This window comes from Mycobacterium sp. 29Ha, assembly GCF_032883055.1.
Taxonomy (GTDB): Bacteria; Actinomycetota; Actinomycetes; order Mycobacteriales; family Mycobacteriaceae; genus Mycobacterium; species Mycobacterium gallinarum.
The window spans coordinates 1-55,914 of the sequence record NZ_JAMQTI010000005.1 but is presented as its reverse complement, the minus strand read 5'-3'; the positions used below and the strand labels follow the sequence as shown (position 1 = coordinate 55,914).

General features: G+C 65.3%; 57 protein-coding genes, 1 tRNA gene and 9 pseudogenes (1 of these 67 only partly in view). 37 read left to right on the top strand and 30 right to left on the bottom strand.

Annotation, left to right across the window (positions count from 1 at the left end):
• The 5 genes from M1248_RS08060 to M1248_RS08040 all read left to right on the top strand — a co-directional run.
• A protein-coding gene (locus tag M1248_RS08060) for an NAD(P)/FAD-dependent oxidoreductase (protein WP_317148021.1) crosses the window boundary here: on the top strand, window positions 1-39 show its final stretch. The gene continues 1,182 nt to the left of window position 1, outside the view; the window shows 39 of its 1,221 coding nt (coding positions 1,183-1,221); its start codon lies off the left edge, out of view; it ends in the stop codon at window positions 37-39.
• Window positions 36-962: an RNA polymerase sigma factor SigJ gene (sigJ, locus tag M1248_RS08055; protein ID WP_317148020.1), complete on the top strand. Its 927-nt coding sequence runs from the start codon at window positions 36-38 to the stop codon at window positions 960-962. Before M1248_RS08060 ends, sigJ begins: the two co-directional genes overlap by 4 nt.
• Window positions 963-1,092: 130 nt before the next feature.
• Window positions 1,093-2,274 carry an NAD(P)/FAD-dependent oxidoreductase gene (locus M1248_RS08050; RefSeq protein ID WP_317148019.1) on the top strand — a complete coding sequence of 394 codons (1,182 nt, stop codon included), beginning with the start codon at window positions 1,093-1,095 and terminating at the stop codon, window positions 2,272-2,274.
• Window positions 2,271-3,167 (top strand): RNA polymerase sigma-70 factor, encoded by an 897-nt coding sequence (locus M1248_RS08045; RefSeq protein ID WP_163730575.1) that lies wholly within the window; start codon window positions 2,271-2,273, stop codon window positions 3,165-3,167. The genes M1248_RS08050 and M1248_RS08045 overlap by 4 nt, the downstream gene beginning before the upstream one ends.
• Window positions 3,168-3,186: 19 nt before the next feature.
• Window positions 3,187-4,446, top strand: a complete 1,260-nt coding sequence (locus M1248_RS08040; protein ID WP_317148018.1) for an aminodeoxychorismate synthase component I — start codon at window positions 3,187-3,189, stop codon at window positions 4,444-4,446.
• Here M1248_RS08040 and M1248_RS08035 read toward each other — a convergent pair.
• From M1248_RS08035 to rsmI, 3 genes and pseudogenes are all read right to left on the bottom strand, one after another.
• Window positions 4,419-5,239: pseudogene (locus M1248_RS08035) on the bottom strand (amidohydrolase family protein). The gene M1248_RS08040 and the pseudogene M1248_RS08035 sit on opposite strands and share 28 nt — an antisense overlap.
• A gap of 278 nt (window positions 5,240-5,517) precedes the next feature.
• Window positions 5,518-5,976, bottom strand: a complete 459-nt coding sequence (locus M1248_RS08030; RefSeq protein ID WP_163730578.1) for a hypothetical protein — start codon at window positions 5,974-5,976, stop codon at window positions 5,518-5,520.
• A 12-nt stretch (window positions 5,977-5,988) separates the two neighbouring features.
• Window positions 5,989-6,825, bottom strand: a complete 837-nt coding sequence (gene rsmI, locus M1248_RS08025) for a 16S rRNA (cytidine(1402)-2'-O)-methyltransferase (RefSeq protein ID WP_317148017.1) — start codon at window positions 6,823-6,825, stop codon at window positions 5,989-5,991.
• Window positions 6,826-6,910: 85 nt separating this feature from the next.
• On the opposite strand from rsmI, the gene M1248_RS08020 reads away from it, so the two are divergent.
• Window positions 6,911-8,452, top strand: a complete 1,542-nt coding sequence (locus tag M1248_RS08020; RefSeq protein ID WP_317148016.1) for a dolichyl-phosphate-mannose--protein mannosyltransferase — start codon at window positions 6,911-6,913, stop codon at window positions 8,450-8,452.
• 77 nt (window positions 8,453-8,529) lie between these two features.
• On the opposite strand, the gene arcA is transcribed toward M1248_RS08020, so the two are convergent.
• The gene (gene arcA, locus M1248_RS08015; protein WP_317148151.1) at window positions 8,530-9,756 is read right to left on the bottom strand and encodes an arginine deiminase; all 1,227 of its coding nucleotides are present in this window, start codon (window positions 9,754-9,756) and stop codon (window positions 8,530-8,532) included.
• A 34-nt stretch (window positions 9,757-9,790) separates the two neighbouring features.
• Between arcA and soxR the strand changes: the two genes are divergently transcribed.
• The gene (soxR, locus tag M1248_RS08010; RefSeq protein ID WP_317148015.1) at window positions 9,791-10,225 is read left to right on the top strand and encodes a redox-sensitive transcriptional activator SoxR; all 435 of its coding nucleotides are present in this window, start codon (window positions 9,791-9,793) and stop codon (window positions 10,223-10,225) included.
• A gap of 33 nt (window positions 10,226-10,258) precedes the next feature.
• Complete coding sequence (locus tag M1248_RS08005; protein ID WP_163730582.1) at window positions 10,259-10,864, top strand: alpha-ketoglutarate-dependent dioxygenase AlkB; 606 nt, start codon at window positions 10,259-10,261, stop codon at window positions 10,862-10,864.
• Here M1248_RS08005 and M1248_RS08000 read toward each other — a convergent pair.
• Window positions 10,861-11,532: a DUF5642 family protein gene (locus M1248_RS08000; protein ID WP_317148014.1), complete on the bottom strand. Its 672-nt coding sequence runs from the start codon at window positions 11,530-11,532 to the stop codon at window positions 10,861-10,863. The two genes, M1248_RS08005 and M1248_RS08000, sit on opposite strands and share 4 nt — an antisense overlap.
• Window positions 11,533-11,573: 41 nt before the next feature.
• Window positions 11,574-12,263 (bottom strand): DUF5642 family protein, encoded by a 690-nt coding sequence (locus M1248_RS07995; protein ID WP_317148013.1) that lies wholly within the window; start codon window positions 12,261-12,263, stop codon window positions 11,574-11,576.
• A 59-nt stretch (window positions 12,264-12,322) separates the two neighbouring features.
• On the opposite strand from M1248_RS07995, the gene M1248_RS07990 reads away from it, so the two are divergent.
• Entirely contained in the window at window positions 12,323-12,628 is a 306-nt protein-coding gene (locus M1248_RS07990) for a hypothetical protein (protein ID WP_317148012.1), read from the top strand.
• Window positions 12,629-12,636: 8 nt separating this feature from the next.
• Here M1248_RS07990 and M1248_RS07985 read toward each other — a convergent pair whose 3' ends face one another.
• A complete protein-coding gene (locus M1248_RS07985; protein ID WP_317148011.1) occupies window positions 12,637-14,229 on the bottom strand; it encodes a PE-PPE domain-containing protein in 1,593 nt (530 codons plus the stop codon).
• A gap of 171 nt (window positions 14,230-14,400) precedes the next feature.
• Here M1248_RS07985 and M1248_RS07980 point away from each other — a divergent pair, with 171 nt between their 5' ends.
• Together M1248_RS07980 and M1248_RS07975 are read left to right on the top strand one after the other, a co-directional pair.
• Entirely contained in the window at window positions 14,401-15,105 is a 705-nt protein-coding gene (locus tag M1248_RS07980; protein ID WP_317148010.1) for an LpqN/LpqT family lipoprotein, read from the top strand.
• A 10-nt stretch (window positions 15,106-15,115) separates the two neighbouring features.
• Window positions 15,116-15,448, top strand: coding sequence for a hypothetical protein (locus M1248_RS07975; protein WP_317148009.1), 333 nt, complete (start codon window positions 15,116-15,118; stop codon window positions 15,446-15,448).
• Between the two features lie 3 nt (window positions 15,449-15,451).
• On the opposite strand, the gene M1248_RS07970 is transcribed toward M1248_RS07975, so the two are convergent.
• Together M1248_RS07970 and M1248_RS07965 are read right to left on the bottom strand one after the other, a co-directional pair.
• The gene (locus M1248_RS07970) at window positions 15,452-16,297 is read right to left on the bottom strand and encodes a shikimate 5-dehydrogenase (protein WP_317148008.1); all 846 of its coding nucleotides are present in this window, start codon (window positions 16,295-16,297) and stop codon (window positions 15,452-15,454) included.
• Between the two features lies 1 nt (window position 16,298).
• Window positions 16,299-17,297: a GNAT family N-acetyltransferase gene (locus M1248_RS07965; protein ID WP_317148007.1), complete on the bottom strand. Its 999-nt coding sequence runs from the start codon at window positions 17,295-17,297 to the stop codon at window positions 16,299-16,301.
• Window positions 17,298-17,412: 115 nt separating this feature from the next.
• Here M1248_RS07965 and M1248_RS07960 point away from each other — a divergent pair, with 115 nt between their 5' ends.
• The 4 genes from M1248_RS07960 (at window position 17,413) to trhA (ending at window position 21,116) form a co-directional block, all read left to right on the top strand.
• On the top strand, window positions 17,413-18,213 hold the full coding sequence (locus tag M1248_RS07960; RefSeq protein WP_317148006.1) for an SDR family oxidoreductase: 801 nt from the start codon (window positions 17,413-17,415) through the stop codon (window positions 18,211-18,213).
• Between the two features lies 1 nt (window position 18,214).
• Window positions 18,215-19,186, top strand: coding sequence for an ATP-dependent DNA ligase (locus M1248_RS07955; RefSeq protein ID WP_317148005.1), 972 nt, complete (start codon window positions 18,215-18,217; stop codon window positions 19,184-19,186).
• Window positions 19,183-20,250, top strand: a complete 1,068-nt coding sequence (locus tag M1248_RS07950; RefSeq protein WP_317148004.1) for a phosphotransferase — start codon at window positions 19,183-19,185, stop codon at window positions 20,248-20,250. Before M1248_RS07955 ends, M1248_RS07950 begins: the two co-directional genes overlap by 4 nt.
• An 89-nt stretch (window positions 20,251-20,339) precedes the next feature.
• Window positions 20,340-21,116, top strand: a complete 777-nt coding sequence (gene trhA / locus M1248_RS07945) for a PAQR family membrane homeostasis protein TrhA (RefSeq protein ID WP_410506640.1) — start codon at window positions 20,340-20,342, stop codon at window positions 21,114-21,116.
• Between the two features lie 51 nt (window positions 21,117-21,167).
• Here the strand turns inward: trhA and M1248_RS07940 are convergent, their stop codons facing one another.
• Entirely contained in the window at window positions 21,168-21,974 is an 807-nt protein-coding gene (locus tag M1248_RS07940; RefSeq protein ID WP_317148003.1) for a crotonase/enoyl-CoA hydratase family protein, read from the bottom strand.
• Between the two features lie 107 nt (window positions 21,975-22,081).
• Here M1248_RS07940 and M1248_RS07935 point away from each other — a divergent pair.
• Both M1248_RS07935 and M1248_RS07930 read left to right on the top strand, forming a co-directional pair.
• A pseudogene (locus M1248_RS07935) lies at window positions 22,082-22,606 on the top strand (peroxiredoxin); the annotation flags it as partial.
• Entirely contained in the window at window positions 22,592-23,056 is a 465-nt protein-coding gene (locus M1248_RS07930; protein ID WP_317148150.1) for a DUF742 domain-containing protein, read from the top strand. The pseudogene M1248_RS07935 and the gene M1248_RS07930, both read left to right, overlap by 15 nt.
• On the opposite strand, the gene M1248_RS07925 is transcribed toward M1248_RS07930, so the two are convergent.
• Together M1248_RS07925 and M1248_RS07920 are read right to left on the bottom strand one after the other, a co-directional pair.
• Window positions 23,042-23,476 carry a YkvA family protein gene (locus M1248_RS07925; RefSeq protein WP_317148002.1) on the bottom strand — a complete coding sequence of 145 codons (435 nt, stop codon included), beginning with the start codon at window positions 23,474-23,476 and terminating at the stop codon, window positions 23,042-23,044. The two genes, M1248_RS07930 and M1248_RS07925, sit on opposite strands and share 15 nt — an antisense overlap.
• A gap of 74 nt (window positions 23,477-23,550) precedes the next feature.
• Window positions 23,551-23,934 (bottom strand): hypothetical protein, encoded by a 384-nt coding sequence (locus tag M1248_RS07920; RefSeq protein ID WP_317148001.1) that lies wholly within the window; start codon window positions 23,932-23,934, stop codon window positions 23,551-23,553.
• 95 nt (window positions 23,935-24,029) lie between these two features.
• On the opposite strand from M1248_RS07920, the gene M1248_RS07915 reads away from it, so the two are divergent.
• Both M1248_RS07915 and M1248_RS07910 read left to right on the top strand, forming a co-directional pair.
• Entirely contained in the window at window positions 24,030-24,428 is a 399-nt protein-coding gene (locus tag M1248_RS07915) for a Zn-ribbon domain-containing OB-fold protein (RefSeq protein WP_317148000.1), read from the top strand.
• A 32-nt stretch (window positions 24,429-24,460) separates the two neighbouring features.
• Window positions 24,461-25,672 (top strand): thiolase family protein, encoded by a 1,212-nt coding sequence (locus tag M1248_RS07910; protein WP_317147999.1) that lies wholly within the window; start codon window positions 24,461-24,463, stop codon window positions 25,670-25,672.
• A gap of 22 nt (window positions 25,673-25,694) precedes the next feature.
• On the opposite strand, the gene M1248_RS07905 is transcribed toward M1248_RS07910, so the two are convergent.
• From M1248_RS07905 to M1248_RS07885, 5 genes are all read right to left on the bottom strand, one after another.
• Window positions 25,695-25,767 (bottom strand) — tRNA-Ala (locus M1248_RS07905).
• Window positions 25,768-25,821: 54 nt separating this feature from the next.
• Entirely contained in the window at window positions 25,822-26,853 is a 1,032-nt protein-coding gene (gene glpR / locus M1248_RS07900) for a gephyrin-like molybdotransferase receptor GlpR (protein WP_317147998.1), read from the bottom strand.
• Between the two features lie 171 nt (window positions 26,854-27,024).
• Window positions 27,025-27,678: a GNAT family N-acetyltransferase gene (locus M1248_RS07895; protein WP_163730599.1), complete on the bottom strand. Its 654-nt coding sequence runs from the start codon at window positions 27,676-27,678 to the stop codon at window positions 27,025-27,027.
• Window positions 27,679-27,698: 20 nt separating this feature from the next.
• A complete protein-coding gene (glp, locus tag M1248_RS07890; RefSeq protein WP_317147997.1) occupies window positions 27,699-28,976 on the bottom strand; it encodes a gephyrin-like molybdotransferase Glp in 1,278 nt (425 codons plus the stop codon).
• 37 nt (window positions 28,977-29,013) lie between these two features.
• Window positions 29,014-29,925 carry a UTP--glucose-1-phosphate uridylyltransferase gene (locus M1248_RS07885; RefSeq protein ID WP_317147996.1) on the bottom strand — a complete coding sequence of 304 codons (912 nt, stop codon included), beginning with the start codon at window positions 29,923-29,925 and terminating at the stop codon, window positions 29,014-29,016.
• A gap of 64 nt (window positions 29,926-29,989) precedes the next feature.
• Between M1248_RS07885 and M1248_RS07880 the strand changes: the two genes are divergently transcribed.
• The 3 genes from M1248_RS07880 to M1248_RS07870 all read left to right on the top strand — a co-directional run bounded on the left by M1248_RS07880 (window position 29,990) and on the right by M1248_RS07870 (window position 31,781).
• The gene (locus M1248_RS07880; protein WP_317147995.1) at window positions 29,990-30,556 is read left to right on the top strand and encodes a 5-formyltetrahydrofolate cyclo-ligase; all 567 of its coding nucleotides are present in this window, start codon (window positions 29,990-29,992) and stop codon (window positions 30,554-30,556) included.
• Between the two features lie 141 nt (window positions 30,557-30,697).
• Entirely contained in the window at window positions 30,698-31,060 is a 363-nt protein-coding gene (locus M1248_RS07875; RefSeq protein WP_317147994.1) for an FmdB family zinc ribbon protein, read from the top strand.
• A 61-nt stretch (window positions 31,061-31,121) separates the two neighbouring features.
• A complete protein-coding gene (locus M1248_RS07870; RefSeq protein ID WP_317147993.1) occupies window positions 31,122-31,781 on the top strand; it encodes an SAF domain-containing protein in 660 nt (219 codons plus the stop codon).
• A gap of 5 nt (window positions 31,782-31,786) precedes the next feature.
• On the opposite strand, the gene M1248_RS07865 is transcribed toward M1248_RS07870, so the two are convergent.
• Complete coding sequence (locus tag M1248_RS07865) at window positions 31,787-31,957, bottom strand: hypothetical protein (protein ID WP_317147992.1); 171 nt, start codon at window positions 31,955-31,957, stop codon at window positions 31,787-31,789.
• Window positions 31,958-32,151: 194 nt separating this feature from the next.
• Here M1248_RS07865 and mscL point away from each other — a divergent pair, with 194 nt between their 5' ends.
• Entirely contained in the window at window positions 32,152-32,574 is a 423-nt protein-coding gene (mscL, locus tag M1248_RS07860; RefSeq protein ID WP_317147991.1) for a large-conductance mechanosensitive channel protein MscL, read from the top strand.
• Between the two features lie 48 nt (window positions 32,575-32,622).
• Here mscL and M1248_RS07855 read toward each other — a convergent pair.
• A pseudogene (locus M1248_RS07855) lies at window positions 32,623-32,790 on the bottom strand (MspA family porin); the annotation flags it as partial.
• A gap of 352 nt (window positions 32,791-33,142) precedes the next feature.
• Between M1248_RS07855 and M1248_RS07850 the strand changes: the two are divergent.
• From M1248_RS07850 to M1248_RS07840, 4 genes and pseudogenes are all read left to right on the top strand, one after another.
• Window positions 33,143-33,403: an IS3 family transposase gene (locus M1248_RS07850; RefSeq protein WP_317147990.1), complete on the top strand. Its 261-nt coding sequence runs from the start codon at window positions 33,143-33,145 to the stop codon at window positions 33,401-33,403.
• Between the two features lie 54 nt (window positions 33,404-33,457).
• Window positions 33,458-33,748: pseudogene (locus M1248_RS33335) on the top strand (DDE-type integrase/transposase/recombinase); the annotation flags it as partial.
• 136 nt (window positions 33,749-33,884) lie between these two features.
• Window positions 33,885-34,076: an integrase core domain-containing protein gene (locus M1248_RS07845; RefSeq protein ID WP_317147989.1), complete on the top strand. Its 192-nt coding sequence runs from the start codon at window positions 33,885-33,887 to the stop codon at window positions 34,074-34,076.
• A 795-nt stretch (window positions 34,077-34,871) separates the two neighbouring features.
• Window positions 34,872-35,957, top strand: a complete 1,086-nt coding sequence (locus M1248_RS07840; RefSeq protein ID WP_317147988.1) for a PLP-dependent cysteine synthase family protein — start codon at window positions 34,872-34,874, stop codon at window positions 35,955-35,957.
• Between the two features lie 849 nt (window positions 35,958-36,806).
• On the opposite strand, the gene M1248_RS07835 is transcribed toward M1248_RS07840, so the two are convergent.
• Window positions 36,807-36,941, bottom strand: coding sequence for a hypothetical protein (locus M1248_RS07835; protein ID WP_317147987.1), 135 nt, complete (start codon window positions 36,939-36,941; stop codon window positions 36,807-36,809).
• Between the two features lie 188 nt (window positions 36,942-37,129).
• Here M1248_RS07835 and M1248_RS07830 point away from each other — a divergent pair.
• Window positions 37,130-37,481, top strand: a pseudogene (locus M1248_RS07830) (transposase); the annotation flags it as partial.
• Between the two features lie 185 nt (window positions 37,482-37,666).
• Here the strand turns inward: M1248_RS07830 and M1248_RS07825 are convergent.
• The 3 genes from M1248_RS07825 to M1248_RS07815 form a co-directional block, all read right to left on the bottom strand.
• Window positions 37,667-38,905 (bottom strand): MFS transporter, encoded by a 1,239-nt coding sequence (locus M1248_RS07825; protein ID WP_317148149.1) that lies wholly within the window; start codon window positions 38,903-38,905, stop codon window positions 37,667-37,669.
• Window positions 38,905-40,005: a PLP-dependent cysteine synthase family protein gene (locus M1248_RS07820; RefSeq protein ID WP_317147986.1), complete on the bottom strand. Its 1,101-nt coding sequence runs from the start codon at window positions 40,003-40,005 to the stop codon at window positions 38,905-38,907. Before M1248_RS07820 ends, M1248_RS07825 begins: the two co-directional genes overlap by 1 nt.
• A 102-nt stretch (window positions 40,006-40,107) precedes the next feature.
• Complete coding sequence (locus M1248_RS07815) at window positions 40,108-40,731, bottom strand: hypothetical protein (RefSeq protein ID WP_317147985.1); 624 nt, start codon at window positions 40,729-40,731, stop codon at window positions 40,108-40,110.
• Window positions 40,732-40,785: 54 nt separating this feature from the next.
• On the opposite strand from M1248_RS07815, the pseudogene M1248_RS07810 reads away from it, so the two are divergent.
• The 4 genes and pseudogenes from M1248_RS07810 to M1248_RS07795 form a co-directional block, all read left to right on the top strand.
• Window positions 40,786-41,184: pseudogene (locus tag M1248_RS07810) on the top strand (response regulator transcription factor); the annotation flags it as partial.
• Window positions 41,185-41,569: 385 nt separating this feature from the next.
• Complete coding sequence (locus M1248_RS07805; RefSeq protein ID WP_317147984.1) at window positions 41,570-42,766, top strand: sensor histidine kinase; 1,197 nt, start codon at window positions 41,570-41,572, stop codon at window positions 42,764-42,766.
• 236 nt (window positions 42,767-43,002) lie between these two features.
• Window positions 43,003-45,258: a bifunctional SulP family inorganic anion transporter/carbonic anhydrase gene (locus M1248_RS07800; RefSeq protein WP_317147983.1), complete on the top strand. Its 2,256-nt coding sequence runs from the start codon at window positions 43,003-43,005 to the stop codon at window positions 45,256-45,258.
• A gap of 750 nt (window positions 45,259-46,008) precedes the next feature.
• Complete coding sequence (locus M1248_RS07795; RefSeq protein WP_410506639.1) at window positions 46,009-46,557, top strand: MspA family porin; 549 nt, start codon at window positions 46,009-46,011, stop codon at window positions 46,555-46,557.
• 824 nt (window positions 46,558-47,381) lie between these two features.
• On the opposite strand, the pseudogene M1248_RS07790 reads toward M1248_RS07795, so the two are convergent.
• Window positions 47,382-47,654, bottom strand: a pseudogene (locus tag M1248_RS07790) (IS21 family transposase); the annotation flags it as partial.
• A 413-nt stretch (window positions 47,655-48,067) separates the two neighbouring features.
• On the opposite strand from M1248_RS07790, the gene M1248_RS07785 reads away from it, so the two are divergent.
• Window positions 48,068-49,486 (top strand): multicopper oxidase family protein, encoded by a 1,419-nt coding sequence (locus M1248_RS07785; protein ID WP_317147981.1) that lies wholly within the window; start codon window positions 48,068-48,070, stop codon window positions 49,484-49,486.
• A 20-nt stretch (window positions 49,487-49,506) separates the two neighbouring features.
• Here the strand turns inward: M1248_RS07785 and M1248_RS07780 are convergent.
• Window positions 49,507-49,683, bottom strand: a pseudogene (locus tag M1248_RS07780) (DUF305 domain-containing protein); the annotation flags it as partial.
• Here M1248_RS07780 and M1248_RS07775 point away from each other — a divergent pair.
• Window positions 49,683-49,888, top strand: a pseudogene (locus M1248_RS07775) (IS256 family transposase); the annotation flags it as partial. The pseudogenes M1248_RS07780 and M1248_RS07775 sit on opposite strands and share 1 nt — an antisense overlap.
• Window positions 49,889-49,973: 85 nt before the next feature.
• On the opposite strand, the gene M1248_RS07770 reads toward M1248_RS07775, so the two are convergent.
• Window positions 49,974-50,246 (bottom strand): hypothetical protein, encoded by a 273-nt coding sequence (locus M1248_RS07770; RefSeq protein ID WP_317147980.1) that lies wholly within the window; start codon window positions 50,244-50,246, stop codon window positions 49,974-49,976.
• An 809-nt stretch (window positions 50,247-51,055) separates the two neighbouring features.
• A complete protein-coding gene (locus tag M1248_RS07765; protein ID WP_317147979.1) occupies window positions 51,056-51,358 on the bottom strand; it encodes a hypothetical protein in 303 nt (100 codons plus the stop codon).
• A 331-nt stretch (window positions 51,359-51,689) separates the two neighbouring features.
• Between M1248_RS07765 and M1248_RS07760 the strand changes: the two genes are divergently transcribed.
• Both M1248_RS07760 and M1248_RS07755 read left to right on the top strand, forming a co-directional pair.
• Window positions 51,690-51,992, top strand: coding sequence for a hypothetical protein (locus tag M1248_RS07760; protein WP_317147978.1), 303 nt, complete (start codon window positions 51,690-51,692; stop codon window positions 51,990-51,992).
• Window positions 51,993-52,022: 30 nt separating this feature from the next.
• Window positions 52,023-52,175: a hypothetical protein gene (locus M1248_RS07755; protein ID WP_317147977.1), complete on the top strand. Its 153-nt coding sequence runs from the start codon at window positions 52,023-52,025 to the stop codon at window positions 52,173-52,175.
• A 2-nt stretch (window positions 52,176-52,177) separates the two neighbouring features.
• Here the strand turns inward: M1248_RS07755 and M1248_RS07750 are convergent, their stop codons facing one another.
• The 3 genes from M1248_RS07750 to M1248_RS07740 all read right to left on the bottom strand — a co-directional run bounded on the left by M1248_RS07750 (window position 52,178) and on the right by M1248_RS07740 (window position 54,722).
• Window positions 52,178-52,873, bottom strand: a complete 696-nt coding sequence (locus tag M1248_RS07750) for a hypothetical protein (RefSeq protein WP_317147976.1) — start codon at window positions 52,871-52,873, stop codon at window positions 52,178-52,180.
• 47 nt (window positions 52,874-52,920) lie between these two features.
• Complete coding sequence (locus tag M1248_RS07745) at window positions 52,921-53,604, bottom strand: MspA family porin (RefSeq protein ID WP_410506638.1); 684 nt, start codon at window positions 53,602-53,604, stop codon at window positions 52,921-52,923.
• A gap of 428 nt (window positions 53,605-54,032) precedes the next feature.
• Complete coding sequence (locus tag M1248_RS07740; protein ID WP_317147974.1) at window positions 54,033-54,722, bottom strand: MspA family porin; 690 nt, start codon at window positions 54,720-54,722, stop codon at window positions 54,033-54,035.
• 296 nt (window positions 54,723-55,018) lie between these two features.
• On the opposite strand from M1248_RS07740, the gene M1248_RS07735 reads away from it, so the two are divergent.
• Window positions 55,019-55,666, top strand: coding sequence for a hypothetical protein (locus M1248_RS07735; protein ID WP_317147973.1), 648 nt, complete (start codon window positions 55,019-55,021; stop codon window positions 55,664-55,666).
• The last annotated feature ends 248 nt before the right edge of the window (window positions 55,667-55,914 follow it).

Below are 55,914 nucleotides of genomic sequence, written 5' to 3'. Positions count from 1 at the left end.
CGGCCGGTGTTCGCTCCAGAGGTGGTCAAGGAAGCGTGACCACCTCCGCAGGTCAAACTGCCGGCTCGGCCGGCGCCGAACATGCCGAGCGGTTCACCCTCCTGCGTCCGCTGCTGTTCACCATCGCCTACGAAATCCTCGGCTCGGCAACCGAAGCCGACGATGTGCTGCAGGACAGCTATTTGCGGTGGGCGGAGGTGGACCTTGCGACGGTGCGGGACACCAAGTCGTATCTGGCACAACTCGTGACCCGCCAGGCGCTCAACGCGTTACGGGACGGCGCGCGCCGCAGGGAGGATTACGTCGGGCCGTGGCTTCCCGAACCGCTGCTGGTGGACACGGGCGATGCCTCCTCCGATGTCGTTCTCGCCGAATCGGTTTCGATGGCGATGCTGGTGCTGCTCGAAACGCTCACGCCCGATGAGCGCGCGGTGTTCGTGCTGCGCGAGGTGTTCGGCTTCGAGTACGAGGAAATCGCAGGGGCCGTCGACAAATCCGCGGGGACGGTGCGCCAAATGGCGCACCGCGCCCGCGAACACGTGCATGCCCGACGCAAGAGGTTCGGACCCGTCGACGCCAAGCGGACCACACAGATCACCGAGCAGTTCCTGACCGCGGCGGCCACCGGCGACATGGAGGGGTTGCTGACGCTGCTGGCGCCTGGGGCGACCTGGACCGCAGACCACGGCGGCAAGGTGACCGGGATTCGCCGGCCGGTTTCGGGCGCGCGAAGGGTGGCCGCGCTCATGGCCGAACTGTTCCGCGTGGCCAAGACCATGCCGGATCTTCGGTTCCAGTCGGCGGTGTACAACGGCGCGCCGGCGACGGTGATTTACGACGGCGACCACCTAGAGGGCATCTTCGTGTTCGAAATCGTCGACGACAGGATCACGAATCTCTACGCAATGCGTAATCCCGACAAGCTGACCGGGGTTACGACCCCGCGGGAGATCAGTCGATAGTGACGTCGGCCACATCGGGCCCGGACTGTCACACTCTGAATTGCCACGGTGTCTAGAGGACAGACCAGCTCAAAGCTGAACGGCCACATTCGGGGCCGGCGGAGAGCGAGGATGACCCGAGGAGATTGACATGACCGAACAGAAGACCCGCGTCATCGTGATCGGCGGCGGATACGCCGGTGTGCTCGCGGCCAACCACCTGCGGCTCAATGAGAACGTCGACATCACGCTGGTCAACCCGCGGCCGAAGTTCGTCGAGCGGATCCGGCTCCATCAGTTGGTGACCGGCACCGATGATGCGGTGGTCGACTATTCGGAGATCCTCGGCGAGGGAATCGAGCTGGTCGTCGACTCCGTGACACGCATCGACGCACCGCAGCGGCGGATCGAGCTCTCAGGCGGTGGCGCGTTGGGCTATGACTATCTGATCTACGCCATCGGCAGCCACGGGGCGGTCCCGGTTGTCCCCGGAGCCGCTGAATACGCCTATCCCATCTCGGAACTCGAGCACGCCGAGCAGTTGAAGGCGGCATATCACGCTGCAGGCGACGATGCGCCCATCACGGTGATCGGCGCGGGTCCCACCGGGCTGGAAGTGGCCGCTGAGTTCGCCGAGGAGGGGCGTCGCGTCACTCTGGTGTGCGGCGGAGTCCTCGGCCCGTACCTGCACGCTCGTGGTCGCCGGGCGGCCGCCAAGAGGCTGACCCGGCTCGGCGTCACCATTGTCGACGGACCCGGATCCACCGCGACCGAGGTGCTGCCCGCCTCGGTGATCTTGGCCGACGGACGCACGATCGCCAGCGCGGTCACGATCTGGACCGCCGGTTTCGGCGTGCCCGATCTGGCCACGAGCAGCGGCCTGAGCACCGATGCGGCCGGTCGCCTTCTCACCGACGAGACCCTCACCAGCGTTGACGATCCCCGCATCATCGCCGCCGGCGACGCGGCCGCGCCGTCGAACCTACCGTTGCGGATGAGCTGCCAGGCCGCGATCCCGTTGGGCGCACAAGCCGCGAATACGGTGCTCAGCCGCATCGCGGGAACCGAGCCCAAACGGTTGAACCAGGCGTTCACCGGCCAGTGCATCAGCCTCGGGCGCAAAGGCGGTCTGGTCCAGCTCGCGCACCTGGACGACACCGTGATGCCGCTGCATATCGGCGGGCGCACCGCAGCCACGATCAAGGAGGCCGTGTGCAAGGGGACGGTCAGCTTCCTTCAGCGTGAGGCGCGCAAGCCGGGAAGCTACTTCTGGCTCAAGGGCGGTAAGCGGCAGCAGCAGTTGGAGTCAGCAGGTCAGCCGGTGCGACCGTGACCGAGGAACACGCCGAACGATTCACGCAACTGCGGCCGCTGCTGTTCACCATCGCCTACGAGATTCTCGGCAGGGCAACTGAATCCGACGACGTGCTGCAGGAGAGCTACCTGCGCTGGGCCGAGGTAGACCTCTCGACGGTGCGGGACACCAAGGCCTACCTCGCCCAGTTGGTCACCCGGCAGTCCCTCAACGCCCTGCGGGCGCAGTCTCGCAGGCGGGAGGACTACGTCGGTCCATGGTTACCGGAGCCGCTGCTGCTGGAGACCGGCGACAACACAGACGCGTCGTCCGACGTGATCCTGGCCGAATCGGTTTCGATGGCGATGCTCGTCGTCTTGGAGACCCTGAGCCCGGACGAGCGCGCCGTGTTCGTGCTGCGCGAGGTCTTCGGCTTCAGCCACGACGAGATCGCCGACACGATCGGCAAATCCGCGGCCGCGGTTCGCCAAATGGCCCACCGCGCCCGCGAGCATGTTCAGTCGCGGCGCAAGCGTTTCGAGCCCGTCGACCCCAAACTCTCCATGGAGATCACCGCGCGCTTCTTCGCCGCGGCCTCGACCGGTGACGTCGACGGGCTCATCGAGATGCTCTCGAGCGACGTGGTGTGGACCGCCGACAGCGACGGCAAGGTCAGCGCGGCGCGCCGACCCGTCACGGGCGCTGAACGGGTGGCCAAGCTGGTCATCGGTCTCGTGCGCCTGGCCGGGGAGTCCGGCCGGGTGGAGCCCGCGATGTACAACAACGCCCCCGCACTCAAGCTCTACCTGGGTGACAGCTTCGAAGGCATCATCACCGTCGAGATCACCGAGGGCCGGATCAGCCACTTCTATGCGATGCGCAACCCGGACAAACTGACCGGCGTCGATATCCCGCGGGAGATCAGCCGGTAGCTTCTGACACGCTTGAGGTGTGCGGATCGATCGACTCGGCGAGCTGGGCAGCGCCTCTGCGGTGCTGCGCGCGCTGGCCGGCGGGACTCGACGGCGCGGTCTGCCGCCGCCGGCCGCCCTGATCGGCGAGTGGTTCGGTTCTGGCGCGGTCATCGCGCCGTCGGTGGACGTGACGCCCGTCGGGCCATCCGAGGTGTTCGAGGTATCCCCCGGTATGTCCGGTGATGCCGTCGGCGGTGGATGGTTCGGCTACCTCTCATACCCCGACGCCGGCGCCGATGGGCGCGGCCCACGCATACCCGAGGCCGCGGGCGGCTGGTCTGATTTCGTGCTGCGCCAGGACGACGATGGGCAGTGGTGGCACGAAAGCCTCTCCGGTGCAGTGCTTCCCGGCTGGGTGTCCGAAGCGCTGCGCGAACCCGTGGCGCCGGCCTCGAGCACGATCACCTGGGGCGCGGCGGATCGTGAGGCGCACCGGCGCGGCGTGTCGTCGTGCCTCGAGGCGATCGCGGCGGGCGAGGTTTACCAGGCTTGTGTGTGCACGCAGTTCGCAGGCCGAATCGCCGCCCCGGCGACATCGGGCACCGCCGCCATCGATTTCTTCGCCGACGCCGTGGCCCGAACCTCGCCGGCGCGCGCCGCGTTTCTGGCGGGCGACTGGGGCGCGGTTGCCTCGCTGTCGCCTGAACTGTTTCTGCGCAGGCGCGGCGATGCGGTGGCGTCGAGTCCGATCAAGGGCACGCTGCCGCGGCACGCTGATCCGGCGGAACTGCGCGCGTCGGTCAAGGACGTCGCGGAGAACATCATGATCGTCGACCTGGTCCGCAACGATCTGGGCCGGGTCGCGGTAACCGGCAGTGTGTCCGTTCCCGAGCTGCTGGCCGTACGTCCGGCGCCGGGGGTGTGGCACCTGGTATCGACGGTAACGGCGCGGGTCGACGTCGACATGCCGATGGAGGCGGTGCTCGACGCCACCTTCCCGCCCGCTTCGGTCACGGGTACGCCAAAGCTGCGCGCCCGCCAGCTTCTCACTGGCTGGGAGCAGAAACGCCGCGGAATCTACTGCGGCACAGTCGGCTTAGCCTCTCCGATCGCCGGGTGCGAGCTGAACGTAGCGATTCGCACCGTCGAGTTCGACGCTCACGGTAACGCGGTACTCGGTGTCGGCGGCGGTATCACCGCGGATTCAGATCCCGACCGGGAGTGGGATGAGTGTCTGCACAAGGCCGCGCCGTTCATCGACATCGGAGCTCAGCGGCGGATGCCCGCGCACAGCTGATCCCAGTTGCCCGAAGCGATCTTGTTCCGATCGGCGTCAGCCAGCTCGCCGAGGAAGCGCAGCGCAGCGCCGTCGTCGGTGGGTGCGAACGGATAGTCTGCGGCGAACATGATGCGATCGGCGCCGACGACCTCCAGTGCCCAGCGCAGGTAGCGGGTGCTGAAAATCCCTCCGGGGGTGATGAATACGTTCGATCGCAGGTATTCCGACACGGGTCGCTCGAGGTGGCTGGTCTCTGCCATCCTGTCGATGCGGTCCAGGAAGAACAGCACCATTTCGCCCCAGTGGCCCAAGATCACCTGAAGATCGGGGAACCTGTCGAAAACACCGGCCAGGATGAGTCGCAGGAGTTGCACACCGGTGTCGTAGTGCCAGCCGAGGCCGTGGGTGGCAAAGGCGGCGCTCACGATGTCGTCGAAGCCCGAGTAGTACGCGTCGCGCACCGCCGGCGGAGGCGACTGCGGGTGAAGGTAGAGCGGCGCGCGCAGGTGCTCGGCGGCCTCGAATACCGGCCAGAAATCCCAATTGTCGATGGGCCGCGCACCCGGCTGAACACCAGCGCGCCGTTGAACCCCATAGTCGTTACCGCCCTGCTGAGTTCGTCGGCCGCGGCGTCGGGATCAGGAGCGGCTAGGGTGGCGAATCCCTGCAGTCGATCGGGATGCGCGCGCACCGCGTCGGCCAGTTGATCGTTGCAGTCAGACTGCAGTGCCCTCGCGACGGCCGGAGCGAGGTTCCAGAGTCCCGGCGACGTCAGCGAGGCCACCTGAACGTCGATGCCTGCCTCGTCCATCGCGGCCAGGCGCTGGTCGCCGATCTCGAGAAGGCGTTGTCTCAGCCCAGCCGAGTCCGCCACCACAGGATCTTGCCAGCGCGGATCAAGGTTGGCCCAAGCTTCGACGACCTCGGCAGTGACGTAATGTTCCTCCAAGCCAATGACTTTCAAAGATCCTCCTCGGTACGCGCCTCACTCCGTGATACGCCGATTCGGATGGCCATGCTCGCGCAGTGGCGCGTTTAACACTTGGAACGCAGCCTCGCTGACCGTGAGGGGCGTCGTTCCGCCGACGGCTACATCCGCTGGCCGGGTACCAACGTCTCGAGCGCGGCGATCCATTCGGAGATGCCCGAGAAAACGTAGAAACCGATCTCACCCGCCGCGGTCTGGACGATCAGATGTGTCTGTCCGCCGACGACCGAACCCTTGAAGACCGCGGCTTGCCGTACACCGGTGATCGACTCGACCGGAACGTCGATCAAATGACCGGTGAGAGTTCGAAAGACCAGCCGCCGCTGGGTGAGCGCAATCAGCCCGGTGTTCTTGACCGCGGGGAATCCCGGCGCTGTCGACCCGCGGTAGGAACCTTTCTCCGGCGCGCGGAGGACCGATTCGCCTTCGATCTCTGCGCTCAGTTGCTCGGCAGTAGCGCTGCTGCGACGTCGCAACCACACCAGGATCGGAATCCAGATCAGCACCAACAGGGCCAGAATGCCGACGACCAAGAGGACCACGAACAGCGCTGTATTCACCTATCGACTCCTTCACTCACGAGAGCGCAGAACCGCATCGTAGAGTTCGCGTCGCGACGGTGAGCCCGGATTCGCTGCGATCACCTGCGCGCATGCATCCTTGACCCGCATGCCCTGCTCGACGAGGTCCTGCACCTGCGACACCAGCGACTCCACATCCGCCTTCGGCGTCGCACCCGCCAGCACGACCGTGATCTCGCCGAGCACCCCCTCCCTCGCCCAGTCGGAGAGCTCGGCCAGCGAGCCGCGGACGATCTCCTCATGCGTCTTCGTCAGCTCCCGGCAGACCACGACTTCGCGGTCTGGGCCCAGCGCCTCGACGGCGTCCTTGAGCGTCTCGGCCAGCCGCCGGGGCGACTCGAAGAAGACACACGTGCGCGGCTCGACGGCCAGTGTGGCGAACCACGTCATCCGCGCCGAGTGCCGGCGTGGCGCGAAACCCTCGAAGCAGAACCGCTCCGACGGCAGACCCGACACCGCCAGCGCCGTCGTCACCGCCGAAGGGCCCGGCAGGCACGAGATCGGCAACCCGCTGTCGATACAGGCGGACACCAACCGGTATCCCGGATCACTGATCAGGGGCATGCCGGCGTCACTGACCAGCAGAACCGTCGCGCCGGCGGCGATCTCGGCGACCAGCGCCGGAACCCGCGCCGCCTCGTTCTGGTCGTACAGGCTGACAATCTTGCCCGCGGGTTTGACCTCGAGCGCCTGGGCCAGGGTCCGGATCCGTCGGGTGTCCTCGGCGGCGACCACGTCAGCCCTGGCCAGGGCGCTGACCAGCCGCGCAGACGCATCCGAGGGCTGACCCAGCGGCGTGGCGCCGATAAGCAGTCTTCCGGGGGTCATTCCGGCGGGCCGGCGCGGTGGGCCCCCGCACGGAGTGCAGGGGACGACCGGGGGATCCTCATCAGCACAGCCTACGATCGCTTGCGTGACCGCCCCCGCAACCGAAGCCTCGCGCGCGGTCCCCGTCATCAGCCCCGCGCCGCTGGTCCCGGTCGCCGACTTCGGCCCGCTGGACCGTCTCCAGGGCTGGGCGATGACCGCCGTCGTCACCGCGCTGGCGGCGGTGACGCGCTTCCTGAACCTCGGCTCGCCCACCGATGCGGGAACGCCGATCTTCGACGAGAAGCACTACGCGCCGCAGGCGTGGCAGGTGCTGAACAACAACGGCCTCGAGGACAACCCCGGCTACGGCTTGGTGGTGCACCCGCCGGTGGGCAAGCAGCTGATCGCGCTCGGCGAGTGGTTGTTCGGTTACAACGGCCTGGGCTGGCGCTTCGCCGGAGCCGTCTGCGGGGTCATCACTGTGCTGCTCGTCGTGCGGATCGCGCGGCGGATCAGCCGGTCCACCGTCGTCGGTGGAATCGCGGGGCTCCTACTGGTCGCCGACGGGGTCAGCTTCGTCGCCGCGCGCACCGCGCTGCTCGACGGGTTCCTGGTCTTCTTCGTGGTGGCAGCGTTCGGTTGTTTGATGGTCGACCGCGACCAGGTGCGTGAGCGGATGCATGTGGCGCTGCTCGAGGGCCGCATCGGCGAAACGCAATGGGGGCCGCGACTTGGCGTGCGGTGGTGGCGGTTCGGCGCCGGGGTGCTGCTCGGATTGGCTTGTGCGACAAAGTGGTCCGGGCTGTACTTTGTGGCGTTCTTCGGCGTGATGACGCTGGCGTTCGATATCGCCGCGCGCAAGCAATATCGCGTCCCGCGGCCGTGGCTCGGTGCGTTCCGGCGCGATCTGGGCCCGTCGCTCTATGCGATGGTATTGATTCCGTTCGGGGTCTACCTGGCGTCCTATACGCCGTGGTTCGCGTCGGAGACCGGCGTGGACCGGCACGCGGTCGGACGAGACATCGGCGAGGACAGCATCCTGCCGCTGCCCGACGCGGTTCGCTCGCTGTGGCATTACACGTACGGGGCGTACAAGTTCCATTCCGGCCTGACCAATGCCGACGGTAATCACCATCCGTGGGAATCCAAGCCGTGGACGTGGCCGATGTCGCTGCGGCCGGTGCTCTACGCGATCGACAACCAGAACGTGCCGGGCTGCGGGGATCAGTCGTGCGTGAAGGCCGTGATGTTGGTCGGCACGCCCGCGATGTGGTTCATCGCGGTGCCGGTGCTGGCGTGGGCGGTGTGGCGGACCTTCGTCAAGCGCGACTGGCGCTACGCGGCGGTCCTGGTGGGCTACAGCGCCGGGTTCTTGCCGTGGTTCGCCGACATCGATCGGCAGATGTACTTCTTCTACGCGGCGACGATGGCGCCGTTCCTCGTGCTGATGATCGCGTTGATTCTCGGCGACATTCTGTACAAACCGAATCAGAACTCCGAGCGAAGAACGCTCGGGCTGATAGTGGTGAGCTGCTACGTCGCGCTCGTGCTGACGAACTTCGCGTGGATGTACCCGATCCTGACGGGCATCCCGATTTCGCAGGCCACCTGGAACATGCAGATCTGGCTGCCGTCCTGGAGCTAGTGCATCGGTATCAACGAAATGCAGGCCGCTACTCGCACTTTCTCTGCATTTCGTCGATAGCGATGACGCAGCGGGATCTAGAGCGGGTCTCGCGCCGCGGGACACGACATACAGCGCGGGCCGCCGCGGCCGGTGCCTAGCTCCGAAGCCTCGATCGACAATACCTCGATACCCGAATCTGCCAGCCGCGCATTGGTTTCGGCGTTGCGTTCGTATGCGATCACCACGCCCGGCGCCACCGCCAGCGTGTTGTTGCCATCGTCCCACTGCTCCCGCTCCGCGGTCACGGGATCCAACCCGGTCGCGATCACCCGCAGCTTCTCGATGCCCATCGCCTCGGCCGCGGCGACCAGAAACGGCCGCGCGTCGTCGATCCGCACACCACCGGCACCATCGCGATGAATCGTGAACGCCGACAACGACTCCACGATGTTCGGATACATCACCACCGCGTCGACGTCGACCATCGTGCACACCGTGTCGAGGTGCATCTGCGCCCGCTCCTGGGCTATCGGGACGGCGAGGACGGTATGCGCCAGGTCATCGTCGAACAGGCTGCGCGCCAGCGCCTCTGCCCCCGCAGGCGTGGTCCGCTCCCCCACCCCCACCGCGACCACTTTCGACGCCAGCAGCAGCACGTCGCCGCCCTCGACCGGCGCGGAGCGCGACTCGTACGCCCGCCGTACGCCCAGGAATCGCGGGTGGTGCGCGTAGATCACATCGGTCAGCGACGTCTCGCGAACGCGCGCCGGCAGGGCCAACGACGTTATCGCCACCCGCGGACCGATCCAGAATGACGAGTCCCTCGTGAACAGCAGATTCGGCAGCGGATCGATGACGAAATCGCCGCCGTGATGCATGCGCCGCACCAACGACAGTTCACCGCCGCTGAACGGCAACTCGTTGAACGTCATCCCGGCCATCAGCACCGACGCCAGCGGCGCAGCATCCAGCGTGCGCAGGTAGGCCGAAAGCTCCTGCGCAAGCGGCAGTCCCAGCCGTCGCGGATCGACAGCAGCCGCGATGCCATGCATCCGTGCCGCACCACTCTTGGCCAGCGCCTCGGTCAACAGATCGGCAAGCAACAGCACCTCGACACCACGCTCAGCGAGCAGGGCGGCGAACGCGTCGTGTTCGCGCTGTGCCTTGGCCACCCATGGCAGCCCGTCGAAAAGCAGCTTGTCGTTGTTGCGCGGAGTCAGCCGCTGCAATTCGGCACCGGGCCGGTGCAGGATTACCGCCCGCAGCCTGCCGACCTCGGAGTCACAACCCAGCGTCGTCACACCTAGCACCGTATCGCGCATGGCGCGCACGGCTACCTCAACTAGGGTTGAGGTCATGGAGTTGGTACACGAACTCACGCCCTCGGACATGTCCGTTCGAAGTGGCGTCGCCATCTCGGCGCTGCACTTCTACGAACGCGAAGGGCTCATCACCAGCAAGCGCACCGGCGGCAATCAACGGCGCTATGCCCGTGAAACGCTGCGTCGTGTCGCGTTCATACGAATGAGCCAACGCCTCGGGATTCCACTCGCCCGCATCCGGGACGCACTGGCCACCCTGCCCACCGACCGCGTCCCGACGAGCAAGGACTGGGCCAAACTGTCCGCCGGCTGGCGCCAAGACCTCGACGACCGGATCCTGCACCTGCAGCGGCTACGCGACAATCTCACCGGCTGCATCGGCTGCGGATGCCTGAGCCTGAAGACCTGCGCGCTCTCCAATCCGGGCGATGTCCTGGCCGGCGAGGGACCAGGAGCTGTGCGCCTCTGAAAAATCGAACGCTTGTGCGATAAGCTCGCGGGCATGGAGCTGGCTCTACAGAGCTCGCTGTTCGAGCACGCTGAACGACGGCATCTCGGCGACGGCGCCTGGATCGACTATCGGTCCGGGTGGCTGGAGGACGCCGACTCGCTGTTCACCGAGCTGCACGACGTGATCCCATGGCGCGCCGAGCGACGGCAGATGTACGACCGAGTTCTCGATGTGCCCCGGCTGGTCAGCTTCTGGGATTTCGCCGAGCAGGACGCCGCGCCGGTTCCGCACCCGCGGCTGAAACAAATCCGGCGCCGTCTCAACGATGCCTACGCGGGCGAACTCGGCGAACCGTTCACCACCGCGGGGTTGTGCCTCTACCGCGACGGCGACGACAGCGTGGCCTGGCACGGCGACACGATCGGCCGCAGCAGCACCGAGGACACCATGGTCGCCATCGTCGGCCTCGGCGCCACAAGGGTTTTCGCGCTGCGACCGCGCGGAGGCGGCAAATCGCTACGCCTCAAACACTGCCACGGTGACCTGTTGGTGATGGGTGGCTCGTGCCAGCGCACCTGGGAACACGCGATCCCGAAGACATCTCGACCCACCGGCCCACGGATCAGCATCCAGTTCCGCCCGCACGACGTCCGCTAAGCCTTGACCGCCCCCACGGCCGACACCAGGAGGTCGCGGGCGCGCTGGGTGTCGACGGGCGCGACGGGCTTGTCCGGCAGCACCAACGGGTTCGCGGTGACGATGACGAGGAATGTTCCGAAGCTCGCGATGTAGTTGTAGATCTCCCCGGCGCCCGGCTTGCCGTTGACGATCGTCTGCAGCACGCGATGGGTCCCCATCGTCTCGGCGCCCTCGATCTCCGGCGACTCCACGACCTCGACCAGACCGCGCATGCCGCCACCGGCGAAACCCACCCGCTTGCAGTTGTCGGCGGGACGAGTGACCGAAACGGGTTCGGAGGTCTCCACCGCGATGACGATGAACCGGTTGCCGTCACCCTCGGCGGTGGTGGCGGCCATGTTGCCCTTCACCCCATCGGGCAGCACCTGTGCGGTGGCGAAGGAACCACAGTCGGCCGGATCGAACTTCATCCCCTCGGGCAGCGTCGGCCGTCCGAGCAGTCGCGGGTCGATCCCCGTCGGCGCGACCTCGGTCACCTTGAACTGCGGACCGAAACTTGAGCGCACGTCCTTGACGCGGGCGATGTCGGCGTTGGAGAGATCCGCCGACTCCGAAGATCCACATGCAGCCAGTAGCCCCGCGCAAACCAGGGCCAACTGGCTGCCGAGCCTTGCGCTCTTGAACATCGCCGACAGGGTACCCCTTCGGTACCGCGCCGCCACAAGCGTCAACCCCGCAATGCCGCCGCCGTTTTCACCATCAGTTCATTCGCGAAAGCCGCGTCGAGTTGCGGATGCGGCGATCCTGGATCGGTCACCACGGAGACGAACGCCGCGTGACCGTCCAGGTAGGCGGTGACGGTATCGGCGTGCGAGTGAGTTTCGGTGCCACCCTCGACGACGGTCGTTGTCACGGTCGCCATCGCGATGGTCTCGGCGTTCTTGATCGGCGGCGCGGCGGTCATCGTGACTGTGCCGTTCGCCTGCCCGGCCGAGAGCGTCCACTGCCCGCATGACGCCGCGACCTCTGGGTCCAGACCCGCCGTCGACTCCGCCACGACGACATAGACGATGCCTCCCGTTCCGGACCCCGACCACCCTTTCGCCGAGGCGGGGTCGACGGCGGGATCCGCGAGCACACCGCACTGCGGTGGTTCCGCCGACCATTGCGTGCCGAACCCCCACAACGCTGGCGGCCGCACCGGGCCCGTCAGGTTGGCGACCTCATATCCGTCGGGCAGATCGTGGCGAACCCGATCGATCCTGGCCGGGTCGATCCGCGGCGTGGCGCCAGGCGACATGGTCACGTCCGGCTGCGGATCCTCGCCCGAGCCACAGGCCGCCGCGAGGAGCGCCACCGTCGCACCGACGGCCCACACCGGGCGCAAATACCTCAGAGAACCCTTACACCTATCCATGCAACGAAATATGTCCGTTGGCCGATGCATAAGTACCAGGCAAAAGAACGGAGGCCCTCATGCGAAGGGGTCTAGTAGCAACGATAGCGTTGATAGGAGTCGCCCTCGCCCCCGCGGGCGTGGCGGCGGCGGAGCCCAACAGGGGCGGCAACGCGTACCAGACGATCGGCGAATTGGAGTCCGTCGGATACAACGTCGTGATCGATCGGGTGGGTAGCGCGCCGTTGGGCGAGTGCTTCGTCACCAACGTGCGCAACCCGCAGGAGGTCACCCGGACGTATTCCGTCGGCGAGGGTAAGGACCGCGAGTTCATCACCGTCGTCGTCAGCCGGTCGATCACCGTTTCGCTCAACTGCGACGTCTGATTCGGCCGTCAGGCGGCTGCCGGGCTTGCCGGGTCGGCGGGGGTGGAACCCGGCGCGTCGGGGGCGGAGTCGTTGTCGCCAGCTGTCGTGGGTGAAGGCGGTGTGGCGTCGCGCTGCGAGTCGAACCTGATCGGACCTCTGATCTTCGGCAAGCGGATGGAATCCAGAGTGCTGCGGATGTGCTCGCCGAATCTGGTCACCGGCTTCGGGCCGACGCGGGTCGTGGTCGCCCCGAGGGTGTCGGCGCCCTCTTCCTTCGCCGCCCCTTCTTCGATGACCTCTTCTTGCCCGACGTTCCCTTCGAGGCCTTCCTCGATGGCGCCTTCGGCGATGATCTCTCCCGGGGTGCCCTCGACAGCAGCGGAATCTCCGCTCGTCCGCGCTGAGAACGACGCATTCGGGTCGTTGTCGGCCGCAGGCAGCTCCGGGCCGCTCAAGCCGAAGGGACTGGTCACCTTTTCGGTTCCGAGGGGCCGATTATCGTCGTCCCCGGAAGCCTCGGCGATCGCGTCGTCGATACCCACTGGAATGGCCCGGACGATGTTCACGATGGCCTGCACTGGGTCCCGGAATGGGAGCAACCCGACCTTCGTGGCGACGCCCGGGTTCACGTCGCGCGCGTACCCGGCCTCGATCACCTCTTTCAACGGCGCCTCGAGCAGCGTGAGGATCGGCGACGGCACGAACGATTCGAACGGCATCAGGATTGGCAGACGTCGCGCGGGAACCATGTAGTAGTCGGTGTCACCGTTGGAGTCCTGATACAGGGCGTCTTGAAAACGCCCGTCCTGCAGGTCGCCGTGCAGGTAGTAGTAACCGGTCACGGCGTTCGCGATGGCCAACACATTCGTGATGCTGGCGGGCGCATCGCCGCCGAGGCCGTCGTATTGCGCTGCGACGTCGACGGTTTCGTAGCATTCACCCGTATCGCAGCTGTTCGTCGGGGTGGCGCCGTAGAAGGTTATTCCAATGATCGGGATCGTCAGGCCCTCGGGTCCCCTGGCCAGCACGCCGCCATTGGGCCGCATCGGGTTGGCCAGCAAGAAGAAGGAGACGTCGGTGTTCTCGGGGCGGTCGGCGATCAAATCCTTCTTCACCAGCGAGGCGACGACGGCGCTCTGCGAGTACCCGAAGACCGTGAACTCGTTCGGGGCCTGGGGAGTCGGCACCGGCACGCCGGGCGGGTCCGTGGCCGGCGGTCGGCCGTTGAACGCACAGCCAGTCCCGCGCACGCAGCCGCTCAGATTCCCGCGGCCATCCGCGACGGACGAGTCGAATGTCTGAGAGCCGGCGACCGGGAAGAATTGCGCGGGATAGGTGACGGCGTAGACAGGGTCACCGTCGACGCCGTCGATCGGGTTGTCGCCGGGCCGTGTCGGCGACGCCGCCGGAGTGATGTAGTAGGTGACCGCGTTGTTCAGGTACCGGTCCACGTAGCCAGGGTCGTCGCCGCCGACTGTCAGCGGATGACCGGTACCGCCCATGATGAGCGCGGTCGCCGTCAGCTGAACGACTGTGGCCGCGGTCCACGCCACTACCAGCCCGACAACGCTCAGCAACGCCAGACCCACCACGCCCAGCGAACGAATTAACCCCCGCATGCCAAACCCCTTCTCGGCAGAACACAGCCGCCGATCAACGAACACATCTGGATCCGGCCTGAGGAAGTTTCAGCGGGCCAGCAAACTTTCCGCGAGTCTAGAGCAAGCCCGGGGCATAGCGCTAGTGGTAGGCCGACCGTAGGCTACGGCGAGACTTTGAAAGGACACCGAATGAGCAAGTCAGTGAGGGCCGGCGTCATTGCCATCGCGACCGTCGCACTCGGATTGAGCCTGGCCGGTTGCGGCTCGGACACCAAGACCGACGAGTCCGCGACGGAAAGTGCGTCTTCCAGCGAAGCGGCCACGACGACCAGCGCGGCGGCCGCGCCCACCAGCGAGGACCAGGCCGCGGGACCAAAAAAGACCATCGTCGACTACATCCGTGAGAACGGCATCACCGAAACTCCGGTCAAGCGCGGGGATCCCGGTGCGCCCACGATCGACCTGCCCGTGCCGGAGGGCTGGGAGGATGCCGGCCCACGCACCCCGGAATGGGCTTACGGCGCAATCCTTTCCACTGATCCGGCCTTCACCAGCGATCCGCCGTCCATCATGGCGCTGGTCTCCAAGCTGACCGGAAACGTCGACCCGGAGAAGATCCTCGAGTTCGCGCCCGGCGAGATAAACAACCTGCCCGGTTTCGAGGGCTCGAACACCGGAACCCCCGGCGAGCTGAGCGGTTTCGACGCCATGCAGGTCGGCGGCACCTATGAGAAAAACGGCGTCACCCGCGCCATCGCGCAGAAAACCGTCGTGATCCCGGGCCAGGACGGTCTGTACGTCCTGCAACTCAACGCCGATGGCCTCGAGGATCAGATCGGCGTCCTGGGGGCTGCCACCGTCACCATCGACGAGCAGACCAAGATCACTCCCTGAGGCCGGGCACATGACCACACCACAGCCGCTCCCCTCGGGCGAAGCGCCGCCCATCGAGACGGAGACCAAACCGTCGGCGGCTCAAAAGTATCTCGGTGCGATGAGCCCACGGACGTTGTGGTCCATGGCCGACGGTTATCCGGTGGTGCTCAAGCAGTTCATCCAGTTCTGCCTGATCATCATCTATCCCGCGTGGGTGTTCGCCGTATTACTCGGTGCCGCAATACATCTGCTCTTCTACGTCACCGTTTACCCGGTGCTGTGGGTGCTCTTCTGGCCGCTGCGCGCGTACCAGAAGAAGCATCACCCCGAGGAATACGCCGAGTCGCAGCGGGAAAAGTAGCCGCTAGGCACGTGACACCGCGGAGGCCGCCGCGATTTGTTCGGCGGTCGGCCGCACGCCGGTGTACCGCTCGAACTGTTCCGCCGCCTGCAGCGCGATCACTTCGGCTCCGGTGATGACGGCGATGCCCGCGGCGCGAGCCGCGCTGATCAACGGGGTCTCCGATGGCAACGCCACCACATCGAACACGGTGTGCGCGGCGCCGATGGTCTCCGCGTCGAAGGCGAGGTCGTGCTCCTCGGGGCCGCCCGCCATCCCCACCGGCGTGATGTTGACGATGACGTCGGCGGTGCGGTCGCCCACTTCGGCCGTGTACTCGTAGTCGAGCCGCTCAGCCAGAGCCCGCCCGGTGTCGGTATTGCGGGCCACGAGCGTGCCCCGGTGAAAGCCGTTGTCCCGGAAGGCCGCCGCGACGGCACTCGCCATTCCGCCGCTGCCCCGGAACAGCACTGACTGCGACGGCTGCAGGCCGTGTTCGGCGATGAGCCGCGCCACAGCCAGGTAGTCGGTGTTCGACGCGGTCAGATACCCGTCATCGTTGACGATCGTGTTGACAGCGTTGATGGACGCCGCGGACTGCTCGACGTCGTCGACGAGTTCGATGACATCCTGCTTGAACGGCATCGATACCGAGCACCCGCGGATCCCCAACGCACGAACACCGCCGATCGCCGCGGCGATGTCCGTCGTCGTGAACGCCTTGTAGATGAAGTCGAGGCCGAGCAGGTCGTACAGGTAGTTGTGGAATCTGGTCCCGATGTTGCTCGGGCGCGCCGCCAGCGAGATACACAGACGGGTGTCCTTGTTCAATGTCGGCCTTCGGCCTCCGGCGTTCAGCGCGGGCTTCACCTCACCCGACCGCCTTGATCACCTGCGACGTCGCACCCCGGATTTTCTTGACCAGCGACGCAGGCAGCCGTAGCGAGCCCGGGTTCGGGACGTCGACGACGGTGGTGACGACCCCGAGGTCGTCGCGCTGCCAGCTGGCGCCGTAGCGGTCCAGGATCGCCCGCATGGCGTGGTTGTCGCTGAGCACCCGTGCGGTAAAGCGTTCGACACCAACGTAATCCGCGGTGACGACGAGCGCGTCCATCAGGAACGTACCGATACCGCGGCCCTGGTAGTCGTCGCCGACGATGAACGCCACCTCCGCGACCGCCAGGTCGTCCTCGTCACGCACGAATCGCGCGTCGGCCACCACGGGCCCCTCGGCGCCCTCGGTCATCACCCAGACGAAGTGGTGCACATAGTCGACCTCGAACAGGTATGTCATCAAAGACTTCGTCGGCGTGCGCGGCGACTGGAACCGCCGGTACAGCGTCTCGCTCGAGAACTCGACCGGTCCGTTCGTCGTGCGTTCGCTGTCTCCCGGCAGGACCGGGCGCAGGTAGAAGACGGACCCGTCGCGCAGTTTCACCGGGATTGGGGTGATGAACGCGGCGAGCCGCTGACGCGCCGTACGCACCAGCTTCTCGACCATGCCCGGGATCTCGAGCATGGTCGCGAACGCTTCCCGGTCACCGACCCATCCCGAGAGTTGATCGAGCGCCACCACGGTGGCACTGCGCGGCGTGTCGCGCAGCAACGCGATCTCGCCGACGATGAGGCCGGGCTGAAGTTCGGCCACGGTGTCGTGCCCGTCGCCGCCGGCATGGCTGACTTCGGCGCGGCCGGATCCGATCAGCAAAAACGACACCGCGAGCTCGCCCTGTTGCATAAGCACCTGTCCGGGCGTCGCATTCAGCGGCTGCAACTGCGCCGCGAGCGGCGCCAGAGCTGCGGTCGAACAACCGGCGAAAACCTCTAGATCGACGAGTTCGTCGGCTCGGACGACGGTCGGGCCGGCCACCTCACGAGGCTACGGGGTGCTCGACTCGACGAGCAAGGAGCGCCGACAACGCTTGCGCGACAACGCCGCGGTGACGCTGTGTGGGATGCCTAAGCCGATAGGGCACTATTCGAGGATGAGCAATGATCAGTTCAGCACTCATGCCCAGCTCTTCGATCTGAGCGGAAAGCGCGCCCTGGTCACGGGCGGGTCGCGAGGTATCGGCCTGATGATGGCCCGCGGCCTCGTGCAGGCCGGCGCCCGTGTCGTGATCAGCTCGCGCAAGGCCGACGCCTGCGAAGCGGCCCGCGAACAGCTGTCCGGCCTCGGCGACGTCCAGGCGATCCCGGCCGACCTGTCCCGGCACGAGGAATGCCTGCGGCTGGCCGAACAGGTCACCGCGGGCGGCGAGCAGTTGGACATCCTGGTCAACAACGCGGGCGCGACGTGGGGTGAGCCGTTGGAGAGCTTCCCCGATTCGGCCTGGGACAAAGTTCTCGATCTCAACGTCAAGTCGCCGTTCTGGATGGTGCAGGCGCTGGTCCCCGCGCTCCGCGAGGCCGGGACGGCAGAAGATCCCGCACGGATCATCAACGTCGGCAGCATCGACGGCATTCGCCCGAGCCGGCTCCCGGTGTATTCGTATGTCAGCAGCAAGGCGGCGCTGCACAATCTGACGCGCATGCTGGCGTATGAACTGGGACCGCAGCACATCACCGTCAATGCCGTCGCTCCCGGGCCCTTCCCGTCCAAGATGATGGCCGCGACGCTCGAGTCGTTCGGCGACTCGATCGCGGCGTCGGCGCCGTTGCGCCGGATCGGACGCGACGACGACATGGCGGGCATCGCCGTGTTTCTCGCCAGCCGTGCCGGCGCCTACCTCACCGGCGCGGTGATCCCGGTCGACGGCGGACTCTCGACGACCGCCGCCGGGTGACGTGGCCGCCAAGGAACATCGCGACGGCGTCGACCTTTCCAATCTCGACGAACCGCTGACCCCCGATGCCGGGGCCACCAAACGCGACCTCGTCGACTATCTGGCGGCGGTCGCCGGTCGGATGCTGCCGGGGCTCGTCGATCGGCCGCTGACCGTTTTGCGGGTCCTGCGCGGGCGCGAACCGTTCATGCAGAAGAACGTGCCCAAGTACACCCCCGACTGGGTGCGGACGGTACCGATGTGGGCGGAGGCCTCACACCGCGAGGTGCACTACGCGCTGTGCAACGACTGGCGCACCCTGCTATGGCTGGCCAACCAGCGGGCAGTGGAGTACCACCCGACGCTCGGACTGGCGGACAACATCTATCGCCCAACACATCTCGTGCTCGACCTCGACCCACCCGATGGCGACTTCACGAAGGTGGTGGCCGTCGCGCATTTGGTGCATCAGGCACTGGCCGACACCGGGCTCGACGGCGCGGTCAAGACCAGCGGGGCCAAGGGGGTGCACGTCTTCGTCCCGATCGACGACTCGGCACCGGTCGACGACGTCGCCGCGGCGACCCGCGCGCTCGCGGCCCGTGCGGAAGCTCTCGATCCAGACATCGCGACGACGGCGTTCATCGTCGAGGACCGCGGCGGCAAGGTGTTCGTCGACGCCACCCGCGCGGGCGGAGCCACCGTCGCAGCGGCGTACAGCCCGCGGCTGCGCCCCGGCACGCCGGTGTCGTTTCCGCTCCAGTGGTCCGAACTCGACTCGGTCTCCCCCGCCGACTTCACCGTCCATACCGCGATCGACGCGCTCGACGGCCGGCCATCGTGGCAGGAGTCGATGCCGGCACCGCAGCGGCTGCCCGCCGACCTGATCGAACAGGGCCGCACCATTCCCGTCGCCAGAGTGGCGGCGATGCACGAAGGCAAGCGCCGGGCGAAAGCGCGCCGAGAACTCGGCGAGGACACCGACTTACGTTGAAGCAGAACATGATTCCGCGCCGGCCCGCCGACATCGATGTGACGATGTTCCGGGCGCTGACGGCGCGCGACGATGTGACCGCCGTGCGCGTCCACGATGTCGACCATGGGACGGCCACACGGGCGCGACTGGAAATCACCGGTGATGCACAACTGCCGAGCACGGCGTTCGTCAAACTGGCCCCCACCCGGCCCGCCGAGCGCCTCTTCAACCGGTTCATGGCGCTGGCGCACAACGAAGCCGAGGTATACCGACGACTGCACGCCGACCTGTCCGAGGTGATCCCCGCGCTGTACGGCGCGGCATCCAACGGCCGGGGCCGCGCCGTGGTCATCCTGGAGGATCTTGCTTTGCGCGGCGCGGTTTTCACGCCGCTGGCGACCGGGGCCAGCGCCCAGCAGGCGCTCGCCGTCGCCGGCGCGCTCGCGATCGTGCATCAGAAGTTCTGGCAGTCATCACGTTTCGATGGCGATCTCGCGTTCCTCGGTCCGGCCCGATCGCGCAACACCCGGCTCGGTCCGCACTCGTGGCATCTGCTGCACACGATCCCCAAGGACTTCGACGACATCGTGCCGCCGCAGTTCCGCGACGAGGCCAGGATGCTCATCAAGCGCCGTTGGGAAATCGCGGCACTGATGCGCACCTACCCGAACTCGCTCCTGCACGGTGACACCCATCTGGGCAACATCTGCTTCGTCGGCGACCGGCCCGTCCTGTTCGACTGGCAGGTCAGCTCGTGCGGACCGGCGATCAAAGACCTGGCGTATTTCGCTGCCACGTCCGTCGACTCCGACATCCGGCGCGCCATCGACACCGAACTCGTGCGCACCTACGTCGACACGCTGAACGGCGACGGCACCATGCGGCTCAGTTTCGACGACGCATGGGACTCATATCGACTGTTCGCCTTCACCGGGTACATCGCGGCGGGCGTCACGGCGGCGTTCGGCCGGCGCCTGCAGGGCGAAGCGACGACGCGGGCGGGCCTCGGCCGGGCGGTGGAAGCGGTCCGGGACTTCGCATCGCTGGACCTGCTACGCGCTGCACTCGGTGGGACGCGCTGACGGCGGGAAATCGTCCATGGGTAGGCTCGACCCGCGTCGTCGCACTCCGCGATGGCCAGCCATCCGGCTCGGCAACCCTGGGAGAGGCGTTGGACGCCCTAATCGACGATGAACACCACCTGACGCGCGGCCGAAGAGATTCGTTGGCATCTGCCGAGATCAGCGGGCCGCGCGCTCCGGTCGTTGACGACCTTCCCCAGGGCCTGGCCGACACGGTCGCAGACCTCATCGGACGGCCACGCGCCCGCGGCTGGATCCATCTGTGCTCCGCAATCACCGCCACTGCGGGCGGCTTGGCGCTGGTGTCCGCAGCGGTCATCGAGTCATCGCCGAGAGCGATTCTCGCGACGCTGATCTACACCGTCACCGTCGTCGCGATGTTCAGCATCAGCGCCGTTTATCACCGCAATCACTGGCACAACCCGGCAGCTCTCAAATGGATGAAGCGGCTGGACCATTCGGCGATCTTCATCTTCATCGCCGGTAGCTATACGCCGTTCGCGCTTTTGGCGATGCCGCCGAGCACCGGCAACCTCGTGCTGACCATTGTGTGGACCGGCGCCGCAGGCGGGGTGGCACTCAAGATGTGGTGGCCATCGGCACCGCGGTGGGTGGGAGTGCCGCTTTACCTTCTGCTCGGCTGGGTCGCAATCTGGTTCGCAGGCAGCCTGCTCGACGGTGGTGGTCCGATCGTCGTCGGCCTGCTCGTCCTCGGCGGAGTCCTCTACAACGTGGGAGCCATCCTCTACGCCATTCGTTGGCCGAACCCGTGGCCCCACACGTTCGGCTATCACGAGTTCTTTCACGCGTTCACTGCGGCCGCAGCCGTAAGCCATTATGCCGCAGTCTGGTTCGTCGTCCTCTAGTCGCGCAATGACCGCGGTCTGGCATTCATGTACGCGTTCGTGCGGCTCGCGCTAGGCGGGGTCGGCGAAAACCGGCCGCTCCCCTGACATGCCCGCCATCACCGCGGCGATCTGATTGGGCTTGCCGATGAGGTCAGACTGCAGCTCGGATTCGCGCCCCAGTGCCATCGCCGCGTCGTTGCTGACCCATGTCTCGTTGTAAAGCCTCTTCGCCGCGCGCACCGCATCGGGAGACTTCTGCGCAATCTCGTCGGCGAGCGCCAGCGCCGCCGCCAGCGGATCGTCGGCAGTCTTGGTGACCAATCCGAGTGCGGCGGCATCGGAACCAGCCAGGACGCGGCCGGTGAAGGTCAGCTCCTTGGCGACATCGATGGGCAGCAGCCTCGGCAGCGTCTGCGTGATTCCCATGTCGGGCACCAGGCCCCACTTGATCTCCATGATCGACAGCTTTGCGTCCGGCGCGGCGATCCGGATGTCGGCGCCGAGGGCGATCTGTAGACCACCGCCGAAGCAGTTGCCGTGGATCGCGGCAATGACCGGCGCCGGGACGAGCGACCAGTCGTAGGTGACGCGCTGGGCGACGTTGGCCACCCGATCGGCGTCGCGCGCCAGTAGACCGCCCGTGCCGTTGCCGCCTCCTGACATGAAGCTGGCGACGTCCAGGCCCGAGCAGAAGCTCTTGCCGTCGCCGTGCAGGACCACCGCACGAATCGATGGGTCGGCCGCCACCTGCTCGGCCGCCCGGATCAAGGCGTCGAACATGGCTTGGTCGAGCGCATTGTGCTTGTCCGCGCGCACCATCGTCACCGTTGCCACACCCTCGGCCGCCGTCCGCACCAGCACTCTGTCTTCGCCCATGCGTGCAATCTACCGACCGGTCGGGTAGGCGAATCTGCCAGCTGCCGCCACCACCGAAATGCTTCAGACGCGCATTGCACGGTGCGTCCCCGCGCTAGTCTTTGCCGATGATCGCAGGCGACAGGGCGCCTGACTTCACGCTGCTGGATCACACCGGCCGACCACGGACGCTGTCCGGGCTCCTTTCCGAAGGGCCAGTCGTGCTGTTCTTCTATCCCTTGGCGTCCTCTCCGATGTGTACCGCCCAGGCGTGCCATTTTCGGGACCTGAGCAACGAATTCGCCGCGGTGGGTGCCCGTCGAGTGGGCATCAGCACCGACACCGTCGACAGGCAGGCACACTTCGCCCAGCAGCGCTCGTTCGACTATCCGCTGCTGTCCGACGTGGACGGCGTTGTGTCCGAAATGTTCGGGGTGCGCCGAGGCAGGCTCGCCAAGTTGCAGAAGTCCCTGGCGACACGCGGTGCGTCTCCCCGACGCGGCAGGCACACTCGGCGCCGGGGCCTGATGGCCCGGCTGCTGCCGGTCAGGCGGACGACGTTCGTCATCGGCACCGATCGCACCGTGCTCAAGGTCGTCTCCACCGAACTGCGCGCATCGGTGCACGCCGACCAGGCCTTGTGGTTCTTGCAGAACCTCCACCTGCCGCATGCCAGAGGCACGCACACCGCACCACAACAGCCGCCGCCGGAAGCCAGACCGCTCGGCGATCTCTTCATCGAACCGGAGGCCGCCGCGCGCGAGCCGAATCTGGTCCGGCCATACGCGCTGACGGCCGGCCGCACCGATGCCGATGTCGAGCTGCCCCTCGAGGCTCCGGTCCAAGCGGCAGTCACGGCCACGCCGCCGCGCTGGCCGAAAAACGATGTGCGGGGCCAGATCCTGACATACTGCGCGCGCAGCCGGTCGATCGCCGAGATCGCCGCTGCGCTCTCGTTACCGCTCGGTGCGACGCGGTTCCTGGTCGGCGATCTGGTGATACAGGGCCATCTGCGGGTGAACGCCACCCCGGCCGACTCGATGACGATCGAGGAACGGCGCGAACTGTTGACGAGGACGCTGCGCGGCCTACGCGCACTCTGAGCGGGTCGATCCGTTCAAACCGGTGAGACGACTGAGCGCGGCGAAGCCGTCGTCGCTGCCGGGCCAGTGGGCCCGGACCGCATCCATTCCGGCTCGTCGCACGACACTGCGCAGGACCGCTGTGACGATGATGGCGTCGTCCGCGTAGCCGAGCACGGGGACGAAGTCGGGAATCAAGTCGAACGGCATCGCCAAGTAGGCCAACAGCAATGCGAGTCGGATCCTGACGCCGCGGGGTAGCGACTTGTCAGCGGCGAGCCGGCGGATGAGGCGAAGCATGTCGGGCAGGATGCGAATTGCCTCGCGCAGCAGCCCTGCGCGGGGTCGCACCACGATCAGTGCGATCACCAGAGCAAGCCAGGACAGCACAAGTGCTACGGCAACGCCGATGATCAGGTCCCACCAGAAGGATCCCGTCACACACACCCCCGCAGATCGTTCACCACGATCGAACCTACTAGCGGGTGGGTGATGCGAGTGGCCTCGGCAACCGCTTAAGGATGTGTCAGGCCGGGCAAGCAGTTGATGAACGGTATGCACGGCGGAGGCGGTGGCGCCGGCGGGCCGGGCGGCTGCCCCTGGATGATGACCGGTTCGGTCAGCGGCGCATTGGGGTCGAAATAGAAGGTGTGGCAGACGTTCATGTCCCAGTTCGGTATCGGCTCCATGCCCGAGCCCGGACACCACAGCTGACCACAGACGCCGTTCGCGTCGCAGGTGCCCGGCGGCCCCTCGGGCGGCGCACACGGCGGAGTATTCGCGTTCGACGGTGAACAGAACGGTACTGCGTTCGCCGCAGGCGCCAGCACGGCTGCGACGTTCATGCCGACGGAGGCAAACGTGGCCGTCGCACACGCTGCGATAAGGGCTTTGTGCATGTGGCCAGTAAACCGCGCCACGTTGCCTACCAATCCCAATATCTGCGTCCGGCGCATGAGTACTAACGTCGATGCCACCGACGATGGAGGTGCGCGTGGCCGGACGGATTCCCTTGGTCGATTACCTGGTGCTGGACGGCGACGAGCCACATCTGGTCGCGCAGCAATGCGCGAACTGCGGCGCCCGGTTCTTCGACCGGCGCAACTCGTGCGCCGGCTGTTTCGCCACCGACTTCACGACGGTGCCTATCCCGACCGAGGGCGTGGTGCGGGCATTTACGGTCGTCGCTTTTGCCGCACCGGGTATTCCCGTTCCGTTCGTCGCAGCGGTCGTCGATTGCGGGGGGACGCAGGTTCGCGCCAACCTCATCAACGTCGAGCCCGACGCCGAGCACGTCCGGGACGGCATGAAGGTGCGTCTGGCCACCCATTCGATCGGCACCGATTCCGAGGGCACCGAGGCCATTGGCTTCGGCTTCGAGCCCGTCGACTAACCCGCACCCCATCTGGCGAAGGAGTTTCAACGATGAGCGCAAGCGACGAGGTGTGGATCGTCGGCATTCAGATGACCAAATTCGGCAAGCACCCCGACCTGGACACCGTCGACCTGGCGGCGGAGGCGGCGACGGGAGCACTCGCCGACGCAGGGGTCACGATGGCGGATATCGGGGTGATCGCGGCCGGCAACCTGATGAACGCCAGTGCCGGTATCGGACAACAACTTCAGAAGCAGATCGGTCAGACCGGCATCCCCGTCTACAACGTCGCCAACGCATGCGCGACCGGTGCGACGGCGCTGCGGACCGCCATCATGGCGGTGAAGGCCGGCGAAGTCGATTACGGTCTGGCCGTCGGCGTCGAAAAGCTCTCCGGCGCAGGACTGCTTGGCGGGGGCGGTTCGAAGAAGAAGGACGCCGATACCTGGACGCCGGCCGGCCGGTACGGCGCGGTCGCGCCGATCGACGGCCGGATCGGCACCGAGACCATGCCTGGCGTATTCGCGCAGATCGGCATGGAGTACGGCCACAAGTACGGCGGCACCAGCTTCGAGTTGTTCGCCAAGATCAGCGAGAAGAATCACGCGCACTCGACACTGAATCCGCTTGCGTCCTACCAGAAGAGGTTCACGCTGGAGCAGATCATGAACGACGTCATGATCGCGTACCCCAACACCCGTCCGATGTGCTCGGCCAACTGTGACGGTGCCGCGGCCGCGGTCGTGTGCAACGGCGAGACGCTGGCTTCGCTGTCGCTCGAACAGCGGCGCCGAGCGGTGAAGGTGTCGGCCTCGGTGCTGACCACCGACCCCTATGAGGAGGGCTGCCAGGTGCTGCCCAACGTCAACACGTTGACGCGCAAGGCAGCTGCCATCGCCTACGAGCAGGCCGGCGTCGGGCCGAAGGATCTCGATCTGGTCGAGCTACACGACTGCTTCGCCACTGCGGAACTGGTGCACTACGACAACCTGATGCTGTGCGAAGAGGGCGGGGCCGCTGACTTCTTCAATTCCGGCGCCACCTGGCGCGACGGCTCGACCCCAGTGAATGTGTCGGGCGGGCTGGAGTCGAAGGGCCATCCCATTGCCGCGACGGGCATCGCCAACGTCTGGGAGATCTGCCACCATCTGCGTGGCGAGGCCGGCGACCGGCAGATCGAGAACGCAAAGGTCGGCCTGGCCCACGTGATCGGACTGGGCTCGGCCTGCGGCGTCCACATCCTGGAGAAATCGGCTGCGTGAGGCAGCTGCTGATCAATCGTTGTGGAGCTAAGGGGATTCGAACCCCTGACCTTCTCGATGCGAACGAGACGCGCTACCAACTGCGCCATAGCCCCTGATACCGGTAGCACACGCTACCAGTCGCAGCCCGCGGGTCGAAAACCGCAGGGCTACTGGCCCGCGGCGCGCGGAAGGTCGTAGTGACGTGCGAACGGGGCGTAATCGAGGTGCTCGAAGATCGGGTCCTCGTCGTCGATCTCCAGCACCACCGAGCCCGGCCGCCGCAGTCGTGACGGCACGACGTCGAACTCTCTGTCGTCGGTGTTCTCCACCCCGAGCCGCGACCGGGCCATGCGCTGCGCGCGACGGCGCCGCAACTTCTCCTCGATCCGGGTCTGGCGTCGCAGGTAGCCCAGGTAGAACAGTGTCACCGCGCTGACGACGGCGCTGACCCACCACATGATCGGCGAGACGGTGTACGCCGTCACGACCGCCGCGATCACCAGCACCGCCATGACGGTCAGCATCCGCTTGCGGAACTTGTACTTGCGCGCGCTCACCGCGGCACCGGTCTTCGATTCGTAGCGGCGCTTGCGGGCGGCACTCAGCGAGTCGGCCAGCTCGAGGTCGTTGTCCGACGGCGACTCCAGACCGGCGGAATCGGCGACGTACTCATACTCGTCGTCGGTACCCTCCAATGCGGGTCCGGCTTCGGGTTCGCGCTCGGCCTGCGGTTCGCCGGCCTCTTCGGCAACGGGTTCCTCTTCGGCGACGCCATCGAAATCCAGTGTCAGCTCGTCGGTTTCAGCCCGCGCGGACTCACCGACCGGTAGCGCGGTGGCGTCCTCGTCGATCACGTCGACATCGAGGTAGCCGGGATCCTCGTCCTTCTCTTCGACGGCGGCAACCCGCACGACCGTCCGGCGGGCCGGGGCCTCTTGTGCCTCGTCGTCGCGGTCTTCGTCGAGGTCGTCATCGAGGTCTTCCTCGGACGGCCGCCAGTCCGGATCGCTGGCATGGCCGGCCGCGGGCGACTTGCGCCGTAGGAGCCGAGCTCGGCTGTCGTTGAGAACCCGCGTCGCCAGCGCGACGTCGCTGGTGCGGCGCACTGCGTCTCGCTTGCTGATCAGCATCGGGACGAGCACGAACAGCCAGAGGACGACGAGAGAGATCCACAGGAGGGATTGGGGGATGCTTGGCATGTCGCCGGCTCCTTTCCCCGTTAAGGCTAGGTCTTCTGACCTGCGCATCCGTGGATGGCGCGCCGAGACAATTACACACCTGTAATTCGCTGCTGACAAGCACCAACAGTCACATGTGTCACTTTTGCAACAGATTGGCCTGGGTTCGGCATCGCGAGATCGACGCAGGCATCACGTCCAGCTCGCGTGGCCCTGGCGCACCAGAGTCGACGCCGCCGAGCCGTTGAGCTCCTCGATGGTGATCGCCACCAACAGATGATCGCGCCATGCGCCGTCCACCTCGAGGTAACGGCGCAGCAAGCCCTCCTCGCGAAAGCCGACCTTTGCCAGCACAGCGCGACTCGCGGCGTTCTCGGGGCGCACCGTCGCCTCCACACGGTGCAACCGCACCGCGCTGAAACAATGGTCCAGCCCCAACGCCAGCGCGGCCGTCGCGACACCACCGCCCGTCGACGAGCTGGCCACCCAGTACCCGATCCACGCCGAACGCAGCGCCCCATGCGTCACGTTTCCGATGGTCAATTGGCCGGCGAAGTCCCCGTCCAGTTCGATCACAAACGCCAACATCCGGCCCTTGCGCGCCTCTGACCGCAGCCCCGAGCACACCGAAGGCCAAGCCGTAATGGCGTGCCGCACTTCCCAATCCTGGCCGGTGGTCGGCTCCCACGGCTCGAGATGAGCCCGGTCGGCCAACCGGATACGGCTCCACTGCGGACCATCGCGTAGCCGTACCGGACGCAGCCTCACCACGCCGGCGGGCACCCGCAACGGGCCGGCCGGCTGCGGCCACCCCGGATGTATGGAACTGGAACGCCACAGATTCATGACGGGTTGCCCGGCGTCGATCAGCCGCGCTGGGCCAAGAACGCGACGTCGACGATCTCGCCCGTGCGGATCTGTTCGGCCTCACTGGGAACGACGACCAGACAGTTTGCCTCGGCGAGCGTCGCGAGCAGATGCGACGGTGCGCCGGGCACGCCGCCGAGCGCCTGCACCAGGTACTCGCCGGTGTCCTGATCGCGCATCAACTGTCCCCGTAGATAACCCTTGCGACCGGCCACCGAGGCGATCGGCGACAGGGTGCGCGCCTGCACGATCCGCCGATGCGCCTGGCGCTTACCCAGCGACAGCCGGATCAGCGGACGCACCATGACCTCGAAAACGACAAGCGCACTGACGGGGTTGGCGGGCAACAGGAACACCGGCACGCCGTCGCGTCCGAGCTGACCGAAGCCCTGCACCGAGCCCGGATGCATGGCGATGCGCGCGACTTCCATCTCGCCGAGTTCCGCGAGGACCGCCCGCACACCTTCGGCGGCGGCCCCGCCGACCGCTCCGGCGATCACCACCACCTCGGCCCGGTTGATCTGACCCTCGATGACATCGCGCAGCGCCTTGGGGTCCGTGTCGACGATGCCGACGCGGTTCACCTCCGCGCCCGCGTCGCGTCCCGCGGCGGCCAGCGCGTAGGAGTTGACGTCGTAGACCTGCCCATTGCCCGGCGTGCGGGAGATGTCGACGAGTTCGCCGCCCACACACAGCACCGTCAGCCGCGGCTTCGGATGCACGAGCACGCGATCGCGGCCAACCGCGGCCAACAGTCCCACCTGTGCGGGACCGATGATCGCGCCCGCCCGCACCGCCACGTCACCGGGCTGCACGTCGTCGCCCGTTCTGCGCACGTAGGCGCCGGAACGCACACCGCGCAACACCCTCACCCGCGAGTCCCCGCCGTCGGTCCACCGCAGCGGGAGAACCGCGTCGGCGAGCGTCGGCATCGGCGCACCGGTCTGGACCCTCGCGGCCTGGCGGGGCTGCAGCCGGCTGGGGGTGCGGGCGCCCGCCGCGATCGAACCGATGACCGGCAGGCTCACCTCGCCATCGGAGCCCGTCCCGGCACTGTCGTCGCCGTCGTCCTCGTCGCCGGTTCCGACGCCGAGGACGTCGACGCTGCGGACCGCATAGCCGTCGATCGCGGCCTGATCGAATCCCGGCAGCGGACGCTCGGTGACCACCTCTTCGGCACACATCAGACCCTGCGCCTCGGCGATCGCCACCCTGACCGGTCTGGGGGCCACCGCGGCCGCGGCTACTCGGGCCTGCTGCTCCTCAACCGACCGCACTACACGCCTTTCTAGGTGTCAGGGCGATCGCCGCGGGTCAGCAATCGATCAGCCCCAAGCGCTCCACCAACCACCGCCGTAGCTCGGGCCCGTAGTCGTCGCGCTCCAACGCAAAGTCAACCGCAGCCTTGAGGTAGCCGCCGGGATTTCCGAGGTCGTGTCGAGAACCGCGGTGCACGACGACGTGCACCGGATGCCCTTCGTTGATCAGCAGCGCGATCGCGTCGGTCAACTGGATCTCACCACCCGCCCCGCGTGGAACCCGCTTCAGTGCACCGAAGATCGCGCGATCGAGCACATAACGGCCTGCGGCGGCATACGGCGACGGCGCATCCTCGGCCTTCGGCTTCTCGAACATGCCCTTCACGCGCATCACGTTCGGATTGTTGGTGTCGGCGACGGGTTCGACGTCGAAGACGCCGTAGGCGCTGATCTCGTCGCGCGGCACCTCAAACGCGCACAGCACCGAACCGCCGCGCTTCGCACGGACTTTCGACATCGTTTCGAGCACGCCGGTGGGCAGCACCAGATCGTCGGGCAGCAACACCGCGATCGCGTCGTCGTCGTCCGTCAGGACACTCTCCACGCAGCCGACGGCGTGGCCGAGACCCAGCGGTTCGGACTGAACCACGGACTCCACCTTGAGGAGTCCGGGCGCACGCCGCACCTTCGCCAGCATCGAATGCTTACCGCGCGCCTCCAGCGTGCCCTCGAGCACGAGGTCCTGCACGAAGTGGGCCACCACCCCGTCCTTGCCTTCGGAGGTCACGATGACGAGCCGTTCGGCACCGGCCTCGGCGGCTTCCGCGGCGACCAGTTCGATGCCCGGCGTGTCCACGACGGGCAACAACTCTTTCGGCACCGTCTTCGTCGCCGGCAGGAACCGCGTCCCCAAGCCTGCCGCCGGGACGACAGCAGTCAGCGGAACCGGTACGTCGGGCCGTGTCATCGTTCACACACTAGTGTCCTTACGTCGGTTGAACCTCCCGAGGCCCGAGGTTTGGAGGCGGTGCGTGCGAACGAAAGCCGAACTGCGCACGGCGATCTTGAAGGCTCGCCGCGCGGTGCCGCCGAACGTGCATGCCGTAGAAGCGCAGGCTCTCGCCGACCGTCTTTCGGCGGGCATCGCCGATGTCATAACCGTGTGCGCGTATGTGCCGGTCGGGTCAGAGCCGGGATCGATCGAGCTGCTCGATTCACTGCAGCGCCGTGGTGTGCGGGTACTGCTGCCCGTCGCCCGCGGTGATATCGCAGGTCTCCAGTGGGCCGAATACCGCCCCGGCGAGCTCGTCGAGGCGCCGTTCGGATTGCGCGAACCCGCGCCACCGTGGTCGGGGGGCGACGCGATCGCCGATGCCTCGGTAGTCCTGGTGCCGGCACTCGCGGTCGATCGCAGCGGCGTCCGGCTGGGCCGCGGCGCGGGCTTTTATGACCGTGCGCTTCCGTTGGCGGATAGGGCCGCCCGCCTGATCGCCGTTGTGCGCGACGACGAGCTCGTCGACACCCTGCCCGCCGAGCCGCACGACGTGCCCATGACCCATGCGCTGACCCCGGGCAGCGGACTCGTGACGCTCGGGTAGCTGGAGGTGCCTGACCTCGACGACCAGGATCGATGCCCGGAGGAGGCGCGGTCGCCGGGTGGGAATGCCGACGGGCACGTAGCGGTTCTAGCACTTGAGCCGGTAGAGTGCTAAGAAGTTTGACGACCTTCGGAGGTTTCCGTGCCCACGTATTCCTATGCGTGCACCGAATGCGACAACCGCTTCGATGAGGTGCAGGCGTTCAGCGACGATGCGCTGACCACCTGCTCCAAGTGCAGTGGCCGTCTGCGCAAGCTGTTCGGCAACGTAGGAGTTGTGTTCAAGGGCAGCGGCTTCTACCGCAACGACAGCCGCGAGGCGTCCAAGAGCTCCTCGTCGTCGTCTTCTTCTTCGGCAGCGTCCTCGAACGGCTCATCCGGCAGCTCGGATTCGTCCTCGTCGTCCGACAAGTCGTCGGACAAGTCCACCTCCAAGTCGTCCAGCGACTCGAGCTCGAGCTCCAGCTCGTCAAGTTCGGCGCCCGCCGCCGCGGCGTCGAGCTAGTTATCCACAGGCGCGGCGTCAGCCCGCACCATCACCCTCGTCGGCTGCCTAGTTTGGCGGTATGGGGGAATCGCTCAATCCGACGGCGCTGAGCCGCCTTACCGATCGCCTACGCCCCGACTGGTCACGCACCGTGGCGGCGCGACGGGTCGCCGCCGGCGCTCTTGTCGTCTTGGCCGCCGTCGCGGCACTTCGACCCGATCCGGCGCACGAGCGCACCGACATCGTCGTTGCCGCCCGAGACCTGGCGCCGGGCATCGAACTCACGGCGGACGATGTCCGGCTCGAAACCCGTTTGGCGACAACGGTTCCCGATGGATCACAGACAGATCTCACGGTCGTGGTCGGCGCGACGCTGGCTGGCCCGGCGCGCCGCGGCGAGGCACTGACCGACGTGCGGTTGCTGGGACCGCGGCTGGCCGAATCGGCGGCAGGCCCCGATGCGCGCATCGTTCCACTCCACCTTGACGACACCGCCCTGCTCGACCTGATCCGGCCCGGCGACGTCGTTGATGTACTCGGCGCCGGAGCCGATGCGGGCGTTGGCGGCGACGCCGAGCCTGCGGTCGTGGCGACCGACGCGGTGGTCGTCCTGGTATCCCCGAAATCGACCGGGGCGGGCGGCGGTGATCGTGTGGTGCTTGTCGCCCTACCGGCTCACGACGCGAACAAGGCGGCGGGTGCGGCGCTGGTGCAGACCGTCACGCTCACCTTCCACTGACCGCGTCAGGGTTGCGGGACCGGCGTGGTGGTCGGGGCCGTGACGGAATCGTGCTCGATCGCATCCAGGACCATGTCGGCCAACTCCTCGGTGCTCGACGATCCGGGTTGCGTGGGCGGCGGCGGGGGCGGAACGGGTTGCGCGTTGGCCGGACTCCCCGAAGGCGAAGCGACCACCGAAATGCCTATCAGCACTCCGCTACCACCGCGGACAGCCACCGCATTGCAAGCCCTCCCCATATTTTGTCTGGCACACAGCCGAACTGACCGCTGCACGCAAGCTAGCACCGGTCTTCGGGTGCTGCAGGGCCATCGGGACTAACGTCGAGTGTCTGTCAGATTGCCGGACTTGCAGGAAGGAACTTGCGCGCATGTTAAAAGGCTTCAAGGAGTTTCTCGCCCGGGGCAACATCGTCGATCTATCGGTGGCGGTGGTCATCGGCACCGCGTTCACGGCGCTGGTCACCAAATTCACCGACAGCATCATTCAGCCGCTCATCAACCGGATAGGCGCGGGTGGCGACTCCGACTACGGCATTTTGAAGATCAGCATCGGCGGTGGCCAGACCATCGATCTGAACGTACTGCTGTCGGCGACCATCAACTTCCTCCTCGTCGCCGCGGTCGTTTACTTCCTCGTCGTGACGCCCTACAACCGGCTGCGCAAGAAGGGCGAAGTCGAGCAGGCCCAGGACACCGAGCTGTCCCTGCTCACCGAGATCCGCAACATTCTGGCCGACACCCCGGGGCGCGACACCGACACCGCGGAGACCACAAGTAACGAGAAGACCTGAGCGACATACGAAACGGCCCCCGGATGATTCCGGGGGCCGTTCCGTTGCTTAGGAGAAGTGTTGGTTCATGTTCCAGGGCTCGCCGTAGGTGGTGACGCTGTCACCAGCCGACGAGATGAGCCGAGCGAACGGACGCAGCAGCACACCACCGGCGGCGCCGGTCACCGTGCCGTGCACGTTCGACACCGCCACACCGCCGGCCTCACCGGCGACATCATCCCACGCCGTCATCGACACCCTCGACGACACCCAGAACAACAACTGCTACGCCACTCGTCGAGGACGTCCGGGTCACCGGCTGGCACGTCCAGGTCCGGCTCCGCTTTGAACTACCCAGTTTTGAGGCGCTTAAGTCTGTGGCGAGCAAACTTGGTATCTCGGAGGAGTCGCTGCGCCGGTGGCGGCGCAAGGCGTAGGTCGATGCCGGTGAGCGATTCGGAACGACGAGCCAAGAGCACGCCGAGATCCGCCGACTTAAGCGTGAACTCGCTGAATCACGCAGAGCCAACGAGGTCCTCAAAACTGCATCCGCGTTTTTCGCCGGCGAGCTCGACCGCCCCACGACGAAATGATCGCCTTCATTGACTGGCACCGCGATCAGTTCGGGGCCGAGCTCATTCGCCGTGTCTTGCGGGCAGCAATCACTGGATTTCTCACCTCGCGCGGCTATCGGGCGGCCAAGACCCGCCCGACCTGCGACCGTGAGATCGGCGACGAGCAGCTGATCGCCGATCTGCGCGAGGTGCACGAGAAGAACTACCCGTGCTACGGGGTGCTCAAGATGCATCAGGCCATGAAGCTTCAGGGTTGGCGGTGCGGCCGCGAGTAGACCCCGCCGGTTGATGCGCAAGGCTGGACTGCGCGGGGTACAGGGGGCAAGCCAGTGTTCACCACGGTCACCGATCCGGCCGAGCAACGGCCGGCAGAACTGCTCAGCCGGCAATTCAGGGCGCCCGCCCCGAACCGGTTGTGGGTCGCCGACATCACCTTTGTGCGCACCTGGCAGGGATTCTGCTACACCGCCTTCGTCACCGACGCCTGCGCCAGAAAGGTCGTCGGCTGGGCGGTTGCGGCCAGTATGCGCACCGAGGACCTACCTCTGCAGGCATTCGAACATGCTGTGTGGCAGGCGAACTCAGACGTTTCTGGATTGGTGCATCATTCCGACCGCGGATCACAGTACTATCGCTGGTATGTACCGAGCGGTTGGCCGAGCTTGGGATCGCCCCCTCGGTGGGCTCGCGGCAATAGTTATGACAACGCCCTCGCCGAGGCGGTCAACGCCGCCTACAGGACCGAGTTGATCAACCGTGGCAAACCGTGGCAAACCGTGGCGCTGCATCGACGACGTCGAGCTAGCCACCGCCCAATGGGTGTTCTGGTACAACGAGGAACGCCTGCACGAGACCCTCGGCTACGTTCCACCAGCCGAGTACGAGGCCGCCCGCACCGGCGCCTCACACCCAGCGAGCCAGCGTACCCCGGCCCTCGCAACCGAGTAGGAGCAAAACCTGAGTACTTCAATCAGGGAAGAACAACTAAGCCGCAACCAGCGGGTCGGTGGCCACCGGCGTAGTCGTTCAAGACGGATCCGAACCGTCGCGCATGACGTGCGGTTCGTTGCTGCATCATGTGTCAAACTTGACCACACCGTTATGCACTGCGCTACGTGCGCGGTGTTAGACTCGCCCCCGTGAACGCCACCAGGGCTCGTGCGGCCAAGCGATTGCGACTCGCTGTCGTCATCGCGGTCGCAGTCTTGGCCATGGTGCTCGGGACCAAGTTCGGTCTGCCTCACGCCGACGCCTCCGAGGTCCACGGGGACCATGCCCTGCAGGCGTCTTCTATGGCTGACTATGCACCGTCTTCCATGGATGAGTTTGCGCCGTCGGCGACTACCGAACATTCACACCTGATGCCGGACGGCGAGTGCCACTCGGCTCCGTCCGGTTCCTTGATTTCTGCAGCTGTGCCGCGGGACGGAATGGATCGGACCGCCTTAGGCGTGGCTGCAACGGCCGTTTCCGCTATGCCCGTCGTAGCGGGGTGGATTGCGCTCCGGGCGACGCGCGGACCCCCCGGTGTGCTTACTGGCTATTTTGCGGGTCGCACCTTGCTGATCCGGAACTGTATCGCTCGTCGCTGACTGGGTAGCGCCAGGCCTGAGTGCTGCGTGCACGTATGGCCGGTGACCGCTATCCCAAGTTATCTGCCGCGGGTTTCGCGGCAACGACGCAGAAAGCGATATTCACATGACAACAGCTTTGCCTTTTCGCAGTGGCGAGTCTCTCCGTCCCATGCGGCGTAGCGCCGCGGGCAGATTGCACCGCCCAGCTACCGTGGCCACTCGCAGCTCCGGTTCCCTGGTAGGCCGGACTCCGGTATTGCGGGTGTCAGCGCCGTTGACCGACGCCGACCGAGGCTTCTGGGCCAAACTGGAGGGTTTCAATCCTGGCGGCGGGATGAAAGATCGACCTGCCATGCACATGGTGCAAATGGCTCAGGCCCGCGGGGAATTGCGCCCCGGTGCGCGAATCGTGGAATCCACCAGCGGCACATTGGGTTTGGGGCTGGCCCTGGCTGGGATGGTGCACCGGCATCCGGTCACCCTTGTTACCGATCCGGGGATGGAGCCGATCGTGCAGCGCATGTTGGCCGCCTACGGCGCCGACGTAGATTTGGTGCGCGAGCCTCATCCGGTCGGTGGGTGGCAGCAGGCTCGCAAAGACCGAGTCGCCGAGCTGCTGGCGGCCGACCCGCACGCGTGGGTTCCCGACCAGTACAGCAACCCCGACAATGTCGACGCCTACCAGCCGCTGGCCCTCGAGTTGCTGGCTCAGCTCGGAGACGTCGACGTGCTGGTGTGCTCAGTGGGGACCGGCGGGCACTCAGCGGGGGTCGCGCGGGTGCTTCGCCAGGCCAATCCTCACTTGAAGCTGATCGGCGTGGACACGATTGGGTCGACCATCTTCGGGCAGCCGGCCGCAACCCGCCTGATGCGGGGGCTGGGATCAAGCATCTATCCCCGCAATGTCGACTATGCGGCGTTCGACGAGGTGCACTGGGTGGCTCCGGCCGAGGCGGTGTGGGCGTGCCGCGCCCTGACAAAAACCCACTACACGAGCGGCGGATGGAGCGTGGGCGCGGTGGCTTTGGTCGCCGGGTGGGCGGCGCGCACTTATGAACCCGATATCACGATCGCGGCGGTGTTCCCCGACGGGCCCCAGCGCTATTTCGACACCATCTACAACGACGATTACTGCCGTCAGCACGGTTTGCTCGGCGGTGACCCGCCGCGCGAACCGGCGGTCATCGATGACCCGAGCAAGCAGGTGGTGCAGTCCTGGACCCGTTGCGAGAGGGTCGTAGATCCCGCGCAGTGACGGTCGTGAAACGCATCGTTCGGGAAGTGCGTTGGGCTCGGTCATAAGGGGATTCCCCGGCCGCTAAACACGGCGGACGACAGCCGCGCACGGATGCTGCGACTCGGCGCTTTCGGACGACTCAACCCGCGGTGGTGCCCGCGCTCAAGGTTTTCCGAAACGCCGATTGGGATCGGAGCAAACGCAATGGGCTCCTTTAGATCTCGCCGAGACCGACATCGCGGAGTCCCTAAGGAGGTGCCGACCACGATTCAACGAAGTGCAATCTGTCTTTTACCGAAATTCTCTGGAAGGAAAACTCAGACATGATACGAAACAAAAAATTGCATCGACCGGTTCGGGCGCTGATTAATGCCGTTGCCATTTCCGGCGGACTCGCTTTGGCTGCGGGCGTGGCCCCGGTTGCAGCGCAAGCAGCACCGTCGCCTGGCCCGGGTGTCGACTACAGCCTCAACAGACCGCATGGGGGCGGCCACGGCGGGGGCGGCCACGGCGGGGGCGGACGCGGCGGGGGCGGCCACGGCAACGGCGGACGCGGCGGCAACGCCTACGGCGGAGGCCATGGATTTTACCCGCCGCCCCCCCTGCCTCACCTCTGCGTGCCGTTCCTGCCTTGCCGATGACGAGATAAAGCGGTCGCGGGTACGGCATACCGTTGCGCGAGCGGCGGTATGCCGTGCTCTTCGGTTTTCGTGCGTCGGCGTCGCGCTGAGTTCCTTTCACTCGGGGCCCGCTGAGAACCGGTCCAGGCACTCGACGCCATTGGTCGGCTAGCGTGTTCGCTGGTGTTGCGGTCCAGCGTGGTTGGCTGTGCCGGGCGCAGTGCCTGCCAGGCGTCGATCGCCTGTCTCAGAAGAGGTCGACGGGTTTGGTGAACGCGGTACCGGACGTGTGGACGGGCACGTCGAGCAGGCAGACGGCCTCTTCGGCGAGCACGTCGGGTGAGTCGGCAGGAATGGGCTGACCGTTGTGTTGCCAGCGCACGCAGCCAACGCGCAGTAAAAGACAGCTCGTCGCCGCGCAGGCCGCTGAACAGCCAACTCAGCGTGATCGCCCGGATCAGCTCGATCGGGAGGGTGTGGGCCGAGTTGCCCGGCAGATGATCGGGGGCGAGGTTCTTAATCGCGCTGGAAATGCTGGAGGCTCCTGACCTTGGAAACGAGGATGCAGGTATGCCGGAAGAGCCTCCTGGGAAGCCGACGACACGCCGATACAGTCCGGAAGAGAAGCCGCCGAGGTGCGGATGGTGCGGGTGTTGCGCGCCGAAATGGGTAACGAGCAGGGAACCGGGCAACGGGGTGGCCCGTCTGCTCGGCTACGGCGTCGAGTCGGTGCGAATGTGGTTGCGCCAGGCAGATATCGATGACGGATTAGCTCCAGGGGTATCGACCGCAGAGTCAGCGCGGGTCAAGGAACTCGAGCAGGAGAACCGAGAACTCGAGCGCGCGTTGAGATTCTGAAGCGGACGGTGAGTATCTTCGGAGCCGAGCGCGACCGCCAACACGAGAAATAGTCGACTTCATCGGGCGCCTCGGCGACCACCGCACCGCACGCTCACGAAACTCGTCGGGGTACTCGCTGACGCGTCCCATAAGTCAGGTGCTCTAAAGATCGAGAGTCTTTGGAAACGCCGGGCGGGCGAGTCACCCCGAATCAGAGACGATTCGACACACACCCACCATTTCGCCGGCCTTCGTGTTTCCCGCAAGTCATTCAGCGGTGGGCCGTAAGTGATTATTACGGTCGAGGCGGTGCAAGGCGGCTGCAGACATCAAGCCGATGAGAAGCAGTCCTGCCCAGACGAGTTCGCTCCATCCAATGTCTCGCGCAGCGCCCAGGATGGAGCCGGCGGCCAGGTTTCCGAAGAGAATGCCGACGCCGATAATGGTGTTGTAGAACCCGTAATGGGTAGCCACCAGCCGTCCCTTGCTCAGTGATATGACGGTATCCATCTCGAACGGGAAGACGGCAGCTGAGCCGACTGCCAGTAGGGCCGCCGACACGAGCAGCGCGGCCACCGCTACGCCGGTTCCGAGCCGGTCTGCGTCGGGGAACACGGCCAGCGGTACGAAGGAAATGGCCAGCACCATCATTCCGATGACCAGACTGTGCCCGGCTCCCCATCGGGCGGCGAACCAGCGGGTGATACGCAGCTGTCCGGCCACCGCGACAACTCCGGAGACGGCGAAAATCGCCGCCACGAGCAAAGATTCGCTCTGCGGTGCCAGATACTTGGCCTGTAAGGGCAGGGTGAGGTAGATCTGGAACGACAATACGTAAGAGCCGATCATCGCCGCTGCGAACAGCAGAAACGACCGATTTCTCACCACTGTTCGCCAGTCGTCGATGATGGAGGTCTTCTCCAAGACCTGGTCCGCGCTGTGTTGGGGTAATGCCATCAATTGCGCGACGGTCAAGACCGCGAACACGATCGCGGCAGCCAGTGCGGTGATGCGAAAGTCGAGCACCATCAACGCGACTCCCACCAGCGGGCCGAGCAGAATTCCGGCCTGGTAGAAGATATTGAACAATGCAAACGCTTCCAACCGCCGCTCGCCAGCATCGGCGGCGAGGTAGGCGCGTACCGCGGGATTGAACAAGGCGCCTGCGAAACCCGTTGCGGCCGAGGCGATGAGAACGAAGGGCAGCGACTCGGCAAAGGCCAGCAGCGCGAATCCCCCGGTGCGAAGCAGACACCCCGCCACAATCAGCGGTTTGTAGCCGAGCCTGTCTGCCAGTGTGCCGCCGACGATGAACATGCCCTGCTGTGAGAAATTACGTACGCCCAGTACGAGACCGATCGCCCAGGCCGCCAGCCCTAACGGACCGGCGAGGTAGCCGGCCAGGTACGGCATGAGCATGTAGAAGCCGAGGTTGATGCCGAACTGGTTGATCATCAACATCCGGCTCGGCAGATCAAAGCTGCGGAATTGGCCGATGACGCCCATCACCGCGTTCCGGCGGCCGGGTCGATGACGACGGGGCACCGGGTCCATGACTGCACGACGCGTTCGGTGGGGTGACTGATGAAAGCAGGCTCTTTCGGCGGCTCGACGTCGAGCAAACCGTGCTCGCGGCAGTAATCGTCGTTATAGATGGTGTCGAAGTACCGTTGCGGCCCGTCCGGGAATACCGCAGCGATGGTGGTGTCGCGGGTGTGTGTCCGGACGGCCCAACCCGCAACTAGTGCGACCGCCCCGACACTCCAGCCGCCACTGACGTAGTGGGTCGACGCGAGGGCACGACACGCCCATACCGCCTCTGCGGGAGCAACCCAATGCACTTCATTGAAGGCTGGATAGTCCACGTTTCCGGGGTAAATGCTGGATCCGAGGCCGCGCATCAGCCGCGTGGCGGCTGGTTGCCCGAAGATGGTGGACCCGATGGTGTCCACGCCGATGAGCTCGAGGTCACGGTTGTATTCGCGCAGCACCCGCGCCACCCCGGCCGAGTGTCCACCGGTCCCTACCGAGCACACCAGTACGTCAATATTTCCTAACTGAGTAATGAGTTCTAAGGCCAGCGGTCGGTAAGCGTCGACGTTGTCCGGGTTGTTGTACTGGTCCGGATACCAGGTATGTGGATCTTCGGCCAACAGCTCGGCGACCCGATCCTTGCGCGCCTGCTGCCACCCGCCGACCGGATGAGGCTCAGCGACCAGATCGAGGTGCGCGCCGTAGGCAGTGAGCATGCGCTCAATGATCGGCTCCATGCCGGTATCGGTGACCACGGTCACCGGATGCCCGTACACGGTTCCGGCCAGCGCCAAACCCAAACCCATTGTGCCGCTGGTAGATTCGACAATTCGCGCACCCGGTAGCAGGTCTCCGCGCGCCCGAGCTTGTTCCACCATATGCAGCGCGGGACGGTCCTTCATACCACCGGGATTGAGTCCCTCGAGCTTTGCCCAGAAGCCGCGGTCTGGGTCACTGAACGGCGCGGACACCCGCAGCACCGGCGTGGTGCCGACAATCGTGTTCGCCCGCCCTTGCGTGCCCAAAGCAACAGGCTGAGAAGGGTTGTTCTCAGAAGATAGAGCAGAGTCCATGATCATCGCTTCTGCTTGAAGCCGCGGCACAGCGCGGCAGCTGACAATGACGGAAGTCACCAACCGTGATAGCAGCAGAGCCATCGGTTTGACGAAGACCGGTCAGCGACGACTGATACACAACCGGGACAAAATCTGTCTGCCGGTCAATGAAGCAGCGAGCCGACCGGGCGGCGCCCGCATCATCGGTGACAGCATGGCCGCCAGCCACCCGGCAACGGCGATGCCGGCCATCGTGATGAAATCGGAACCGGCAAGCGGCGCGATTCGCGGTAAGACCGCCGCAGCAGACATGTCCGACGCACAGATGGACCCAGGTTCAATATGGTCGTAACCGGTCAGCGCGATAGAACGATCCGCAGATGCCGATACCGAGTAATCGGAACGGACCGGGGAGGTTTCACACCAAGGCAGGGCGACTTTGGCGCCCAAGACGAGTACCACCGCCACGCCGAACACGAGAACGGTGGACTTCAGGTAAAGGCGCGTCAGGGTGCCGCTGAAACTTGCAATGACCCGACTGTAACAGCACCACGACCCGAGAAACGGAACCGCGCAGCCGACCTGTGCATTACGCATCAACACCTCTTGAAGCCCTACTTTGTTGCGAAAGAACGCACGGCTTGAGGCAGGCAGGGGCTTGTACCGACTCGGGCCGCCCGGCCCGGAGACAAGCCCTATGCGGCCGCAGAACGCATGCGAGTCGTGCGAAGATTCCATGGTCATCGCTCAAGCGCGGTCAATGGAGACGAAAGGATCGGCAGCAGGCATCATGGACGGATGGAAACAGTGCCGCAGACTTCAGTGACCGGCGCCGGCCATCGGGCATTGGTGGTCGACAACGAGGTCTCGCTAGCCGGCGTGGTCGCCAGTTATCTCGAGCACGAGCAATTCGAAGTGTGTATCGCTCACGACGGTTACGATGCGCTCACTTTGGCCCGCGCGTTCCACCCCGATGTCGTTATTCTTGATCTGGGTTTGCCGGGCATCGACGGCATCGAAACCTGCCGCCAGCTACGCACCTTCTCCGACGCCTATGTTGTGATGTTGACCGCCCGCGACAGCGAGGCGGACACACTGATCGGATTGTCGGTGGGCGCCGACGACTATGTGATCAAGCCCTTCAGGCCCCGCGAACTCATCGCCCGCATCCTCGCGATGCTACGCCGACCGCGTACTACGGAGCCACGGAGTGGAGACGGCACCGAAACCGCAGCCGACTAGCAGCAGTCGCTTCGGCGCGTTCTTCGTGCACTTCTCGCTTGGATGCAACTCGACTGAACACGGAATGCCGAAAGCTCAAGCCTTCGCGCAGGCTGCCACGGCTCGGCGCAGACCTCGTAATGCTATGCGGGAACCTAGAATGCGACCCAGAAGGAGCAGTCGACCGAGTGACCTCTAGCATCGCGACAACAGGCTTGCCCCGCGGTAGAGCTTGGATGGGAGTGCAGCTTGTCAAGACCGGCTCGGCAAAGCCTTCGGCAGACAGTCGACCGAACACGGCGACGAGCAGTTGCACCGCGACCGACCGTTACCGACGTCGAATATCGATGGGAATTGGCCAATGAGTGACAACACCACACCGGGGCCTCAACCGCGCCGGTTTTTGCGCCGGCCCAGCATCGGGCTGCGCCTACTGCTCGCCCAGACACTGGTGCTCACCGCCGGTGCGGTGGTCACCTGGGCAATTGCCGCCGTAGTGGGACCGCGGATCTTCAAGGAGCACATGCACGACGCGGTGCCCGTCGGCTCGTTCCTGGAAACACATGCCGACCACGCGTATCGAGGGGCCACCGCCGTGGCCGTCGGCGGCGCCCTTGCCATTTCCGCGCTGATGGCACTGGCGGTCAGTTGGTACGTCAGCCGGCGGCTGCAACGATCTGTCACCGAGGTCGCCGCCGCTGCGACCGCGGTTTCCCACGGCCGATACGACATCCGGGTTTCACCTACCCGCCTCGACGAGGATTTCGACATGCTCGTTGACTCGTTCAACCAGATGGCGGCCCGACTACAGACCGTCGACGCTACCCGGCGCCAGTTGTTCAGCGACCTGGCCCACGAGATTCGCACACCCGCCTCGGTGCTGGATGCCTACGTGGACGCGCTCGAAGACGGCGTGCGGTCGCTGACCCCACAGACCACCGCGATGCTGCGCGACCAGACCCGCCGGCTAGTGCGGTTTTCCGAGGACACTGCTGCACTTGCCCAAGCCGAAGAGAGCGCCTTCTCGATGGCCTTCAGCTGGATCGACGTGCGCGAGTTGATCGATGCCGCCGTGACGGCCGCGCAAGAACGCTATCGAAGCAAACATATCGATCTAGTCGTCACATCACCTAAGACCCTGCCCCGGCTGTGGGGGGACCCGCAACGGTTATCTCAGATCCTAGGCAACCTGGTCGACAACGCACTGCGCCACACGCCGCCAGGAGGACGTGTCGAAGTCCGCGCGGCTGTGGACGGCGCGCAGTTCACGCTTTCGGTCGTCGACAGCGGTGAGGGCATCCCGGCCGAACACCTACCCCATGTGTTCGAACGGTTCTATCGAGCCGATCTCGCCCGCGACCGGGGCTACGGCGGAGGCGGAATCGGACTAGCCATCGTCAAGGCGCTGGTCGAGGCCCACAATGGCCTCGTCGTCGCGGCCAGCGACGGCATCGGGAAAGGCGCCGCGTTCACCGTCACCCTGCCGCTGGGTGCATCGGGTGTCGAGCGCACCGCTGAAACCGCGGCACCGGCCGGCGAGAGAGCCGGCTCTGCATAGCTGGATCGGGCGGCCTCAGTACCGGGGAAGTATCGGGGATTCGCCCACTGGAGCATTAAGAATCAATGACGGTGTAGGTGGCGGCGCCTGCCGGTGGTTCATCCATGCCATCATTAAACGGGCAGCGCTGCCAAGGCCGGGCAGTTGTCCGGAAGAATCTTGGTCTGGCGTCAGCACTGGGTGCCCATCGGGCTTACCGGCTTACTATCGGCCAACTCATAGAAAGGAGCGGTGGCATGCCCGTCACTTCGGCAGCAGTAGCGGACGATGATGCGCCCGCAGATGGACCTAGAACTTTCCGGGACCGCCTACAAACGGTCGTGAGGTACGACTTTCCGGCGTCGATCGTGGTCTTTCTGGTTGCCGTGCCGTTGTCGATCGGGATCGCGATCGCCTCGAACGCACCGATCATGGCGGGACTGATCGCCGCAGTCGTCGGCGGCATCGTCGCTGGTGCGGTGGGTGGAGCGCCGCTGCTTGCATCGGGGCCGGCCGCCGGCTTGACCGTGGTGGTAGCGGAGACGGTGAACACCTTCGGTTGGAAGACCACCACCGCGATCGTCGTCGGTGCCGGGCTGCTGCAAATAATCTTTGGTGTGAGTCGGCTCGCGCGAACGGCGCTGGCCATATCGCCGATTGTGGTACACGCGATGCTCGCCGGGATCGGCATCACGATCGCGCTGCAACAGGTTCACGTACTGCTCGGGGGCAGTTCTCGAAGTACGGTGTGGGACAACTTGATTCAATTGCCAGCTCAGCTGCGGTCTCCCCACCTGAGCGACATCTTCGTGGGGGTCGTTGTCATCGCGATCATGCTCACCTGGAAACGAACCCCGGCCCGGCTGCAGATACTTCCCGGTCCGCTGGTCGCAATCGTCGCCGCGACGCTGATATCCTTCGTGCCGACGCTGAACGCCGACAGGATCGAACTCGACGGTTCGATCCTCGACGCGATCGGCTTGCCGACTCTGCCGGAGGGCGGCTGGGTGCCGTTTGTGTTGGCTGCGCTCACCATCGCGTTGATCGCCAGCGTGGAAAGCCTGCTGTCAGCAGTTGCGGTCGACAAGATGCATAGCGGCCCGAAAGCCGACCTGGACCGTGAGCTCATCGGTCAGGGCGCTGCCAATGTGGTGTCGGGGATGGTCGGCGGCCTGCCAGTAACGGGTGTGATCGTCCGCAGCGCGACCAATGTGGCGGCTGGTGCTCGTACACAGGCTTCGTCGATTTTGCACGGCGTGTGGGTGCTGCTGTTCTCCGTGTTGCTGGTCGGTCTGGTACAGCAGATCCCGAAGGCCGCCCTCGCGGGGTTGCTGATCGTGATCGGCATTCAGTTGGTCAAGTTGGCACACATTCGGCTGGCCTGGCGTACCGGCGACCTGGCTGTGTATGTGATCACGGTCGCCGGAGTTCTGTTCCTGAACCTGCTGGAAGGCGTCGCCATCGGCATCGCCGTCACCCTCGTCGTCGTGTTGTGGCGGGTGGTGCGCGCCTCGGTTCATGCCGAACCGATCGACGAGGAGCATCACGAATGGCGTGTCACTCTCGAAGGAACCCTCAGTTTCCTTTCCTTGCCGCGGCTAACGCGGGTGCTGGCCTCAATTCCGTCGGGCAGCAGCGTCACCGTGGAGCTCACGGTCGACTTCCTTGATCACGCTGCATATGAGGCCATCGAGGAGTGGGCTCGACGGCACCGCTTGGCCGGCGGCTCGGTCTGCATCGACGAAATCGGCGAAACCTCGTTGACGGCGGCGACCGCAGGACCGCCGATTCGCCGGTCGCACGGAGCGATAGCTCGTGGATTGTTGCCATGGCGCGCCAACGGCCACCACAATCACAGACACACCGGTTCCACGCTCAGCCCGGTGTTGGATGGCATCGCCCGCTACCACCGCCTGCACGCCCCACTGCTTCGCGAACACCTCAACGAGATGCCCGACGGGCAGCAACCGCACGCTCTGTTCCTGACCTGTGCCGACGCTCGCCTGGTGCCCAACGTCATCACCGGTAGCGGGCCGGGCGATCTTTTCACCGTGCGCAACCTCGGTAACCTCGTCCTGCCGAACTCCACTGACTTGTCGATGGAGGCCGCCTTGGCGTACGGGATCATCGAAATGAACGTCAATACCATAATCATCTGCGGCCACTCAGAATGTGGAGCGATGAGGGCATTGCTCTCCGAGGCTGGCGGCCGAGACGACATTCCTGCCGCTGTCGCGGAATGGATCGAGCAGGCGCTGCCCAGCCTCGATGCGTTCCGCGCCGGTCACCCCGTCGGCCGGGTGGCGGCAGAGCACGGATATGACGTCTGCGATCAGTTGGCAATGGTCAACGTGGCTCGGCAGGTCGAGAACTTGACGGGTCATCCCGTGGTGGGTCCTGCTTTGGAAGAGGGGCGACTGGAGGCATTGGGCCTATTCCTCGACGTCGCCTCGGGCCGGGTCCTGCGCATTACGGGGAGCGACGTCGAGAATCTCGTCCCAGCGCACAGCTGACTCTTCCACCATGCTGATCCGGGCCTGCTCGGCCAAGGCGGTGAAGTAGATCGGATGGCCCTTGGTGGCGAGCTCGGCGCAGCCGTCCTCGATCCTGATCAGGGCGTTTTAACTCACGCGGGCGCCTATTGGGGGCCACAGGCAGGTATCGCGGTTGATCCCACGCTTATTTCCTACACGTTGCACATATGTCACATTGATGTCTTTCTGGTGTGCACAAGAATATGGCCCTGCTCACACGTAAGCCACCTCGATGCAGTCCGGCGGCATGGTCATTGGCGAGACTTGAGCACTGAGAGCCTGTCGCCGAAATGTTGAGCGTAGTGGACTAGCCGCAGTCAATTGCCGTGTCCATCAGGGGAAAGGCAATCGGCTTGCGTCGGCCAAACGCGGTACTCCACGAGCGTCGGCTGAACGATTCTGGCCCGAGTTTGTCTCGTCACTTCGGGATACCTCCCGCCTCTACTCGTTAACTTGATGTAACCAACTCGGCACGGGGGGCACACGCGTCGTATCTTGGGGTTGCTCTTTCACCGCAACGACAGGAAAAGAACTAGCTGGGGCCGACGAACTTCGTGCCACACGAAGGTTGGTCTTGCTATGCACAATCGTGCGTTCGTACGTCGCTCAGCCCGCAACAGGAAGCAAGGAGATCACGTGGCACTGCTTAGAACAATCATTGGGGTGGCTCCGCTTGCGTTGACCGCTTGCATCTTCGCGCCTGCGACTGCGCACGCCGAGCCAATAGATATGGCGCCGAAGAGTTTCAGCAAGGAAACGCGCGATGGTTGGCACCTGAATATCCGAATCGACCGTGAGACGGTGAATTCGGTACCGAATCTGGCTGCAGCCGCAAACTCAAGGGAAGCATTCGTCACGTTCGACGCGACGGCCACTGCGACTGGTGGATCAGGTCCGATCACAGATAGCCTCTTCATCGCCGGCTACCAGCTCGGCTGCCAGACCGACGTGTCGACCGGTCTGCAGATCGGTGGTACAGGCGGCGTTGCGCCGACGGTGGGAGTCGGCCTCCCTGACCCGTCGTTAAGTGCCGGTCTGAGCTCTGGTGTGGCGGGATTCGTCCAGACGGTTCTGCAGCCGGGCGTGATTGTCGATCTCCCGTTGACCAACATGGCCCTCAGCGACGGTGGCACCGGCATGCTCGACGTCGACAATTTGCACATCAAAGCCGATGCTTGCGGCGGCGATGTCACCGTCCGTTCGTACGCTTACCTGCGAGTCTCGACGGACACGGCTCACAGCAATTTCGCCATTTACGGCGACCCGATCAAGATCTAAGGTGAGGCCATGAAATGCACGAAGCGAAGAGTGTTCGGTGCGGTGACTGGTGTGACCGCGCTGTTCACTCTCGCCCCGCTACCCACGGCGGCCGCCCAGCCTGCGCCACCACCGCCGCCGTTCTTCCCCTCTCCCACTCTTGGTAGTCTGCCGATAGTGCCAGGTAGTTACAGCGCTACCTACTACGTGATTCTGCCGCCGTCACCGGCGACCACCGATTCGCGGGGTCTGAACGTCGCCAGCAACGCCGACGCTGCGTCGGCGGCGTACGGGCTGCCTGGCAGCAAACTCGGCAACCTTCCTCATAAGTCCAACCCTCTCACCTCGACGAATACGCGTTACGGGCTCTCCGCTCTTGGGTCACATCCCCCGGCACATACCCCAGGTGTGAACGCCACCGGTGTGGGACACAACCCGCTGCTAGAGGACCCCAGCGGTCAACCACCCGAGGGCACTCCCGCAGCTGAGTCGGAAGCTCCTCTCGAAGCCTCCACGCCCGCACCACCGGTCTTGGAGGACCCAAGCGGCCTGCCACTAGGAGCCCTTGAATCGGGTGGCTAGTGGACCTTGGTCGCTAGTGAACCTTGGTTGCTAGGGCTTTACGAGCTGTCGTGAGTTTTCAGGCTGCGTTCGGCAGGAGTCGTGCGTGGTCGATCGTTTCTGCGTTCGAATGTCGCTGTTTCGCAATGCTTTTCGTATTGGTGGTTGAGCTGGCGGCTGGTCAGCGGCCAGCAGGGGTCACAGCAGCCGGTCGTGGATTTTGGTGTAGAAGATCGCAAACCGCAGTCCGTCGCCAGTGAGCTGGTAGCGATTCTTGCCCGGAACCCCAACCACGAATGCCCACCCGCCCAGCCGACCCGGTGAGCGATCACCGTGGCCGGCATCGACGGATACCTCCGTAGCGGCGCCCGTACCGCCGGCTCGACCTGCGCCCGCGCCGACGATGTCACCGGCGCCCGCTCATAGCGTGGTGGCGATTCCGAATGAACCGCGTCGGCAACGGAATTACGCGACAGCTTCAGCCCTCGCGCGATCTCAGACTGCGACAAACTTCTCCGACCGATACAACGGACGACAACCTCGGCCCAATTCTCCATAGTGATCACTCTCCAATCAGAAGGGTGCTCACTTTCACCCCGGGATCACCTGCTCACTTTTCGACCGGAGAAGACATTTTCGGACGGCGTCGGATCTTCTCGCGGCCGAGATGGACCGGCCACACCACTACGCTGGAAATGTGAATCCACGGTTCCAGAGGCTGTTTTGGGCCGCCCCCTCTCGCCGATATTGACGACTGGCTGGTCGGGCTCGCTGTCGAGCATCGGCGCGGCCGCACTTCGGTATCGGCTATCCGTACCGAAAACCGCTAATTGTTCGCGCAGGACGGCGAGATGGGCCAGATAGTCTCCGTATAGCGCCAGCGCGATCGTCGCGCAGAATCTTGTCCGAAACCTGCTGGGCGAGCTGCTTGCGCCACGGCTCAGCGGTGGCACGGTGGCATACTGACAGCATGATCGATCGGCGAGGGTTCCTGACGTTGTCCGCCGCCGCCGGCCTGACGGTCGCCTGCTCGCGGCCGTCCGAATCGGCCAGCAGCGCCGTCGACGTCACTCTCAAGCCGACCGCCACCGAGATCGACCTAGGCGGCGTCACCGTGAGCACCTGGGCATACGGCAATGAGGTCCCGGGCAAGGAGATCCGCGTTCGCAAGGGCGAGACGCTACGTGCCCAGGTGGAAAACCAGCTACCGAGCGACACTACGATTCACTGGCATGGTGTGGCGCTCCGCAACGACATGGATGGTGTGCCGGTGCTCACTCAGCCGCCGATCCCGTCCGGCCAGCGCTTCACCTACGAGTTCGTCGTGCCTGATGCCGGGACGTACATGTACCACTCCCATGTCGGCACCCAACTGGATCGAGGGCTGTACGGTCCGTTGATCATCGAGGACCCCTACGAGCGCACCGATTACGACGACGAGCTGATAATCATGCTCGACGACTGGATCGACGGCACAGGCACCGACCCCGATCAGGTTTTGGCAGACTTGAAGAAGACCGGCATGGCAGACATGGGCGAAATGGCCGAAATGGGTGCTGATGCTGGCGTCACGCCGACCAGACCGCTCGGCGACGACGGCGGGGACGTCATTTACCCCTACTACCTTATCAACGGCAGGGTCGCGGCAGATCCGAAGTTGCTGAATTTTCGTGCTGGGCAACGCATTCGGCTGCGGGTGATGAACGTCGCGTCCGACACCGCGTTCCGGGTAGCGGTGCCCAACCATGTTCTCAACGTCACCCATACCGATGGCTTTCCGGTGGTCCCGGCGCAGGCCGAGTCGGTGATCCTGGGTATGGGTGAGCGGGTGGACGCCACGATCACGCTCGGCGCCTCGGTTCCGGTGGTCGCTGCCGCCGAGCAGAAAGATGGCTACGCACAGTTGAACATGCGCGTCAATGGCACACCGAGCGGTGTCAACGTCGCCAAATTCGTCGCCGCCTTGCGGAGCGGCATCCCCTTGGACACCTCACAGTTGATCGCCACGCCGGAAGTTCAACTACCGCAACGCGATCCGGACGACGTCATCGACATGCGGCTAGCCGGCCCGGTGGACCGCTACGACTGGCCGATCAACGGCAAGCTGTACGATCCGCCGAACGACGGCTACCCTATCCGGGGCGGCCAGCGGGTGCGCATACGCTATGTCAACGAGTCCAAGATGTTTCATCCGATGCATCTGCACGGCCACACGTTTCAGGTCGTTCGGCCCACCGGGCGCACGGCCCGCAAAGACACAGTATTAGTGCCGCCGCTGCAAACCGTCGAAGTCGACTTCGACGCCGATAACCCCGGTCGGTGGCTCGTCCACTGCCACAACACGTATCACCTTGAGGCCGGCATGGCGACCTTCGTCCACTACACCTAACGGCTAGCCACCCTTGCAAGCAATCGCTGGATTTCCGGGTCTTGAGCCGCGTTGATATCGTTGGCCAACGACGCCACGCGCGGGTCGATTTCCCGCTTGGCCAGCAGCATGTCGCTCATCTCCATTGCTTGTTGGTGGTGCGGGATCATTCCCTGCGCGAAGGTGACATCGGCGTCGTTGTTGGCCTGCGCCTGCCGTCGTGGAGATCTTGCCCAACCCAGCGGCGGTCCGGAGGTTGGCGACCGCGGTGGTGATCGAGGCGCACGACGAGTGGCAGGTCACCCGCCGCTACGTTTCCGATGTCATCATGGACGACTCAGAGTCGTCATCGCCGTCAAGGATCGCGCTGCGCTACAACACGCCGCGCCGGAATCGTTGACACCGAAACTCGAAAACGCTTGACATGCAACATAACTTGTTGATTACGAACCAGGATGGTTCACCGATCCGAGAACTACACCACTCCACGGGATGCTACCGCCGCGGGTCAGTCGCAGAACAGCGAGACCTGGATCGTTTTGCTGACAGTGATCGGAACCAGCCGGGATCTGTTGCCGGTTCCCAACCTCACCAAACGAGTGATCTCAGTCGGGTTGCGGACGCTCGTTACGGTGCATTCGCCGGGCGCTGCGCTCCCAACCCGATCGATGTTGACTGTATAGCCGTCGGCATTCAGCTGTCTGATGGACTCCAAGTCGGAATCGGCTGACGCGACGCCCGCCGGTGCAGCGACAACACCAGATACGACGATGGACGCCATGGCGAGAATGCTCTTACGCATAGCCTCGCCTCCCATTCTGGATTGACTTATGCGAATATGTCTATGTTATACCCCGAGTCTGCTGAACGGCCGCTGCGCGCGACCGGGTAAGCGACGCCGAGATCGCTGATGAGCAATGGGTCATCGCCCTGTTCGACGCGCATCGCGAGAGGACTGCAGTTCGGTTACAGGTACTTCCCGGGGAAGCACCAACCACTGTTAAGCCGATAGCCGACGTTCCGCATGGCGGCTCTGCTCGACCCGCCGGTGTGGAGCCTGCTGCGAACGAAAGCTCTGGACTGTTGGCACTGTGACCCAACAAATCGAGGATCGCGATCATCACCGGATCGCACGCACCCACCACCTCGCCGACGCCGAACCGCGCCCTGGTACTTGACCCCCGGTCGAGTACGAAGTAATTACGACCACACCGGCCAGTCGGGCGCGTGACCGGAACAGTCATCTAGCCGTGCACCGGACCCCATCACGGTCTACTATCCAGATACGTAGATAATGCCTAGTCGAAGGAGACTTCGTCATGGACATGGCAATGTGCGCTTGCTGCGAAGCGATGGCCGCCGCGGCGGCATGCTGCCCGGGGGCACCAATGCCCCCTCCACCTCCCCCGCCGCCGATGTAGCGGTCGCCCGACTGCCTGCTCGCAGCTGCGTATCCGTAGACGGCGCCGCAGAAGATCGTCGGTACCATCGCCATTTCCGCCGTGCTGCCGGGATCAAGGCTGTCTGCTTAGTGTGCCTGTTGTGCCTGATGCTTCGGTGCCGATGAATCTTGTTGTCGGGCGGAATAGTTCACCGTCGGGGTGGTGTTGACTTCGTGATCTTGCGGAGTTGTTCCTCGTGCTGCTTGACGGCTTCGGCGAGCGATTCGACGGCGGTGCGAAGGTGAGCTACTTCGGTGGCGAGTCCAGTCAGGGTTCGGGCGTCTGTTTGTCGGGTCCGGTGTTCGTCGACGATGGCGGCGGAGTTGCTGGCGCGGTAGAGCGTTGCGCGGCTGATCTGGGCATGGTCGGCGACGGCGGTGAAGGTGATCGGGTGGCCCTTGGTGAACTCGGAGCAGACCCGCTCGACCCTGATCAGGGCGTTCTCGCTCATGCGGGCGCCGCTTGGGCGGGGAGCGCATCGAGTCGCGAGATGAGCTTGCGATGTCGATCTGCTTCGTCGATCCATCCGCGTTGTTCGGCGTCTGCGGCCAGATCCTGGGTGCCGACGCGTTGGGCTGCGAGAACTCCGAGGTGTGGAGTCCGTGTGAAAGCTGGGGCAGTGCTCGCAGATGTTGGCGTAGGGGCATGAACCTTGTGCCGGTGCTCGCAGGCAGTAGCCGCCGGCGAGCCGTGACTTGATGGCCGGTGCATCATGGCCATTGAAAACTTTGGGAGGATACTTGAAGGCGGGCCCAGAGCCGCTGGCCGTTGGGAGGGTCGTCATGTCGCTCAAGCCGAGATACGTCGCGGCGACGTTGTTGGCCGGGGGGGCCGCCGCGTCGATCGCCGTGGCGCCGATCGCTGTCGCCCACATTCCGCGGGCCGGTGACCAGAACGCCCGCGACACCATCGCACACCTCGAAGCGGAGGGCTATAACGTGCGGATCAACTGGGTCATGCGCAGTCTGGCCCCGTTGTCTATGTGCTCCGTTAATGCTGTCCGCGTCCCTGACCGTTCGCGGGATAGCGCAGAAACGTTTACGACCGTATACGTTGACGTATCGTGCCCGAGCGTCGGGGAGTGAAATCTGACGTGGTGTCGACGATGCTCTGGCTTGGGTGACCCGCGCGCGCTCGCCAAGATCGCGACCGTGACACTGAACGCGATCACCCTCCGCACCAGGACTGGCGCGTCCGGTGAAGCGCTACACCGGCTGATCGAAGTGACCGTCGACGCGGTCCGCATACCACGGACCGGCGGAGGTTAACGTTAACCGGCCGGCGTCGGCCCCGGTGGACTGACCGGCGGCGGCCCGGGTGAAACGATCGACGGTTGATCGGGCAAGTCCTGTCCCAGCCCAGCCGGAATCGCAGTACCGGGTGGGGGCGCGGTACCAGGCAGCGGCTCACCGAGCTGATCTTGTGGCATCTGACCAAGAAGCCCGCCTTTCAGACGGCCGTCGCTATACATCGCACGCAGGCGCCTGAGGTAATCCAAGCCGGAGATGTCCGCATTCTCGTCGCCCGGCGCCACCCCGAACACCGTTCCCTGGCCGGGCGCCGCGGGATCGACGTTCTGGGGGAGCAGGTAGGCGTTGTTGAACGCGTTGAGGTTCGGCGGCGTTCCGGGGGGGCCGCCCGGTGGCGAGGGAATTGGATTCTGGCCCAGCATCAAGTCGTTGCCGACGGTCGGGTCGGGCATCTCGGGTAGGCCAAGAGGGCCAGCGGCAGGAGCCCCAATTTGCGCCAATCCTGAAAGCCCATTCGGCCCTAAAGGCGCGCCGATGATCGGTATCGTCGGCCCTTGCGGCGGCGGGACCGGAATCGCCGGATCAGCGGGCGGCGCGGGGGGGTCCGCGGCGGCGGGCGCCGTGTGGGCGACCGCCGCACCGACGGCGAGTGTGCCGGTCACCACCATGCTCGCGATCACGTCCTTGGCGACCGCCCCGCGATCTCGGCTACTCATGGCTGGCATCTCCTTCGGCTCGGATACCCACGCTCCACCTCTGATGTTCAGACGGTCTTGGTGACGCCGTAATAGGCGACGATGTCGTTGGTGTCCGTGGTCGAGCTCGTCAATACCGCGAACGACCGCAGGAACGACTGACCGACGCAGCCGTCGATCTTGATGTGAACATCCTTGACGGTGACCCGGGCGTCCTGGGCCTTGAACTTCTTCTCGGTCACCGACACGGTGGTCACCTCGCCCGGCTTGGGCTGGACTTCAAACGTACCGCTGATCGGGAGCGAGGCGCCGGTAGGTACGAGACCTGCCAGCGTCGACCCCGACGTGCCTATGCCGATCTGGCCAGCCAGCCTGATCCTTTCCAGTTCGATGCCGCAGCCGATCTGATAGCCGACCTCTAGCTTTCCGCCGTCCAACGTGGTGTTACCCGAGCCCGTGATCGACCCGGTGAACGTGGCGCCCACAAGATATTCACGTGACGACAGCGCGGTAGTCAGCGGCGCCACCGGCAGCTGGGTCTCGTTCCCCGCAGCCACCGTCAACTGCCAGCCGTCCGGGGTCGTGACGATTCCCGGCTGCTCCGACGGGACGGCGCCGGTGTCCGGCGGGGGGCCGGCGTTTGCGACGGGTACCGGCGGCGGGTTGGGATTTGGCTCCGCTGCGGCGAGCGGAGCTGTCGCGGTCGGGACCAGCATGCAAACAGCGGCCAGAGTGGCTAAACGATTAAACATTGTGCGGCGGCGCCTCTCGTCGTCGGAATCCAAAGAAACTGTTCCGCCGAATGATCGGTGGACCAGGTAACTAAACGGTGAACGGATGAACAACACTTGCCACCCGAAACTATCGAGTGCGCGTCTCTCAAGCTGGTAAGCCACCTCTGAAATGGATTCGCTGGATAACGGCACGCGTGAACCATTGGCGCGGCTTGATCGCGCCGCGGCCAGCCGGCGACGCACCGTGGCCCACGAGACCGCTTCGGCCACTGCGCGATCGATCACGTCGGCAGACAGTTCAGTGCGTGACCACGGTGACGGACACGCCTGTGTCGGCGGGAGGCGAACCGGCGCCTCGATCCCTGAAACCACGAGGTCTCGCTGCATGAGCGGCTTTCGCGGCGAAACCAAATCAACGCCGGCACAGCCGCGCTTGCGAAACCGCATCACACGGCCTTGGTGACACCGAGATAGGTGATGACGTCCTCGGTGTTCTCGGTCGAGCTAGTCAGCGTCGCGTACGACCGGATGAACGACTGACCGGCGCATTGGTCGACGCCAATGCGGAAACCGTTGATCGTGACCCGAGTTTCATTCCCCTCGAACTCTTTCTCGTCGACCGCAACCGTGGACACGGTGCCGGGACGGAGGTCTATTCTTCCCCGGTATGTGAGGTTCGGAGCGAAGGACGGATCGGTGTCAGCAAACGGTATGCGGATCGAAGGGGTAATACCGGCCCCGACAAGAGTTTCGATAGTATTTTGCGTGATGCCGCAACCGATCTGATACCCGGCCTCCAGTTTTCCGCCCTCCAGCTCGGTGTTACCCGAGCCCGTGATCGACCCGACGAACGTGCCGCCCACGAGGTATTCGCGCGACGCCAGCGAGGTAGTCAGCGGCGCCACCGGCAGCTGGGTCTCGGCCACCGCGGACACCGTCAAATGCCAACCGTCCGGGGTATCCAAGACCCCCGGTGCCGCGGGCGGAACGGCCCCGTTGTTAGGCGGGGGTGGAGGTGCGGCGTTTCCCGCCGGCTCCACCGCGGGATCCGGGGGCGGTTCGGCCGACGCGAGTGGCGCCGCCCCACCCGGGATCAGCATGCAGACGGCGGTCAAGGTGGCAAAACGATTCGGCATGGTTGCGGTGACGCCTCTCGTGGTCCGAATTCAAGGGAACTGTCGCGTCGTATGATTGAGTGGCCGAGTGTCCAAACGGTAAACGGACCGAAAACAGTTCATGCCACATACCCATCGAGGGCGCCTCTGGCTGTCCGCGGCATCGAATGGATACCGCATAGGCACCCAGCGTTGAGCGGCGGTTCATCATTTGGTGAGCTGTAGAATCGACCATTCGTTATATGCAACCATGCCTTGTACCTGACCATGAGAGCTCTCTGTCGATCACTGCGGCCTCGTATTCGCCTGACTCTGCTGTGGTCTCGCACGCAGAGCCGCTCAACGGCGGTAAGGGCAAGATCAGCTGGTCCGGTGGCGCGGCAACGCCCGCGATCAGGCCGACACGGCAGGAGAAATTGTTGAGGTCATCACATGTTTGCGAGCGCGCGTTGGCCGCGTCTCTCATCGCGTTTGGCATCGGGCTAGCGGTCGCCCCAACCGCATCCGCCGACCCCAACGACGCAGAACAGACGGACACGCCGGCTCCGGGTATCGTAACGGCCCCCGCGCCGACCTCGGACAACGTCACTCCCGCGGCGGCGGTGGCCTGCAAGCAGTTCGCCACAACGCTGGATTTCGCCGCGACCTACTACTCGAGTTTCGCCGACGCCACCGAAGGTACGGACCTTCCCGATTACAGAGATCCGACTGTCAGGAACAGTAACGTGACCGGTCGGACCGCGCTACGGAAAGCGGCGGCCGCGGCCATGACCGCGTCGACGACACCGGGTCTGCAGCCCGAGATCGCCGCGCCGATGCGGGCATGGTCAGTGGACGCGACGAAGCTCCTGTTGATCATGGGACTCCGCGGCGGCGGTGACACCCTTGACAATGCGGCCACCGAGCTCAACAACGACGCCTACGACGCCCAAACGGCGTGTGCCGCCGCAGGAACGCACGCCTGAGGTTAGCCCCGTCGTCGTCAGAGGAGCTTGGACAAGAACGACTGCGTCCGTTCATGTTTGGGGTGGAAAGAGCACCTCGCCGAGGCTGCCGCTTCGAGAAGCGTAGGACACTGATATGGGGAGTGTTTTGTCAAGTGGGCAGAGTGAACCGGCGGCCGCAACCGTCGTCAACACGCACACGGCGTCGGCTTCCACCTGAGGGGGACCCGTTTGGTGGTCCAGTCGCTATGCGGCTTGGGGTTGGTGGG

Coding starts and splice junctions, on each gene's coding strand:
- M1248_RS08050 (WP_317148019.1), top strand. CDS start 1,093: ATGACCGAACAGAAGACCCGCGTCATCGTGATCGGCGGCGGATACGCC.
- rsmI (WP_317148017.1), bottom strand. CDS start 6,825: ATGACCCCCGGAAGACTGCTTATCGGCGCCACGCCGCTGGGTCAGCCC.
- arcA (WP_317148151.1), bottom strand. CDS start 9,756: ATGCGCGATACGGTGCTAGGTGTGACGACGCTGGGTTGTGACTCCGAG.
- soxR (WP_317148015.1), top strand. CDS start 9,791: ATGGAGTTGGTACACGAACTCACGCCCTCGGACATGTCCGTTCGAAGT.
- M1248_RS08005 (WP_163730582.1), top strand. CDS start 10,259: ATGGAGCTGGCTCTACAGAGCTCGCTGTTCGAGCACGCTGAACGACGG.
- M1248_RS08000 (WP_317148014.1), bottom strand. CDS start 11,532: ATGTTCAAGAGCGCAAGGCTCGGCAGCCAGTTGGCCCTGGTTTGCGCG.
- M1248_RS07995 (WP_317148013.1), bottom strand. CDS start 12,263: ATGGATAGGTGTAAGGGTTCTCTGAGGTATTTGCGCCCGGTGTGGGCC.
- M1248_RS07990 (WP_317148012.1), top strand. CDS start 12,323: ATGCGAAGGGGTCTAGTAGCAACGATAGCGTTGATAGGAGTCGCCCTC.
- M1248_RS07985 (WP_317148011.1), bottom strand. CDS start 14,229: ATGCGGGGGTTAATTCGTTCGCTGGGCGTGGTGGGTCTGGCGTTGCTG.
- M1248_RS07980 (WP_317148010.1), top strand. CDS start 14,401: ATGAGCAAGTCAGTGAGGGCCGGCGTCATTGCCATCGCGACCGTCGCA.
- M1248_RS07975 (WP_317148009.1), top strand. CDS start 15,116: ATGACCACACCACAGCCGCTCCCCTCGGGCGAAGCGCCGCCCATCGAG.
- M1248_RS07960 (WP_317148006.1), top strand. CDS start 17,413: ATGAGCAATGATCAGTTCAGCACTCATGCCCAGCTCTTCGATCTGAGC.
- M1248_RS07940 (WP_317148003.1), bottom strand. CDS start 21,974: ATGGGCGAAGACAGAGTGCTGGTGCGGACGGCGGCCGAGGGTGTGGCA.
- M1248_RS07920 (WP_317148001.1), bottom strand. CDS start 23,934: ATGCACAAAGCCCTTATCGCAGCGTGTGCGACGGCCACGTTTGCCTCC.
- M1248_RS07910 (WP_317147999.1), top strand. CDS start 24,461: ATGAGCGCAAGCGACGAGGTGTGGATCGTCGGCATTCAGATGACCAAA.
- glpR (WP_317147998.1), bottom strand. CDS start 26,853: ATGCCAAGCATCCCCCAATCCCTCCTGTGGATCTCTCTCGTCGTCCTC.
- M1248_RS07895 (WP_163730599.1), bottom strand. CDS start 27,678: ATGAATCTGTGGCGTTCCAGTTCCATACATCCGGGGTGGCCGCAGCCG.
- M1248_RS07885 (WP_317147996.1), bottom strand. CDS start 29,925: ATGACACGGCCCGACGTACCGGTTCCGCTGACTGCTGTCGTCCCGGCG.
- M1248_RS07870 (WP_317147993.1), top strand. CDS start 31,122: ATGGGGGAATCGCTCAATCCGACGGCGCTGAGCCGCCTTACCGATCGC.
- mscL (WP_317147991.1), top strand. CDS start 32,152: ATGTTAAAAGGCTTCAAGGAGTTTCTCGCCCGGGGCAACATCGTCGAT.
- M1248_RS07850 (WP_317147990.1), top strand. CDS start 33,143: ATGATCGCCTTCATTGACTGGCACCGCGATCAGTTCGGGGCCGAGCTC.
- M1248_RS07840 (WP_317147988.1), top strand. CDS start 34,872: ATGCGGCGTAGCGCCGCGGGCAGATTGCACCGCCCAGCTACCGTGGCC.
- M1248_RS07825 (WP_317148149.1), bottom strand. CDS start 38,905: ATGGGCGTCATCGGCCAATTCCGCAGCTTTGATCTGCCGAGCCGGATG.
- M1248_RS07820 (WP_317147986.1), bottom strand. CDS start 40,005: ATGGACTCTGCTCTATCTTCTGAGAACAACCCTTCTCAGCCTGTTGCT.
- M1248_RS07815 (WP_317147985.1), bottom strand. CDS start 40,731: ATGACCATGGAATCTTCGCACGACTCGCATGCGTTCTGCGGCCGCATA.
- M1248_RS07805 (WP_317147984.1), top strand. CDS start 41,570: ATGAGTGACAACACCACACCGGGGCCTCAACCGCGCCGGTTTTTGCGC.
- M1248_RS07800 (WP_317147983.1), top strand. CDS start 43,003: ATGCCCGTCACTTCGGCAGCAGTAGCGGACGATGATGCGCCCGCAGAT.
- M1248_RS07795 (WP_410506639.1), top strand. CDS start 46,009: ATGGCGCCGAAGAGTTTCAGCAAGGAAACGCGCGATGGTTGGCACCTG.
- M1248_RS07785 (WP_317147981.1), top strand. CDS start 48,068: ATGATCGATCGGCGAGGGTTCCTGACGTTGTCCGCCGCCGCCGGCCTG.
- M1248_RS07770 (WP_317147980.1), bottom strand. CDS start 50,246: ATGGCGTCCATCGTCGTATCTGGTGTTGTCGCTGCACCGGCGGGCGTC.
- M1248_RS07765 (WP_317147979.1), bottom strand. CDS start 51,358: ATGAGCGAGAACGCCCTGATCAGGGTCGAGCGGGTCTGCTCCGAGTTC.
- M1248_RS07760 (WP_317147978.1), top strand. CDS start 51,690: ATGTCGCTCAAGCCGAGATACGTCGCGGCGACGTTGTTGGCCGGGGGG.
- M1248_RS07750 (WP_317147976.1), bottom strand. CDS start 52,873: ATGAGTAGCCGAGATCGCGGGGCGGTCGCCAAGGACGTGATCGCGAGC.
- M1248_RS07745 (WP_410506638.1), bottom strand. CDS start 53,604: ATGTTTAATCGTTTAGCCACTCTGGCCGCTGTTTGCATGCTGGTCCCG.
- M1248_RS07740 (WP_317147974.1), bottom strand. CDS start 54,722: ATGCCGAATCGTTTTGCCACCTTGACCGCCGTCTGCATGCTGATCCCG.